The sequence below is a fragment of the Vibrio sp. Evd11 genome, assembly GCF_900382755.1.
Lineage (GTDB): Bacteria > Pseudomonadota > Gammaproteobacteria > Enterobacterales > Vibrionaceae > Vibrio > Vibrio lentus.
In genome coordinates, this window is record NZ_OSDX01000002.1 from 1 (window position 1) to 57,671 (window position 57,671).

The window sequence follows — 57,671 nt, forward strand, 5'->3', positions numbered from 1 at the left end:
AGTAGTTAAACGTATTGGTCACTCAGTTCATTGAAATCAAGTTTGTTACCGAAGTAACTGTTATTACCTAAGTAATAACGTTTTGATATTCATCAACGAGTGCCCACACAGATTGATAGGTTTAAATTGTTAAAGAGCTTTACTTATTGAGCCTTCCTTTTAGTAAGGAGCCTCTCTAAGTGGACGGCCATTCTAGCGAATTGGGTTCCAGTGTCAAACACTTTTTCCAGCTAATTTTTCAAAGCATCTTAAATGCTTAATGTCGTCTCGTTACTTAGTTCAAACCGCTTGGTTATCCCTGGCAACGGAGGCGCATTATAGAGAGAATCCCCCTTTGCACAAGACCAAAAACGAAAAAAAACCGCCGTAGGCGATCGTTCGGACACTATTCACACAAAGCGTTCAAAATAGGTACGATTAAGCCTTAATTTCGGCTAATCGTACCTATTATTCATAGTTTGATTATTGGTGAGCAATAATTCGGTTGTTATTCACTAATAGCTGCACTTTCTTCTCTGGATTTATTTTTCCAGCCAGTATCGCTTTCGCTAACGGGTTCTCAACAGTTTGTTGAATTGCTCTTTTAAGAGGCCTTGCACCATATACAGGATCAAAACCAACTTGAGATATTAGCTTGAGCGCTTTTTCTGAAACTTCGAGTTCATAACCATTGTCTTCCATTCGCTTTTTCAAATGATCAAGCTGAATAGCGGCAATTGACTCGATGTGCTCTTGGCCTAAAGGATGGAACACGACACTTTCATCAACTCGATTCAAAAACTCAGGTCGGAAATGTTTACCCACAACTTCCATAACCTCATTTTTAATGCCTTGGTAATCCAATGTATTAAAGTTCTCTTGAATACGAGTAGAACCTAGGTTCGATGTCATGATTACCACGGTATTTCTAAAATCGACGGTGCGACCTTGTCCGTCAGTTAATCGTCCATCATCTAAAACCTGCAATAGGATATTGAAAACATCTGGGTGCGCTTTCTCTACCTCATCAAGCAGAATGACAGAATAAGGTTTTCGGCGAACGGCTTCGGTTAAGTACCCACCTTCTTCATATCCCACATAACCTGGAGGAGCACCAACTAAACGAGCAACAGAGTGTTTTTCCATAAACTCAGACATATCGATACGCACCATGGCATCTTCACTATCGAACATAAAGTTCGCTAATGTTTTACACAGTTCCGTTTTACCGACACCTGTTGGCCCTAAAAACAAGAACGAACCAATCGGCTTATTCGGATCAGACAAACCAGCACGGCTACGACGAATCGCATTCGATACCACTTCGACCGCTTCCGCTTGACCGATAACTCGCTTATGCAGAACACCTTCCATTTTCAAAAGCTTCTCTTTTTCTGCTTCTAGCATTTTAGAAACAGGAATACCGGTTTGCTTTGAAAGGACATCGGCGATCTCAGCGTCGGTCACCTTATTACGTAATAAGGTCATTTCTTGCATTTCAGCTTGAGTCGCGAGATCTAACTGCTTCTCCAATTCTGGGATTCGACCATATTGCAATTCAGACATACGGTTAAGGTCACCAGCACGTCGTGCAAAATCCATATCCATTCGAGCTTGTTCTAGCTCTGATTTAATATGTTGCGTACCAGACAGCGCCGCTTTTTCAGCGTTCCAAACTTCTTCAAGCTCTGCGAAATCGCGTTCTTTCTCAGAAAGTTCGCTTTGTAGAGTGCGCAGGCGTTTTTCACTGGCCTCATCATTTTCATTCGTCAGAGCTTGCTGTTCGATCTTCAACTGAATGATTTTTCGCTCTAACTTATCCAATGACTCGGGCTTTGAATCTATCTGCATTCGAATACTCGAAGCCGCTTCATCAATGAGATCAATCGCCTTATCTGGTAACTGACGATCTGAAACGTATCGGTGAGATAGCGTTGCCGCTGCTACGATAGCAGGATCGGTAATTTCTACATGGTGGTGAAGTTCATAGCGCTCTTTCAAACCACGAAGAATAGCTACCGTGTCTTCAACGGTGGGTTCATCCACGATCACTTTTTGGAATCGACGCTCTAACGCAGGATCTTTCTCTATGTATTGGCGATATTCATCGAGCGTTGTTGCGCCGACACAATGCAGTTCTCCACGAGCTAATGCTGGTTTCAACATGTTACCCGCATCCATAGAGCCTTCGCCTTTACCCGCACCGACCATCGTATGAATTTCATCGATAAAGAGAATGACATTGCCTTCTTCTTTCGATAATTCATTAAGCACCGATTTTAGACGCTCTTCGAATTCGCCACGATACTTAGCACCCGCTACCAATGAGCCCATATCCAATGAAAGAACTCGTCGGCCTCTTAAGCCTTCAGGAACTTCATTATTGATAATACGCTGAGCCAAACCTTCGACAATCGCGGTTTTACCCACACCGGGTTGACCGATAATGACAGGGTTGTTCTTAGTACGACGTTGAAGGACTTGGATCGTGCGACGAATTTCATCATCACGACCAATCACAGGATCTAGTTTGCCTTGCTCTGCTCTTTCGGTCAGATCAATGGTGAACTTCTCTAAAGCTTGGCGTCTATCTTCCGCATTCGGGTCATCAACCTTTTGACCACCACGAACTTGCTCAATAGCTTGAGATAATTTTTGCTCTGTAAGGCCTAGTTCTTTAAGTAAGTTACCTAGAGGTCCTTTGTCTTCTATTGCAGCGAGTAGGAATACTTCTGAAGATATGTAACTGTCTTGACGCTTTTGCGCGACCTTGTCACATAGGTTGAATAGCGTTCCCATTGCGTTAGAGAGCTGAACATCACCACCGATACCGCTTACTTTTGGGACTCGGTCTAATATTTCGCTTAATTTAGAACGCAATTGAACAACATCAATATTCAACATGGTAAGCAATGGACGAATCGCACTGCCATCTTGATTAAGCAAAGACACCATTAGGTGTACAGGTTCTATATATTGGTGATCACGACCTAATGCGAGCGACTGAGCATCAGATATCGCAATTTGGAATTTACTCGTGAATCGATCGAGACGCATGCCAACCTTCCTACTCTTAGATATGTTTATCTTATGGTTAGAAGATGGATACGGTAACGCAGATTTTCAAGGGATAAGGATGAAGAATAGAGCTGATATGAAAATATAAATGAACTGGATGAGTAGTTGTGCTAGTCAGACATTACTCTAACCAAATAAATGTCGCCTGACGCCCAGTAATACCATCACGACGATAAGAATAGAAAGCATCTGAATCTGCGTATGTACATAGATTCGAATCTGTCACCGAAGTCACGCCAACGTTCATTAGTCGTTGAGTCGCAAGTTGAGACATGTTTGCTAACCACTTGCCAGGTTCAGATTTAGCTTTAAATGCTAATTTCGCTTGAGGGTCAAAACGAACAAAAGCGTCCAACACATCGTTGCCCACCTCAAACGCATCTTTACCAATAGCAGGACCAAGCCAAGCAATGATCTGGTTATCTGAATCTAGGTTTGAAAACTTTGCGACGGCATTTTCAAGAATGCCACCAGCAAGACCACGCCAACCCGCATGAACGGCAGCAACTTGAGTGCCTTTGGTATCGGTAAGGATGACCGGTAAGCAATCGGCTGTCATCGCAGAACACACAACACCCTTTGCAGTAGTATATACACCATCCGCATCAAGCACATTCGTCACAGGTTCTAAAACTGTAACGACATCCGTTGAGTGAGTTTGATTTAGCCATACCGGAGCCGTGGGCATCTTAGATTGTTGCTTTAGCCATGTTCGATTACTTTCAACAAGTAAAGCATCATCCCCAACGTGCATACCAAGGTTTAACCCTTGATAAGCACCTGTAGAACAACCATCAAAACGAGTCGAAGCAAATGCTTTCACGTTTTTTGGTGCAGTCCAGTCAGGGATGATCATTGACACGATTAAATGTCGTCTTCTATGTTTTCGCGAGCATCAACACGCAACGCTTCAGCCATCACAACCATGTCATTTGGCACAGGTGCATGGAACTCAACTTCTTCACCAGTAATCGGGTGAACAAACTTCAGCATAACCGCGTGTAGCGCTTGGCGATCAAAAGAACGAATCATTGTCGTTAGCTCTTCAGATGCACCTTTAGGAATACGAGCACGACCACCGTATGCGATATCACCTAACAACGGATGCTGAAGATATGACATGTGGACACGGATTTGGTGAGTACGACCCGTTTCTAGACGCAGACGAATACGAGTATGTTCGCGGAAGTGCTCCGCAACACGGTAGTGAGTTACCGCAGGCTTACCCAATTCATTAACGTCCATTAACGTACGCTTAGTTGCATGACGGCTAATGCCTTTCTCAACAACACCACCCGCAGTCATTTTGCCAATTGCAATTGCTTCATATTCACGAGTAATACGACGTTTTGCAAGAGCACGCACAAGACGAGTTTGAGCTGGAACCGTTTTAGCCACAACCATAAGACCGGTTGTGTCTTTATCCAGACGGTGCACAATACCCGCACGAGGTACTTCAGCAATCTGAGGGTAGTGAAAAAGCAATGCGTTTAGTATGGTTCCATCCGGCGTACCTGCGCCTGGGTGTACAACCAGATCTCGAGGTTTGTTGATAACCAATAAATCATCATCTTCATAGACAATGTCTAACGGAATATCTTGTGCTTCCCAGCGCTCTTCATCTGCAAGCTCCGCTTGTAGGATGATCGCTTCACCGCCCAAAACTATGGTGCGCGGTTTAGTGATAACTTCGCCATCCACTTGGATTTTGCCGTCAAGAAGCCACTCTTTAATACGAGAGCGAGAAAAATCGGTAAATAGTTCAGCGACAGCTTGGTCTAAACGTTGACCTAACTGGCTGCTTTTTACTGTGTCTGTTAATGTTATCTGCTGAGCCATATCGAACTTTTTTAAAAACCGTGAGACTAATACCCATTAGTATGGATAAAATAGAATAATTGCATCATTGTATCTGTTACTGGTTAGAAAGTAACGGAAGCTTACGAAATATTTAATTCAAGGAATCGACGCCTGACATGAAACACCTTACTTTATCGGGTCTATTAGCCGTATCACTCTTAGTTGGCTGTTCAAGTACTGAAGAAATAGTACCGGATGTACCACCATCGGTTCTTTACTCTGACGCTCAAGAGTCCCTGCAGAGCGGTAGCTGGCTTTCTGCCATAGAAAAGCTTGAAGCCCTAGACTCCCGTTACCCATTCGGCGCCTATTCTGAACAAGTACAGCTCGATCTGATTTACGCTTACTACAAAAATGATGACTTGGCGCTTGGTCTTGCTACTATTTCGCGATTCCTGCGTTTAAACCCAACTCATGAGAAACAAGATTGGGTTCTTTACATGCGCGGTTTAACGCACATGGCACAAGACCGAAACTTCATGCACGATATTTTTAATATTGATCGTAGCGACCGAGATCCAGAGCCAGTGAAACTTGCGTTTGCTGACTTCAAGCGACTACTCGAGCGTTTCCCTAGCAGCCCTTATGCTGAAGATGCTCAAAAACGCATGTTCGCACTTAAGAACCGCCTCGCAGAATATGATTTAGCAACCGCTGATTTTTACCTACGCCGTGAAGCTTGGATTGCAGCAGTAAATCGAACGCAAGAGCTTCAGAAGACCTACCCAGACACAATTGCTGCACGTAAGTCTTTGAATATTCAATTAGAAGCTTATAAACAATTAGGTTTAGAAGACGCAGCTTCAAGAACAGAAAAATTGATTGAGTTAAACCCACTGCCTTAATCAGCTCTGCCATATTGATTCGAAAGCGCGCTAATTTATTAGCGCGCTTTTTTTGGGACTTAATTTCGTAAACTTGATGAATCGCATAATACACGGTATCTTCAAAAGGTAACTTTTAACAAAACATCAACATGGAGTGTGGATGTGAGCAGGATGTTATTATTTATCTGGATCGGGTTATTTAGCCAATTTTCCAACGCATTAGAATTATCCCCATTGAGCAATCAACCTTACATGGGCGACTTAGACATACTCAAAACAAAAGGAACAGTGAGAGTATTGGTATCGGCTGATCTAGGCTTTTACTACATAGAAGATGGCAAACCAAAAGGTATCGTGGCAGAAATGCTCTATCACTTTGAGAAAAGCCTTCGTAAGAAAAACCCCTATCTCAATGTGCAGATCATTCCGGTTCAGCGAGATGATCTTCTTCCTTCATTAGAATCCGGATACGGTGATGTTGCGGTAGCAAACCTCACGATTACCGATAAACGATTAAACGTGATCGACTTTTCAGACCCAATGATCAGGAACGGACAAGAACTCATTATTACCGGAAAGAACTCAGCTCCTATCACCGAAATTAAACAATTGAGCGGTAAAGAAGTTTGGATTCGTGCGAGCTCTAGTTATTTCGAGAGTGTGCAAAAAGTGAATAAAGAGCTCAATAAAATGGATCTGCCACCACTGCATGTCCACTTTATCGAAGAGTCACTGCAAGACTATGAATTGATAGAGTTAGTCAATCAAGGTTACATTCAGGGCACGATACTCGACAGTCACAAAGCGAAGTTGTGGACTGACGTAATGGAAAATATTCAGGTTCACACCGACTTCCCTTTACGAGAAAATGGTCGTATTGCCTGGGCCTTAAGAAAAGACAGTCCAATCCTAAAAAAAGAAATCAATAAATACGTTAAAACATCTCGAAGCGGCACCTTACTGGGTAACGTGATATATCAAAAGTATATCGACAATACTCGTTGGTTAGGGCGAGCTCTCAATCCAAATAAAGTAGACAGAGTTGCCAAGCTCGCTGACGTATTTGAGAAATACTCCAGTAAGTACGAATTTGATCCTTTAATGATGTCAGCTCAAGGTTTCCAAGAGTCTGGATTGGATCAAAGCAGAGTTTCTCACCGCGGAGCGATTGGTGTAATGCAGGTATTGCCAAGCACTGCCAAAGACAAAAACGTCAACATCAAAAACATACATAAGGTGGATAACAACATCCATGCGGGTGTGAAATACATGCGCTTCATTAAGGACAGATATTTTGACGACCCAGCCATTACGCCAGATAACCAAATCTACTTCACTTTGGCTTCTTACAACGCTGGTCCTGCAAAGATAAGAAAGATGAGGCACATTGCCAAACAGAAAGGTTACAACCCAAACATCTGGTTTAAAAACGTAGAGATCATCACTCGTAAATACGTGAGCAAAGAACCGGTGACCTATGTCGCCAACATCAACCGTTACTTTGTCATCTATAAGCAGTTACAAGCTATCAATGCTATCCGAGAAAATGGTACAGCTAGATTACTAAAAACCAATGATTAGTTTGTCTTCAACCCCAAGAGCCTAGGGAACAAAGATATTAAGGTAAATTAAAAATACAAAAGCCGCATAAGAAAACTTATGCGGCTTTTGCTTATCAAATTCAGAGAAAACTTACATAGTGATCTAAATCACGAGAGCTATATCACAAAACACTATTGAGTAAATTTTCATCAAGCACTTTCAATTAGCTGTAAGGCGCCCCTAAAAACTGGTTTAATTTTTAGCGAAGCCTTGCCTCCAAGTTATCGTTTTTCATAGAGATAACAAGCATTTTCCGCCAAAAAGATACTAAGACTTGCGTGAGATCACATTTGATTTTAATGCTTATCCCACCCAACCGAAACAAGATCCAGATCACATTCTTTATTGCTAAAAGTCGTAATCTGAAGTTAACCCATGAGGGATACAACAGAGGAAAACTTCTATGAAAATGAACATCACTGGTAAAAACATCGACATTACCTCTGCAATCCGTGATCACATAGAAAGCAAATTTAAAAAGCTGGATAAATGGCAAGTAGACATCATTGGCTGCCAAGCGAGCTTTAGCGAAGAACCAAACAAGAAGAAAAAATTTGAAGCGGTTCTAACCGTACCAAAAGGCCAACTTGTTGCTTCATCAATCCATGACGACCTCTACGTAGCTATCAACGAAGTAGAACAAAAGCTAGAACGTCAACTCAACAAGCTACGCCATAAACCAGAAGCACGCCGCGCTGAAAAGCCTGAAATTGAAGAGCTAGAAGCTGAAGTAGAATAAGGAAAGAGAACAGATTAAAAAATAGCGCCTCAGGGCGCTATTTTTTTGCTTGACGCTCGTAGCTCGCTTGCTTATTGTGTTTAAACATTCATAAAACAATCACTTTTTATGCACACTCAATCTTTGTTTATTTTTGACTTCTTTTTTCTTCCGTAAATCGGAGGCTTAGTCGTTTTAGAAAAACAAGTCAAAAACGAACAAGAAGCCTCCCACACTAGGGAGGCTTTTTTATAAGGACACATTTATGACTGACCGCTCAATTTCACTGGATGATATCCGCCTTCGTCTTAATGATTTAGATGACGAACTACTGAGTTTACTTTCCGAACGTCGCAAACTCAGTATCGAAGTTGCGAAAAGCAAGGTAGAAACATCAAAGCCTGTACGCGATGCCGTTCGTGAGCAGCAGCTTCTGGTTAAGCTGATTAACAACGGTAAAGATAAATATGAACTTGATGCGCAGTACATTACTAAACTGTTTCACACCATCATTGAAGATTCCGTTCTGCTGCAACAGTCATACTTACAAAACCTAGCGAACCCGCAAAGTCGTAAACCTCTGGCTCGCGTTGCATTCTTAGGTTCTAAGGGATCATATTCTCATCTTGCTAGCCGTGAATATTTCAGCCGTAAGAATATGGAATTGATAGAGCTTAACTGCAATCACTTTAAAGAAGTGGCATCGACAGTGGAATCTGGTCATGCAGACTACGGTGTGTTGCCGATTGAGAACACCAGTTCAGGTTCGATCAACGAAGTTTATGATCTTCTCCAGCACACAACGCTATACATTGTAGGCGAACTTTCTCAGCCTATTGAGCACTGCCTTGTTGCGAAAAGTGATATCCGTTTAGAAGACATCAAAACACTCTATTCACACCCACAGCCACATCAACAGTGCAGTGAGTTTTTGAGTCGCTTAAAAGGCGTGAGTCTTGAATCTTGTGCAAGCACAGCAGATGCAATGAAGAAAGTAAAAGAACTGGATGGTGATGATGTTGCCGCGATTGGTAATGCATCGAGCGGCAAGCTTTATGGGCTTCAGCCAATCCAAGGCAACATTGCAAACCAAACTGAGAACCACACTCGTTTCATCGTTGTGGCGCGTAAACCGGTAGAAGTATCAACTCAAATCCCAGCTAAAACGACGCTCATCATGTCGACTTCTCAAGAGGCGGGCTCTTTAGTAGAAACTCTACTAATCCTACAACGCTTGGGCATCAACATGACCAAACTGGAATCTCGTCCTATCATGGGCAATCCATGGGAAGAGATGTTCTATGTCGATTTAGAAGCACACTTGGATGCAGATAATATGCAGCAAGCGATAACGGAATTAACCGCTATCACTCGTCACCTAAAAGTGTTGGGGTGTTATCCAAGTGAGAACATCAAAGCGACGCAGGTTAAGTTGTCATAGCTTTTAACAAACATAAGCTCTTAACAAACATAAGTTTTCAGCGAATATAAGCTGTTGACGAACATAAGTTTTTAACGAGCAAACGTTTAAAGCTGGCATAAGTTTAAATCTGCTATAAGTATTTGGCCCACAGCAGGCCAAATACTAAAATAACGGTTAGTCAAATAGACTCGTACTACGGAATACTCACACTACTTATCCTGGGACATGACTCGGTTATTTCACTGGCTGTACACACCTACTAACCTGCCTAGCTCAGCTATATTACTAATAAAAATCTCACTATTGACCTTTTTACCAATAGAGACAAAACCTTTCCCCCTTCACAGGAAATCATCGAACTACGTGTAATTAATAGCGAGTAAGCATTAAATAACATAAACTTACGCGCTAAATTTATAAATAGTGTTGTCACTAACTATGAAGCTAAGTACTAAAATCTTACTACTGATAACCCCTGTAATACTGATCAGTACCGCTACTTCTAGCTATATTATTTATTCAACGCAGAAAAGCAGTTTCATCAAACGCGAAGACAACGCACTTCAGCTGAATATGGAAAAGTTAGCTGGGTATTTTCGCCAGTCTCGCTCCTTCCTCAATAGCTATTCTTACACCTTGACTCAAAGTGACATGGTAGAGCGTTACTTTCTCACAGAGCAAAACCTATCTCGCGATCTTGAGCTGGTCAATAACCTTCAAGAAGCCATACATTTCCTGCAAGATGACGATGAAAGCTATACCGGGTTAGCGCTTCTCAACGGTGATCGCAAACTGAGGTACTACGCCGATAACAACAACGACTCACGCACTCAGATTGATACCAAAATATTGGAGTATGTTGACCACTACTACCAAGATACTCTAGAAACATCGAGTACCAACTATATTCAAAGCTCTCAAGGCGAAGGGATGTTGGTGCACTATGAGAAGGTCGACAAGAAAACGATTTTCCCAACCACAAGCACCCAACCAAGCGATGTGTTCTTTGTTGTTGTGTCAGTCTCTCTCGATAAATTTAATGCGCTGAGAAAACAGATAGAGTTCGACTACCAAACCAGCTTATTCTTCACATCTATAGCGGTTTCTCTGGAAAATAATGTCACCCACTCAGTCAAGCTTGCGCCAGAACTTTACGCCACAGTTGACCCGGCGCCATTCCTGTTGGAGAACAAGCTCGACTCAATTTGGAATAAGCTGAGTTTGTCCTTTGCACTATCCGCGTTTGTGACGGTTGCTCTGCTACTCATGCTTTTGTCTCGCAGTGTGATATCCCCGATAACACGACTCGACCGACAACTGCAGCAAGTCGAGAAAAAACAACGTAAGAACATCGAACGTTTAGGCACTCGTGATGAGCTTGGCCGCCTATCACAGCGTTTTTACGACATGTACCAAGAGTTAGATAACACCTACCAACAGACCAAGCTATTGGCCGAGAATGATCAATTAACCCAAATAGCCAATAGGCATCAATTTCAAACCTTCGTTCAGCAATCATTACCTAAGCCTAGCTCCAATACCGAAACCTGGGTTCTCTACTTTGACCTAGATAACTTCAAGTTTGTGAACGACAAATATGGACATCAAATCGGCGACTCCATTCTGGTCAGTTTTGCTCAGCGTATTTCCGATATTTGTAGCCACTATAAAACAGAATTTGACGCTCATTGTATGCCCGCCCGACTTTCTGGAGACGAGTTCGTTGTCTATATTAACGCTCCAACTCGTCGAGGAAACATTGCTCATCGATTCTCTGATGACTTACTGACGCCACTACAAAAAGGTTTTATCACCGATTCAGGGAGCTTTCCGATCACGGTCAGTATTGGTATTGCGACCTACCCCAACGATGGCCACTCCATCGAAAAGCTACTGTCGAACGCTGATACCGCGATGTACCAAGCCAAACGCGCAGGTAAAAACCAATTTGCTGACTATTCACGAGATTTAGACAAAGCGATTCAACGCCAAGCAAACATTGAACGCGCACTCAGAGACAAGAACTTTGATGATGAATTTAGGCTCGTTTATATGCCGTACATGGATTCAACAGGAACCCATGTTATTGGTGTTGAGGTGTTATTACGTTGGAATTCGGAGCAACTAGGCTTGGTTCCACCTGATGAATTCATTCCCATTGCCGAGCAAACAGGATTATTCGATCAGGTTGATCAGTGGGTCATTCAGAATGCATTTGCTTCTTTTCACCGACTTCAGGCTCAATTTGATCACTCAATTCAGTTGTCGATTAACTTATCTTCTGCTGGGATTGAAACGACTGATCTTGCTGACTTCATCAAAGAGCACGCCGATTTAAATCGAATTCCGCCAAGTTTGATTGATTTTGAAATTACCGAAACCTTTTACTCAAACTCTGAAGGTTTTCCGCTGCTTAACGAACTCTCTGATATGGGATATCGATTAGCCATTGATGACTTTGGATCTGGCTACACCTCCATCACTCAACTGGTGCAGTATCCAACTCAAAAAATTAAGCTCGATAAAGCCTTTTTAGACACCTTAATTGAGACCGATAATCAGAACATAGTGAAACCGGTTATCGGGTTATGTCATGCTCAGGGTAAGAAGGTCACAGCCGAGGGCATCGAAACTGAAAGCATGCATCAGTGGTTGCAAGAAGCACAGTGCGATATGCTGCAAGGCTATTACTTCGGTAAACCTATGCCATTAGAAGAACTGAGTGATTGGTACCGACAACATCAACTCAATTTAATCGATAACAAAAAGAATCCAACACATGAAATCTGTAATCATCGCATCGCTGAACCCAGCTAAAATTAACGCCGTTAAAAGTGCATTCTTATCTGCTTTTCCTGATACTGAATTTGATTTCAAAGGCATCAGCGTCCCTAGCGGTGTCTCCGATCAACCGATGAGCAACGACGAGACCTATCAAGGTGCGGTAAATCGCGTTCACAACGCAACTCAAGCTCAACCTGATGCGGATTTTTATGTTGGATTAGAGTCTGGAATAGAAGGAAAGGTTACATTTGCTTGGATGGTCGTTGAAGCAAACGGTCAGCGCGGAGAATCTCGATCTGCAAGCTTGATGCTGCCACCCGTTGTGCTTGATAAACTCCAGCATGCGAATGAGCTAGGTGATGTGATGGATGAAGTCTTCGGCACCGACAACATAAAACAAAAAGGCGGTGCGATTGGCTTATTGACACATAACCAACTATCTCGCAGTTCTGTATATAGCCAGGCTTTAATCCTAGCGCTGATCCCATTTGTTAACCCTAAGCACTTCCCTGCTTAGTCTTGTTTAAGAAACACGATATTTCGCCTCTCTAGAGGTAATAACATTAAGCGGGATAAAAATAAAAAAACGCTAACCTATGGTTAGCGTTTTTATCAAGTTCTTAAGGCTTACTGTTTAAATGCTTACTTGAGTAACAGCTCTACAATTGCCGCTTTCTCTTGCTCAGATTTAGCCTTTAGCTCATTAGAGCCTCGCGTGATCGTAGCCACACCCACACCTAACATTTGGCTCACCTGTCTTTGTGACATGTCCCCTTTCATGAGTTCACAAAGAATATTCACTCGAGCGACCAAAGCATCTCGCTCATCAGGTGTCATCATCATGGTCAACAACAGTTCATGCTGATCTTTCTCAGCCGCTGTTTTTACCAAATCCATTAGTTGTTGCCAATTCTCATATTCAGGTTGTGATGCCATATCTCTACACTTACTTTTAAATTTTGGCTTGAAGTAGCCGCTTAATGATTGAAAGCGTTTAACACTTTATACCGAAACACTTGCTTTGATCCAATGTAAAAAGGCAGCAAGTGGAACTGGTTCGCACTCACTGCCTTTAATATTACTCAGTTTCAGAGAAAGTACCGAACCCCTAGTATTTCGTTTCGGCCTCATGGGGCGCTAAAAACACCCCTTTCTCGCCCAAGATATCTCGATAGTAGGTCTCAAACATCAAGATATTCTGAACATAGCCACGAGTCTCTTTGAATGGAATCATTTCGATAAAAGCAAATGCATCGAGCTTTTCATCGCTGCGTGAACGCCATTGTTTCACACGACTCGGGCCTGCATTATAAGCAGCAAATGCAAAAATACGGTTGTTATCATATTGAGCTAATAGGCCATCTAGATAGTGGCTGCCAATCTCAATGTTCTTGCCGACATCATAAAGATCATCGCTGCCCTGATATTTAATCTTATGTTTGTTCGCCGTATATTGCGCCGTCTTTGGCATAATTTGCATGATGCCACGCGCGCCAACTGGAGAGCGAGCTTCTGAATCCATCGCACTCTCTTGTCTCGCTAAAGACATTAAGGTAATCGGGTCTATATCGTGCTTTTCGGCGTAGAAGTTAAACCACCACTTATGAGCAACAGGGAAGCGTAGGTCTATGTTGTCCCACATCTTCGCCGAGATGCTCGCTGTCACTGTAAAGTGGTTCCAACGCTGCGTCGCAGCATGAGCTGCGAGCATTGATTTCTGATCTTTATCAGCATTGGTTAACAACCAACGCCATTCACTCTTCGCTGCCGCAATTTTATCTCGATCAATCAGCTCGCTGATTCGAACCAAAGAAGTCTCAAATGGCTTTACTGTTTCAGCGTTGTATTTGAGTGTCGATGTTGGGTACTGAACTGGCTTACCTAACTGCTTAGCCGCAGCCACACTGTAGAAATTACGCTGGCCCAAGATATCTGACAGTCGTTTGTTACCCTTAGCAGTATCACCGAGTGCTATCTCTGCTCTACCTTGCCAATACTGCCAGCGAAGCGAAGCCTGATGCTTATCATCTAAGCGCGCAATCCACTCTTTCAAGCCTGTCCAATCTGCATGCTGAATCGCTAAGCGAGCACGTCTTTCCAACAAGACTTGCTTTGATGAACTCGCGAGCATTTTGTCTCGCCACGCCATCAACTCTTCAGAGTCGGTATTGATCAAGCGGAACGTGAGGTAATCTGCTAACTCTTGAGATTTTTCTTTAGATAGCTTTTGAGCTTTCACAACATCATCAAAAATCTCTTGAGCGCTGCTTGCTGACTTCCTTGCCAGTTTCTCAAAACCAAACTCGGTTTGAGCTTGATAAAATTCATTCGCAGGGTGCTTCTTAGCAAACGCGAGCACATTTTCAGGCTTGTTGTACAACGCCTTCATCTGCTTGGCTTGAGCAATTGACTCCTCATGATCTAATTGCTTAATCAGATAAGTCATCAGCTTACCGTTACGACCTTCAAACGCCAACAGCATCCTTTCGAGTATCAGATCATCCGTTCTTAAACCGGCTTTATCCCATCCTTCAAAAAGCGGGTCACAGGCGTCATCAACACCGCTACCACTTAACCAAAGTTGTTTCGCACCTTTGAACGCGAGATCTTGATTACCTTGCTCATAATGCGCTCGGTAGTAGATACATTGGTATTTTTCACCAACTGGCTCTTGAGTTTGAAATTCCAGTATCGTTTGCCACTGCTTTTGAGAAGCCAATGAATCTAAGTAAGGTGCACGCATACGATTCGAAAATGGCAGCGCTTTATTCTCTTCAATAAAAGCATCCACTTCAGCAGGTGTGCGATCACCTAGACCAATGAGAAAGGCGCGATAATCAGTGTAAGGCGTTAGAGGGTATGTTTGAATTTTGTTGCGCAGCGCTGAGTAAGCTTTTAGATCTCGGTTGTCCAAAACCTCTTGCGCTCTGTCATAAACATCACGCTGCATTTCAAGCTCGGATGCATTGCTCGCTAAAGCGATCGGAGCCAGTGAAAATGAAGACAAAATTGCCGATGCAGCGACAGCAATTTTCGTATTACCAATGCGGAAAAACATTCGCTCTTTCCTTAGTGCGTGTATGAATACGTGAAGTCTATTTACGCCCGACATCACATCAAATGTAAAGAGATTGAGTGTAAATATTATTAATATTTAACACTTCGCCTCAGAAGCTTATTAAATATAGTTTTAATGACCAATGTGACAATAATAGGTAAGGATTAGTTCAAGAATGGCTTTTCTGTCCTAGGAGTAACATCTTTGGGGATATTGGTATAAAATAGACGACAATTTTGAACAATAAATTAGGATCGATCGGCAATGGCTGAATACGTATATACCATGTCTCGGGTGAGCAAAACTGTTCCACCTAAGCGTCAAATTCTTAAAGACATTTCTCTTAGCTTTTTTCCTGGCGCTAAAATCGGTGTTTTGGGTCTAAATGGTTCAGGTAAATCTACCCTACTACGTATCATGGCTGGTATTGATACTGATATTGATGGTGAAGCTCGTGCACAACAAGGTCTTAAAGTCGGTTACCTACCGCAAGAGCCTGTACTAGACGAATCAAAAACAGTGCGTGAAATCGTAGAAGAAGCGGTTTCTGATGTTGCAGACGCACTTAAGCGTATCGATGCAGTATATGCAGCTTACGCTGAACCAGATGCAGATTTCGATGCGCTCGCTAAAGAACAAGGCGAGCTTGAAGCACTGATCCAAGCGAAAGATGGCCACAACCTAGAAACAGCTCTAGAGCGCGCTGCTGACGCACTTCGTCTTCCTGAATGGGATGCGAAAATCGAATTCCTATCAGGTGGTGAGCGTCGTCGTGTTGCGATATGTCGTCTACTTCTTGAGAAGCCTGACATGCTGCTTCTTGATGAACCAACCAACCACTTGGATGCAGAATCAGTCGCTTGGCTTGAGCACTTCCTTGTTGATTACAGCGGTACTGTTGTGGCAATTACCCACGACCGTTACTTCTTAGATAACGCTGCAGGCTGGATTCTTGAGCTTGACCGTGGTGAAGGTATCCCATGGGAAGGTAACTACACATCTTGGCTAGAGCAAAAAGATGAGCGTCTGAAGCAAGAGAAATCAGGTGAAAGCGCACGCCAAAAGACGATTGAAAAAGAACTTGAGTGGGTTCGTCAAAACCCTAAAGGTCGTCAAGCTAAATCTAAAGCTCGTATGGCTCGTTTCGAAGAACTAACGACTGGCCAATACCAGAAGCGTAACGAAACCAACGAACTGTTCATCCCGCCAGGTGAGCGTTTAGGTGACAAGGTACTTGAAGTTAAGAACCTAACGAAGTCATTTGGTGATCGCGTTCTTATCGACGACCTATCATTCAGCATGCCTAAAGGCGCTATCGTTGGTATCGTTGGTGCCAACGGTGCAGGTAAATCAACACTGTTTAAGATGCTAAGTGGTGCTGAACAGCCAGATTCAGGTACAGTTGAACTTGGCGAAACGGTTAAGCTTGCTTCTGTTGATCAGTTCCGTGACAGCATGGACGACACTAAAACAGTATTCCAAGAGATCTCTGAAGGCGCTGATATCATTAAGATCAACAACTTCGAAATCCCTGCTCGTGCATACTGCTCTCGTTTCAACTTCAAAGGCAACGACCAACAGAAAATCATCGGTCAGCTTTCTGGTGGTGAACGTAACCGTGTTCACCTTGCGAAACTACTGAAAGCCGGCGGTAACGTACTGCTACTCGATGAACCAACCAATGACCTTGATGTCGAAACTCTACGTGCACTTGAAGAAGCACTGCTTGAGTTCCCTGGCTGTGCAATGGTTATCTCGCATGACCGTTGGTTCCTTGACCGTATCGCGACCCATATCTTAGACTACCGTGATGAAGGTCAAGTTAACTTCTACGAAGGTAACTATACTGAGTACACAGAGTGGCTGAAGAAGACTCTGGGCGCACAAGCGGCTGAACCGCACCGTATCAAGTACAAGCGTATTACTAAGTAAATTAGCTTGTATTTTGAACAAAGGCCGCGATAATAGCGGCCTTTGATATATCTGGCTTACTATTTACCTATTGATATAGAGAAATTACCTATGCTTGAAAGACGTCAATTTTCACGAGTTATTTATCAAGTCCCGACTGAGATCTCACAAGGACAAGTAAATGTATCAGGCTCAGTGCAAGACTTATCTCTCCATGGTTTACTCATTCAATGTGATAAATGGCAGCAACTCAGCCACGATGCTCCTGTTCAAGTCAGCTTTAAGCTCACCAACAGTGATATCAATATTTAGTTAGAAGCAACGATAGTCTCTACCATCAATACCTCAATGCGTTTACGCATAGAGCATTTAGATATTGATAGTATTAGCCACCTTAAGCGCCTTATTGAGCTTAATGTCGGCGACGATGAACTGCTTTATAGAGAGATTGAACACCTTACCGATTTGGGTCAGGAATAATATCTCCATTATCTTTTTCTATTAGAAGCATTTAGTTAATACAGAACCATGTCAAAAAAAATTTCCATTACTATTCCCTCTAACCAAGGGGAACAGACGTTTTACTTCGGCCGAAAAGCCGTGCTCATGTGCACCACTGCAATTTTTTCCGTGCCACTGTTAATTGGCGGAGCTGCATACATGCACTTCGAAGGTAAACAAGAGCTCGCGATGCAAGCGGGCGATGCACAACAATTGATTGAAACGCTGATTGTTGAAAAAGAGCAAACCGAGTTTCTTTACGCTGGACAGGTAGAAACCAATCACTCGTTATCGCAAACACTCACCGAGAAAGAAGGCACTATTCAACTGCTTGGTAAACGTGTATTTGATGTGGAATCAGTACTTGGCCTTGCCGATGAAGAGCTGCTTACCGATGACGTCTCTTTAGAAGATCGCATTGATGCCGCTGCGGTAGATTCAGCAGTAAGAGCCACGATGTTTCGCTTGATTCCAAACGACAGTCCTATGGCTTATCAACGTATCTCTTCTTCTTATGGTAGCCGCACTAACCCTATTTCAGGTAAACGCCATGTACATACTGGCATCGACCTTACGTGTAAACGTGGTGAAGATATTGTAGCGCCCGCCGATGGAGTCATTGAAACGGTACGCCCAAGTAAAAAAGGCTTCGGTAACTTTATTACTATGCGTCACTCGTTTGGTTTCATGAGTTCTTACGCACACCTACAAAAATTCAAAGTACGCAGCGGTCAGTTTGTGAGTAAAGGTGATGTGATTGCTAGCTGTGGCAACTCAGGTAACTCAACCGGGCCACATTTGCATTACGAAGTACGCTTCCTTGGTCGTTCACTAAACCCTCAATACTTGATGGATTGGACACCAGAGAACTTCAACTACGTGTTCGAGAAAGAGAAAAAGGTTAAGTGGGGCCCACTGGTTCAACTGATTGATAATGTGGTTCGCTTGCAGATCAACCTGACGAATGTGCCTTACATTAGCTCGACCATCGACACCGTATCGAGTGAAGAGAGTAAAAAACCTATCACGACTAACTAGTTATTAACCATTAGTTATTAGAGCCAGTTGGTTTGGCCTATGATGATCTAATTGCTTTTAGCCTACTGTAGGCCTACTACTTTTAGTCCTGAATTAGATAAAAAAAGAGCGACCATCAGGTCGCTCTTTTTTTATGATTTCAAATCGTAATTAACCACGATGAATCGAGTCATGTGCTTGCTTTAAAAGATTTTGACTCTCTTGCAAGAACTGCTGCGAGTAGTCGCCAAACCAATCACTGACTTGATTAAAGCTATCAACGAACTTGGCTTTATCTTTCCCATCCAAGATTTCTAATGCTTCACCGAAACGACTATGGAAACGTCGAATCATCTCAATATTCTCATCTGAAGAAAGAATGATATCACCGTACAAGTTCGGGTCTTGAGCAAACAGACGACCAACCATCGCAATCTCAAGACGGTAGATTGGTGAGCTTAACTTCAAAAGCTGGTCGATGTTCGGGTTCTCTTTACTCAGGTGTAAGCCGTAAGCAAAAGAGGTGAAGTGGCGAAGTGCTTGAATCAAAGTCATACCATGGTCGTGTTCAGCAGCATCCATTTGGCACAGGCTAGCGCCCCAGATACCAAATTGATTCAGCAACCATTGGTAGCTTTCAGAACCACGTCCATCACTGTAAACAATCACTTGTTTCGCAAGGCTTGGAACATCAGGACCAAACATTGGGTGTAATCCAACTACAGGGCCTTGGTGCATGTTCATCATGGCTTGTAGAGGCTTTGATTTAATCGACGTCAAATCACAAAGAATACAATCGCTTGGTAGGTTACCTAGCTTCGCAATCACACCTTCCGTTAGGTGAATTGGAACCGTAACAACCACAAGACCGGCATTATCTAAGATCTCATCGGCTCTATCCCAATCTTGGCTGCCAAGAATTTTTACTTCGTAACCAGAAAGCTTGAACATACGGCCAAACAGACCGCCAAGTTGACCATTACCACCAACGATAACCACTGAACGCAACTCTGGGTTAAGACACTTAAAACCAGAATCTTTTTCACTGGCATAAGACTCACGCATCGTACGACGCAAAATATCTTCGATTAACTGTGGCGGAACCCCTATTCTCTCGGCTTCTTGACGACGAGATGCCAACATCGCGGCTTCACGTTCCGGTACATAAATAGGTAAACCATGTTCACTTTTCACTTCGCCGACTTTCTCTACTAGAGCCAGTCGTTGAGCCAGTAAATCCAACATTTGTTTATCGACAGCATCGATTTGGTCGCGTAATTCGTTCAGTTCAACGGCCATTTTATTCCTTACTAATCTATAAGCCCGTACTAATCTAAAAGCCCGCATTGACGCAGGTTCGTTAGCGACAGATCTTAAAATGCCCCATTAGATGAGGCACTTAAATTTAAACTCTGACTAACCTTTCAAGCGGTTCTCTAAGAACGGGACTAATTCCGTATGTGCATGCTTCAATAGTGCCTCAGTTGAATCCCAATTGATACACGCGTCGGTAATAGATACACCGTATTTCATCTCATTGAGAGGTATATCTGAAGATTGGTTTCCTTCGTTAATATGGCTCTCAATCATCAGGCCGATAATCGACTTATTACCTTCACGAATCTGATGGATGACATCTTCAGCTACTAACGTCTGACGTCGGAAATCTTTGCGAGAGTTTGCGTGGCTACAGTCGACCATTAACGCAGCCTCTAAGTTAGATTTACCCAGCTCTTGCTCACATTCATGTACTGATACTGAATCGTAGTTAGTCTGCTTACCGCCACGTAAAATCACATGGCCATTTGGGTTACCCTGAGTCGTTAATAATGCAACTTGTCCTTCACGGCTGATACCCATGAAACGGTGGCTAGAAGAAGCCGCCTGCATTGCATTGATTGCAGTACCCAAGTTGCCGTCTGTACCGTTTTTAAAACCAATTGGCATTGAAAGACCACTCGCCATTTCACGGTGAGTTTGAGATTCAGTCGTACGTGCACCGATCGCTGCCCAACTGAATGTATCTGCCAAGTATTGTGGGCTGATTGGGTCTAGTGCTTCTGTCGCTAGTGGGATTTCCATCTCAGCTAACTCAACTAAAAGCTCACGACCTACATGCAGACCATGCTCAATATCGAACGTACCATCTAGATGTGGGTCATTGATTAAACCTTTCCAACCAACCGTGGTACGAGGCTTTTCAAAGTAAACACGCATTACAATATACAGTTGGTCGCTCAGTTCTTCAGAAAGTGCTTTAAGGCGTTTTGCGTACTCTTTCGCCGCTTCTAGATCGTGAATAGAACATGGACCACACACGATTAGCATACGGTGATCTTTCTTATGAATGATATTCGCAATCGTTTCACGAGACTCTTGAATAAAACGACGAGCATTATCGCTCAAAGGTAATTTCGCTTTTAACTCCTCTGGAGTAATCAGTACCTGTTCGTCGATGATATTGACATTGCTTAATTCACTTTTTTGCATAACTCAACCTGTATGTTTATTTTTACACCCAACATTTCCATTTGGGCTAACAATCTTTAAAAACACAATAACAGCTACAAAAACGATTGCAAGTGTAAACAATAAAAAACATTTAATGTAAATTTAAATTTACACTTCATCTTTAGTTCGTTCTGAGGCACAAATAGGCCTAAACCAAGCCAAGCACATACAAAAAAGGCGATATCTTTAATATCGCCTTCTTAAAACTTATAGAGTGTTTATTTATCACCCAGCGTTTAACATTCGCTTAATTTGCTCTGAGGCCTCTTTCCATCGGCTATCCGAGTGAAGCGTCGGTAAATCAAAGCTGTGCTTTTTAAGCAATGAGTTGGCTAAAGGCACCTCTTGAATCTCTAAGTGATCAAGAGCCTCAATTTGTGCATCTCGTTTATTACACATCAACACCATGTCGCAACCCGCATTCAAAGCAGCCTTCGCTCTGTCGGCTGGCCCACCCATAATTGCAGCACCTTCCATTGTTAAGTCATCAGAGAATACCAAGCCTTTGAATCCAAGCTGCTGCTTCAATACTTTCTGCAACCAATACTCAGAGCCACTCGCAGGCTGATCATCATAGTGAGAAAAAACCACGTGCGCAGGCATCATCGCATCTAATATTCCAGCTTCAATTTGAGCCTTGAAGATCGCCATGTCGGTTTCAAAGATATCGTCTCTAGGATCGTAAGGCGTTTCTAAGTGAGAGTCAGCTATAACGCCACCGTGTCCAGGGAAGTGCTTTCCTGTTGTCGCCATGCCAACCGATTTCATGCCTTTAACAAAAGCACTGCTATGGCGAACGATGGTATCAATATCTTCACCAAACGCTCGGCTACCAATCGCTTTACAGTCGTGACCTTTATCTAATACGGGCGCAAAGCTCAGATCGATATCATGGGCAATCAATTCTGCCGCCATCAACCAACCGGCTTGTTCTGCTAACTGCTCACCATTATTCTTAGTCGCGAATTCTTGAGCGGCAGGGATAATTGAAAATCCATCGCGGAAGCGCTGAACTCGGCCACCTTCTTGGTCAACACCAATCAAAATAGGACGTTTCGCTACCTTGCGGATCTCTTTGTTTAATGCCGAAAGCTGTTTGCTATCGTGGTAGTTTCGAGCAAATAAGATGAGACCACCAACGGTTGGATGCTCTAAAATTTCTCTGTCTTCAGCTGTTAACTCATAGCCCGCAACATCTACCCACAACGGTCCCATATTTATTCCTTATTAAACCTAATTTCATAAACTTCCCGAGATTATTCTCTTTAAATTTGCTTTACAATGTTTTTAAAACAATCTGTGGAAGACTTTAAGAATGCAGTGCAAGAGCTTAGGAATGAACCATAAAGAACTGTATATCGGTGTGATGTCGGGAACGAGTATGGACGGCGTTGATACAGCGCTAGTCTCGATTGAAGACGATAGCATTACATTACTTGCTCATGATGAGTTCCCGATGCCTGATGACCTCAAAGCGCGTCTGCTTGAAGTTTGTATTGGTCAGAAAACGGATTTGATTGCTATTGGTAAACTAGACCACCAGCTTGGTCATCTATTTGCTGATGCGGTTTTGCAACTTCTCGATAAGTCAGGTACGCCTGCATCTTCTGTGACTGCGATTGGTAACCATGGCCAAACGGTATTCCACCAACCAACGGGTGATTCGCCATTTACCATGCAGTTGGGTGATGCCAATATCATTGCCGCTAAAACACAGATTCAAACAGTCGCTGATTTTCGACGTAAAGACATGGCGCTTGGCGGGCAAGGGGCACCGTTAGTACCGGCTTTCCACCACACTATTTTTCACCCACAAGACAGCTCAGTTGTGGTGTTGAATATTGGTGGTATCTCGAACATTTCAGTATTGCGCCCGAATCAGCCTACGCTTGGCTATGATACTGGCCCGGGCAATATGTTAATGGACGCTTGGGTAGATAAACACATCGGTGAAAAGTTTGATCGTGACGCACTGTTCGCGCTAAAAGGCCAACTACATCAAGCTTTACTTGAGCAGCTGCTGAATGAATCTTACCTATCTCAAATGCCACCGAAAAGTACCGGCAGAGAGCTGTTTAATCTACCTTGGCTAGAGCAACAATTAACAGAATTTAAAGACCTTGCAGCAGAAGATGTTCAGTACACACTTTGTGAATACACCGCATTGACGATAGCCAATGAAGTGGAAACTTATCGCTTGGGTAACCAACCTGCACTGTATGTGTGTGGCGGTGGTACGAGAAATCCATTGTTGATGAAGAGACTGTCTGAATTGCTTCCTAGCTGGGAGGTTGAGTCGACCACCAGTAAAGGCGTTGATGCCGACTACATGGAAGCCATGGCCTTTGCGTGGCTTGCTCAACGTCATGTTCATCAACTGCCAAGCAATTTACCAGAAGTGACTGGCGCAAGTAGATCGGCCTCTCTAGGCGTTCTATATCGTGCAGATTAACTTGTTAGCCGTGCTAACTTAGTCACAATACTGACTTCGCGATGCTGTCTAAACAATTTTAGAATCACCATTAAAGGATCATTATGAGTAACGACGCTCTCATATCAGCGCTCTCGCACCTCGTTTCGGAGGGGAGAAACCCTGACACTATGGATATTGATCTACTCACCTCTCTCGAAGTGGTCGAAAAGATTAATCAACAAGACAAGCAAGTTCCATTGGCGATCGAAGTAGAGCTGCCACAGATCGCTCTAGCCGTTGATAAAATCGCTCACGCTTTTCAAAACGGTGGCCGACTGATTTATATGGGTGCGGGCACAAGTGGTCGATTGGGCGTATTAGATGCCTCAGAATGTCCTCCAACTTTTGGGGTTTCTGACAAAATGGTGATCGGGCTAATTGCAGGCGGATCAGAAGCAATTTTGAAAGCCAAAGAGGGAGCGGAAGACTCGTTGACTCTTGGTATTGAAGATCTAAAAGCGATTCAGTTTTCAGAAAATGATGTCGTGGTAGGCATAGCTGCCAGTGGCCGCACACCTTACGTAATTGGTGCACTCAACTATGCGAATCAGGTTGGTGCAGTCACAGTTGCGCTGTCTTGTAACCCTGGCTCTCCAATTGCTGAGATTGCTCAAATCGCGATAAGCCCAGTGGTTGGCCCAGAAGCATTGACCGGTTCCACACGATTAAAATCAGGTACCGCGCAAAAATTGGTGCTCAACATGCTAACGACTGCGAGCATGATTCGCATTGGCAAGAGCTACCAGAACCTGATGGTCGATGTAAAAGCGACTAATGAAAAGTTGGTTGCTCGCGCTGCTCGTATCGTTATCCAAGCGACTGAATGTGATAAAGCATTAGCAGTGTCGACACTTAAAACGACTGATTACGATGTAAAGTTATCTATTTTGATGATTCTGACAGGGCTAGATTTAGAATTGGCCAAGGCTCAGCTTGATAAGCAAAATGGCTTCTTGAGAAAAGCCGTCGAGAACAATCAGTAATCTGCTTATGCTGTCGCTAGTGTTGTTGAGCATTACTATCGCTACATAAAAAAGACCAGTACACATGCAGTACTGGTCTTTTTCAGTTTTAATTTTTTATCGCTAGCTTGAGCTTAGTAGTCGTTTGAGAACTCATCCCAGCCACGTTGCCATTCCATACGGAAACGTTGAGCTTCTTCCGTTCCAGAACACACGCCTTCATACACTTGGCCAGATAAACCAATTTGATAAGCATGGTTCGGATTACAATATTCTGTCACACCTAGGTGGTAACCTTCTGTGTAACTCGCTTGATCGACTGCGCCAAGTTCAGTCATCTCAGAATACGAACGCTGAGTGTGACCTTTAATACCATCACGATAGCCAATCTCTTGCCAATTGCCCTCAGCGGCTAAATCTTGAACATTAGCGCTGCATCCTGCAAGGCTAAATGCCACGGCGAATAGTGCGATTATTTTTTTCATTTCAGTCCTTTATATTTACCTAGTCACTTCCTGACGAAGCGGTGTCTTTGTGGTGATTCTCCGCCGAACACTGGCTGATGTCCACTTATGTCTGTAATCTACCGTTGATCTTTATTACTCGCCGTTTAATGCTCACCATCGACCACTTGCCAGAAACAAGACTCTTCTCAACACGAATAACCAACCACTCTGTAAACGTAACAAACCACTCAATCAGTTATAACACCACTTAATTGACTATTCGACCACTCACTCTCATAGCGGAAGTTTCTTTTCATACACTTCTTTAATATAGAACCTGACTTAATTAATACATTCAGGGATAACAAATTATGATGTGGTTTCTTACCTGTGTTGCAGCACTCATTGGTGGCTACTTTATTTACGGTGCCTTTATCGAGAAGATTTTCGGTATCAATGAAAAGCGTCAAACACCCGCTCACACTAAGCAAGATGGCGTGGACTACGTTCCAATGTCAACGCCAAAGGTTTACCTAGTTCAGCTGCTTAACATTGCTGGTGTAGGTCCAATCTTCGGCCCAATCATGGGGGCCCTTTACGGCCCAGCAGCAATGCTTTGGATCGTACTAGGTTGTATCTTCGCAGGTGCGGTACACGACTACTTCTCAGGTATGTTATCTATCCGTAATGGTGGCGCTTCGGTTCCAACTATCACAGGACGTTACCTAGGCAATGGCGCAAAACACTTTATGAACATCTTTGCAATTGTCCTACTGCTTCTAGTTGGTGTGGTATTCGTTTCTGCTCCTGCTGGCATGATCACTAACTTAGTGAATGACCAAACTGATTTCGCGATGTCTGCAACGACTATGGTTGTTATCATCTTTGCTTACTACATCATCGCAACGATTGTCCCTGTCGATAAAATCATCGGTCGCTTCTACCCACTGTTCGGTGCACTGCTTATCTTCATGTCTGTTGGCCTAATCACTGCGATTGGTCTATCTGACGAGCACCAAATCATGGGTGGCTTCGAGATGAAAGACATGTTCACCAACATGAACCCGAATGACCTACCACTTTGGCCTGCTCTATTCATCACAATCGCATGTGGTGCTATCTCTGGCTTCCACGCAACTCAGTCACCATTAATGGCGCGTTGTATGGAAAACGAGAAGAACGGTCGCTTCGTATTCTACGGTGCAATGATTGGTGAAGGCATCATCGCTCTAATCTGGTGTGCTCTTGCTCTATCATTCTTCGGTTCAGTTGAGTCGCTATCTGACGCGATTGCAAACGGCGGCCCTGGTAACGTGGTATACAGCGCTTCATTTGGTCTATTGGGTGTATTCGGCGGTATCCTGGCTTTCCTTGGCGTGGTTATCCTACCAATCACCTCTGGTGACACAGCATTCCGTTCAAGCCGTCTTATCCTTGCTGAATACTTCAACATGGAACAGAAAACATTACGTAACCGCCTACTAATGGCGCTACCACTGTTCGTTATCGGTGGCATCCTGACTCAAGTAGACTTCGGCATCATCTGGCGCTACTTCGGTTTTGCTAACCAATCAACAGCAGTAATGATGCTGTGGACAGCTTCGGCCTACCTACTTCGTCACAACAAACTGCACTGGGTAACGACAGTTCCAGCTGTGTTCATGACTTCTGTCTGTATCACATTCATCCTGAACAACAGCCAACTAGGCTTCGGTCTACCAATGCAAATCTCGACTATCGTTGGTGTGGTTTCATCTCTACTGATTACGGCTTACGTTATCAAGATTTCTAAAGGCAAAGGTGATATCGACCTGGCTGATGACGAGCAAGATCAAGAGCCAAAACCAGTGACTAAAACAGCCTAGTTCTTTTAGGCTCTTTGGAAAAAGAGACCAATCTTCATAGAAAGAGACAAAAGAACTGCCAAGCACAACTTCGCTTGCTCCCGTAATCACCCAGTGATTCGTGGAAATTAAGACTAAAGCCCGTCCACTGTGATGGGCTTTGTTATTTCTAAATATTAGTTTCTCGACCTTGGGAAACCAAAGTCATTCGATATAAGCCATGAAAAGACAAGCAAAGCTACCGTTACCAAGCAATGAGCTTTACACTTAACCAGCGTCTCAATAGGTGAAAATATGGAACTCATTCTCTCTCTGCTGCAACAAACCTGTGTCTACTTAGTGATTGCTTACATGCTAAGTAAAACCCCATTGATTCTCCCTTTGTTGAGCATCTCTTCGCGCTTAAGTCATAAAATCAGCTGCTACGTTCTGTTTTCCCTGTTCTGTATTATGGGCACCTACTTTGGCTTACAGATCAATGATGCCATCGCCAACACCCGAGCGATGGGAGCAGTCATGGGTGGCTTGTTTGGTGGCCCGGTTGTCGGCTTTGCGGTCGGTTTTACAGGCGGTATCCATCGTTACTCTTTGGGTGGTTTTACTGACTTAGCTTGTGCTATTTCAACCACGGCAGAAGGCTTAATTGGCGGCCTATTGCACGTTTACTTAGTCAGAAAGAACAAAGCCAGCCAACTGTTTAATCCTCTGGTGGTGTTCTCTGTAACCCTGTTTGCTGAAATCATTCAGATGATCATCTTGCTTGCCGTCGCGAAACCGTTCGAGCAATCCTACGCTCTGGTTTCTGATATTGCCGCGCCAATGATCATCGCAAACTCTGTGGGCGCAGCGCTGTTCATGAGTATCATCCAAGACAGGAAAACCATCTTCGAAAAATACTCTGCGACCTTCTCTCGACGCGCATTAACCATTGCCGAACGTTCGGTAGGTATTCTGCATGGTGGGTTTAATTCCGATAACGCACAAAAAATCGTACGTATCGTTTACGAAGAGACCAATGTTGGTGCAGTGGCGATTACCGATCGAGAAAAAATCCTCGCTTTCGTCGGCATTGGCGATGAACACCACATACCTAACACTCCGATTTCATCGCAAAGCACGCTTACCTCGATGGAACAGAACGACATCATCTACCTCGATGGCAAAGAGAATCCGTACCAATGTTCTCTATCGCAAGATTGTAAATTGGGCTCTGCGCTTATTATTCCACTGCGCGCGGGTAATGAAGTGGTCGGTACCATCAAGCTGTATGAGCCAAAGCTAAAGCTGTTCTCGACCATCAACATGTCGATGGGTGAAGGTATCGCTCAGCTATTGTCGAGTCAGATCCTATTCAGTAACTATCAGCAGCAACAAACACTGCTTACCCAAGCTGAAATCAAACTGCTGCACGCTCAAGTTAACCCTCACTTCTTGTTTAATGCACTCAACACCATCAGTGCCGTTACACGTCGTGACCCTGATAAAGCACGAGAACTTATTCAGCATCTGTCTCACTTCTTTAGAAGTAACCTGAAGCAAAACATCAACACTGTGAAACTCAAAGACGAGCTGGCACACGTCAATGCGTACCTAACTATCGAGAAGGCGCGTTTTACCGACCGATTAGAAGTGGAATGGGATATCGACCCACAACTGTACGAGTCGCAACTGCCGAGCTTTACCTTGCAGCCACTGGTTGAAAACGCCATCAAGCATGGTATTTCAAACATGCTGGAAGGCGGTAAAGTGAAGATCTATAGCGAGGCTTTCGAGGGTGGATTCAAGTTAATCGTTGAAGACAACGCGGGCAATTATCAGAAGCCATCTCAAGATCACGTTGGATTAGGCATGGAGATTGTTGATAAACGACTCACTAATTTCTTTGGACAAGATTCAGCACTAAAAATAGAATCTCAACCACAGCAATTTACTCGAATGAGCTTTATCATACCTATACTAAAATAATGGTGTTTTCGTAGGTGATAGCTTCTGGGTAGCTACATTTAAAAGCCATATTAAAAAGATAGATTTAGAAGATAAACGTGAATCAAGCAGGGATAGAATCAAGATGAAGATTGTAGGATGTTAAAGGCATTAGTTGTCGATGATGAACTTTTTGCTCGCGAAGAGCTGATTGAGCTACTGACTGAAACCGGTGAAGTAGAAATCATTGGCCAAGCGAGTAACGCGATCGAAGGACTGAAACAGATCAACCTTCTCAAACCGGATGTGGTGTATTTGGATATCCAAATGCCGCAGGTTACCGGTATCGAACTGTTAAGTATGCTTGACCCAGACACCATGCCTTACGTGGTGTTCGTCACCGCCTACGACCAATATGCGATTCAAGCCTTTGAAGACAATGCCTTTGATTACCTACTCAAGCCAGTTGAACCTTGTCGATTAAACAAGAGTGTTTGTCGTCTGAATAAGGTCATCAAGCAGAACCAGAAAGCGCCAGAACAAAACATCTCAGCGATTGCTCCCTGCCACTTAGAGCAAATCCCGTGCATTGGTCACAACCGCATAGTGATCATGGCAAGCCAAACGGTCGAGTGTGCTTATTCAAATATCAGCGGTGTGCATGTTCGTAGTTCATCACAAACCGCCACTTCACAGTTAACCCTGAAGATCCTAGAAGAAAAGACCGATTTGATCCGCTGTCATCGCCAATATTTGATCAACATAAAATCGATCCAAGAGATCAAATTGCTAGAGAATGGATTAGCGGAGATCATCACACTGACTGGCTTTGAAGTGCCTGTCAGTCGTCGTTACTTAAAGACTTTAAAAGAGCAACTCGGTCTTCAGTAAACACATTAAAGGCCAAGATATAGCGCGATCAAAAAAGCCAACGCATCAACGTTGGCTTCCTGCTGTTTAAAAATCAATAGTGTTTACAAATCGATAGTGTTTACGAATCGCTAGTATCACGAATCGATGATGTCACCAATCAATAGAGATTAGTCGACTTGCTTGATCTGTAGCTCTTTCGGTACTTCGAAGAACATGTTCTCTTCACGACCTTGAATCTCTTCAACTTCAGTTGCGCCCAACTCACGAATACGATCTAAGATTTGGTTTACTAGCTCTTCAGGCGCTGAAGCGCCCGCAGTCACACCAATTTTCTTTTTACCTTCAACCCATTCTGTCTGGATGTCTTCAGGGCAATCGGTTAGGTAACCTGGCGTACCTAGCTTCTCAGCCAGCTCTTTCAGACGTGTTGAGTTCGATGAGTTCTTAGAACCGACAACAATCACGACATCAACATCACCGGCCATCTCACGAATAGCGTCCTGACGGTTTTGAGTCGCGTAGCAAATATCATCTTTACGTGGGCCTTGGATCTCAGGGAATACGCGGCGTAACTCTTCAATCACATCAGCAGTTTCATCAACGGACAACGTGGTTTGGCTAACGTAATGCAAGTTACTAGGGTCGTTCACTACTAGGTTCTGTACGTCCTCTGGCTTCTCAACCAAGTACATACCACCAGTTTGGCTAGCGTACTGACCCATGGTGCCTTCCACTTCAGGGTGACCCGCGTGACCAATCAGCACCACTTCCATATGCTTGCGGCTCGCACGAGCAACTTCCATATGTACTTTGGTTACCAACGGACATGTTGCATCAAACACCGTGAGTTCACGCTCTTTCGCTTCTTTACGAACGGCTTGAGAAACACCGTGAGCAGAGAAGATCACTATGTTGTCGTCTGGCACTTCACTCAGTTCTTCGACAAAAATAGCACCACGCTGCTTGAGCCCCTCAACAACAAAGCGGTTGTGCACCACTTCATGGCGAACATAGATCGGTGGCTGATACATTTCGAGTGCGCGTTCTACGATGCTGATCGCACGATCGACACCAGCACAAAAGCCACGAGGGTTAGCTAACATTATTTTCATTTCATTGCTCATCATTTACCGCGGTACTAAGGTTGTTTCTATAGAGTTCGCTGTCAGCGAGGTTCGCATTCTACAGTGAAGCGCCTAGACAGTGAAGCTTCGGGTGACATCACAGCTGTAAGGCTATCTTGTTCTAGCGTGAAGACAGCTATTCTATCGTTATTCCACCGCTAAGATGTTGACGTCAAACGTAACGTCTTGGCCGGCTAATGGGTGATTAAAATCAACGGTCACTGAATCACCTGCAATATCAGTGATAATACCCGGGATCTCCATACCGTCAGGGCCAGAGAACGCCATGATAGTACCGACTTCAACATCAGTACCACCAGCAAACTTCGCTTTATCCATGTGGTGGATATGGTCTGGGTTAGGCATACCAAACGCATCTTGTGCTTTCAGTTCGATAGACTTTTCTGTACCCGCTTCAAGCCCAAGTAAACACGCTTCGAAATTTTCGCTTAGGCTACCATCACCCATAACGAACTTAGCGGGCTTGCCCATATTTTCGGTGCTATCGGCAACTGAACCATCCTTCATTTTAATCGTAAAATGTAGAGTTACTGCTGAATCATTTTTAATTGCTGCCACGTTACTTTCCTTAGATTTCTTTATTATTTGAGGATGCGCTGTGCTTTGCTTCCTTGTTGACTGAAGCATAAAAAAAAGCGCCGTCGGAATCAACCGACAGCGCTTAGGGCTATTCTATTCTGTGAGTCATAGACTGACTTTAGGGCAATCTATTTCAAAGTGATTTACTTAATACTCATTAATGCTTGAGTCGCCTATTTGCTTTCATCTTTCTTGCGGAAGCCATCCAAGATGATCATCGCAGCACCGATACAGATTCCCATATCAGCCAAGTTGAATGCAGGCCAATGGTAAGTACCCCAGTAGAAGTCTAGGTAATCAACCACAAAACCATGTACAACACGGTCGAACACGTTACCTACCGCGCCACCAATGATGATCGCATAAGCAATGTTATTCCACTTTTCTGTCGCCGGTAGTTTACTCATCCAGTATGTCAGCATACCCGTTACCGCAAATGCGATACCCGTAAATAACCAACGCTGCCAGCCACTCTGATCGCTCAGAAAGCTAAATGCCGCACCATAGTTATGAACATACAAAAAGTTAAAGAATGGCAACACCTCAATACGGTTTGCCCAGCCATAACCCATGTTGTCCATGACAAAGAGTTTGATGCCGATATCAGCAAGGAACACCAGCAAAGCCAGCCATAACCAACGCACACCAGATTGTTTTAACGAAACTTCACTCATTTCTATTCCTAGTATCTACTCAGTCAAATCATCTCATTATCCACTCTCAAGAATGAACACGAGAAGTCAGCTTGGTTAAACACATTTCCTATAATTAAAAATAACCCCAGTTGATACTGGGGCTATGATTTTTACAAAAAGTTCAGTCTTTCTCTGAGTCGTTATGCGAACTTACGCACTTCGCCTTCACCGTCGATGTTCGACACACAACGACCACAAATTTTCTCATGACCTTCAATTGTGCCTACATCTGGAGTGTGGTGCCAGCAACGGTCACACTTCTCAGCTTCAGTTGCTGCAACTTCAACGTATAGACCTTCAACGTCTGTCGCTTGAGCTGTATCAGACTTATCGCTAAGTGGTTTAACAACCGCAGCAGAAGTAATAAGTACGAAACGTAACTCATCTTCTAGCTTATTGATTTTAGCCGCTAGTGCATCGTCAGCGTATAGAGTAACTTCAGCCTGCAGTGCACCACCGATTGTTTTCTCTTTACGAGCATCTTCAAGAAGCTTGTTCACTGCGCCACGAACTGACTGGATTTCAGTCCAGAATTCGTTGCTTAGCTCTTCGTCGTCAGCAAGACCAAATAGGCCTTCGAACCACTCGCCTGTGAATACAAACGTGTCGCGCTCGCCAGGCATCTCGTTCCAGATTTCATCTGCAGTGAACGACATGATAGGAGCCATCCAACGAACTAGAGCTTCTACGATGTAGTAAAGCGCCGTTTGACAGCTACGTTGAGCATGGCTGCCCTGCTTCGCTGTGTACTGACGGTCTTTAATTACGTCTAGGTAGAAAGAACCCATTTCGATAGAACAGAACTGCATTAGACGTTGAGTTACACCGTGAGTGTTGTACTCACCGTATGCTTTAACGATCTCTTCTTGTGCAGCTTGAGCACGGCCAACAGCCCAGCGATCAAGTGCTACCATTTCTTCAGCAGGAACTAGGTCAGTTTCAGGGTTGAAACCGTTCAAGTTCGCTAGGAAGAAACGAGCTGTGTTACGAATACGACGGTAAGCATCAGCAGAACGCTTAAGGATCTCGTCAGAAACCGCAACTTCGTTAGTGTAATCCGTAGAAGCAACCCATAGACGTAGAATATCTGCGCCTAGCTTGTTCGTTACATCTTTAGGAGCAACAACGTTACCGATAGATTTAGACATCTTACGGCCGTTACCATCAACCACGAAACCGTGCGTTAGCACTTGCTTGTATGGTGCTTCGTCTTTCATCGCGATAGATGAAATCAAAGATGACTGGAACCAGCCACGGTGTTGGTCAGAACCTTCAAGGTAAAGATCAGCACTGTGCGTTCTTTCTTCATTCGGGAAGTTGTACTCTTCACGAGAATCCACAACAGAGAAGTGCGTTACACCTGAGTCGAACCATACGTCTAGCGTATCAAGTACTTTCTCGTACTTGTCAGCGTCTTCAGCACCCATCAGTTCAGCAGCATCTACATCCCACCAAGCTTGAATGCCTTTTTCTTCCACAAGCTTCGCTACTTTTTCAATAAGATCTGGGCTATCTGGGTGAAGTTCTGATGTTTCTTTATGAACAAACAGAGCAATTGGCACACCCCAAGTACGTTGACGAGAGATACACCACTCAGGGCGACCTTCGATCATACCTTCGATACGGCTTTGACCCCATTCTGGCATCCATTCAACACTCTTCGTTGACTCTAGTGCTTTTGCACGTAGGCCAGCTTGATCCATAGAGATGAACCATTGTGGTGTTGCACGGAAGATGATTGGAGTTTTGTGTCTCCAACAATGTGGGTAGCTGTGCTCGTAAGCGTGGTGATGCAGCAATGCACCTTTCTCTTTTAGAACTTCTAAAACAGAATCGTTCGCTTTGAATACATGCTGACCAGCAAAAAGCTCAGTGTCTGGCAGGTAAACGCCGTTAGAACCTACTGGGTTAGCAATTTCTAGGTTGTACTTCTTACCAACCACGAAATCCTCTTGACCGTGACCAGGAGCGGTATGAACCACACCAGTACCAGAGTCAGTTGTTACGTGATCGCCAAGAACAGCAGGAACCGTAAAGTTGTAGAACGGGTGGTTGAACTGAGAAAGCTCAAGATCAGCACCAGTCGCAAAACCAAGGTTATGGAAACGCTCGATACCCGCACGATCCATTACGTCTTTTGCTAGTTCAGAAGCAACAATAATACGTTGAGCAGGCTGTTCGCCATTCGCTTCAACTTGGATCAATACGTATTCAAGATCATCACGTAGACATACTGCGCGGTTAGCAGGCAGAGTCCATGGTGTTGTCGTCCAGATAACGATAGAGATCTCGCCTTGACCAGCGTGGCCTTCCGCTAGAGTAAATTTCTCTAGTAGAGCCGCTTCGTCAGCTGCAGAAAATTTCACATCGATAGATGGAGAAACTTTATCTTTGTATTCAACTTCAGCTTCAGCCAGAGCAGAACCACAGTCAGTACACCAGTGAACAGGTTTGAAACCTTTTAGTAGGTGGCCTTTGTCTGCGATTTTACCTAGAGAACGAATGATGTTCGCTTCTGTGCCGAAATCCATAGTGCGGTAAGGTTTGTCCCACTCGCCCATGATACCAAGACGTTTGAAGCTCTCTTTCTGACCTTCAACTTGGCCCGCAGCGTACTTACGACACTCTTCGCGGAATTCAGCAGCCGAAATCTTCTGACCAGGCTTACCTTTCTTCTTCTCAACCATCAACTCGATTGGAAGACCGTGACAGTCCCAACCAGGGATGTACGGTGCATCAAAACCAGAAAGGGTCTTAGATTTGATAATAATGTCTTTAAGAATCTTGTTCAGCGCGTGGCCAATGTGAATGTCGCCGTTCGCGTATGGAGGGCCGTCATGCAGCACGAAAGATTTTTTACCTTTCTTTGCCTTACGGATTTCACCGTAAAGGTCTTCTTTGTACCAACGCTTAAGCATTTCTGGTTCACGATTTGCCAGATTGCCACGCATTGGGAACCCTGTTTCTGGTAAGTTCAGGGTATCTTTATAATCACTCATCGATTCTTAATTCCGTTATATTGGGCGAAGTTAGACATTATGTTAATCGGTGGAATCATCCGACTAATTCTTTAGCTGAAGCAGCCACACCCTTGCGGCTTCAGCATCCAATTCTATTTGATTCTTTAATGCGTCGAACGATTCAAATTTTATCTCGTCGCGCAGTTTGTGCAAAAGTCGTACTTCTAACTGTTTACCATATAAATTGGCTTTAAAGTCAAAAAAATGCACTTCTAATTGCTGCCTTACACCATTAACCGTTGGTCGTTGTCCAATATTAGCAACACCACCGACAGGCACACCGTCGATATCTAATGCTTCAACAACATACACTCCCGAAACAGGAGACACACAACGCTTTAATGGAATATTAGCGGTAGGGAAACCGATAGTTCTCCCTAGTTTACGACCATGAGAAACACGACCACTGATACTGTAGTCACGCCCTAGCATGGTAGCACTAGAAGCCAAGTCATTGGCCGCTAACGCATTTCGTATCTCAGTACTGCTTACTCGTAATTGGTTTAAGCAATAGCTCTGGGTGCTCACCACCTCAAAACCATACTTCTCGCCCGCTTCTTGAAGCATAGCGAAATTACCAGTACGACCCTTACCGAAGCAAAAATCGTCACCGACAACCAAGAATTTCACGCCTAGCTTATCAACCAAAAGGTCTTTAATGAACGCTTCCGCCGACAAGCTTGCAAAATACTGATTAAAATTCACACACAATAAACGACTGATATTTAGCTTACTCAGTTGCACGTATTTATCTCGTAAGCGAGTTAAACGTGCTGGTGCTTTACCTTTGGCAAACAACTCCATAGGTTGCGGCTCAAACGTCATGACAACAGAAGGGAGCCCTAATGCTGCAGCTTGTTTAGAAACCTGACTCAGAACCTCTTGATGCCCTAAATGAACACCATCGAAGTTACCTATGGTTAATACACAGCCATGATGCTGCGCTTTGATATTGTGTATACCTCGGATCAGTTCCATTGTGATCAGCTAAAACCTGTTATTTGCATCATTTATTGTGTGAAACCGACGGATTATATACTAATCAGTATTAATCTGTCGCTGCTTTTAAATGTTTTACTCGGATACCTAAAACCAGTATCGACACAATATAAGCAAAGGCGCCAAGTGCGATCAACCCTGTTAGTGTCAACGCTCTTTGGTTAAAGCCCCAATCAAGCCACAATTGCATATTGTCTAGCTGCCATAAAATCACGCCAATCATTACCGTACCTGAGATCAATAATTTAAGGCTAAACAACAATGTAGTCTTGGTTAAACGATAAACACCCGCTAGATGCAACCCACGATAAAGCAGAGTCATATTCACGAAAGCAGACAACGCCGTTGCGATAGCCAAACCAACATAACCATAGAAATAAGCGAAGATTGCGTTGAACACCATGTTAGTCACCATCGCAATGATGCCGTACTTCACCGGTGTTTTAGTGTCTTGACGAGAGTAATAGCCGGGAGCCAAGACTTTAATAAGCATGAAATTCAGCAAGCCTGAAGCGTACGCCACTAAAGACATGGAAGCCTGATTAACATCATGAGGAGAAAACTCACCACGCATAAACAGCACCATCAACATCGGTTTTGCTAACACAATAAGGCCAAACATCGCAGGAATGCCGAGCAGCAGTACCATGCGCACCCCCCAGTCCATGGTATGAGCAAACCCTTCACCTTCGGCATCAACGTGCTTACGGGATAAAGCAGGAAGAATAACCGTCGCAATGGCGATACCAAACAAACCGAGTGGGAATTCTAATAGTCGATCCGAGTAATACAACCAACTGATAGAGCCCGTCGCTAGAAAGCTGGCAATAAAGGTATCGAACAACAAGTTGATTTGACTTACTGACACACCAAACAAAGCAGGGATCATTAACGTGCGGATCTTAACCACGCCCGGATCTCTCCAACCCCATTTAGGCTTAACCAGTACTCCCGCTTTAATCAAGAAAGGCATTTGGAACAGGAATTGAACTAAGCCTCCAAGAAAAACGCCGATGGATAAACCAATTTCAGGTTGTTCTAAATTAGGAGCAAGAAACCAAGCACAAGCAATAATCATTACGTTCAAGAACACAGGCGTGAATGACGAAACCGCAAATTTGCCCATGGTATTGAGGATTGCACCTGATAAAGCGACAAACGTAATGAACCATAAATAAGGAAAAGTAATTTTCAGCATTAGGCTGGCGAGTTCAAACTTAGGCGCCGAGGGGCCGTCATTAAGCCAATCAATAAACCAACCCGCACCGAACATTGCGGTGATAACCCCAGAGCCTAATACCCCAAGCACCGTAACAATAGAAACCAACACCCCAAGAGTACCGGACACCTTTGCTATCAAGTCTCGAGTTTTATCTTTATCACCTGCGGCGTGATATTCCGTTAATACTGGTACAAAGGCTTGAGAAAAAGCACCTTCGGCAAACAGCCGACGTAAAAAATTAGGAATTTTATTGGCGAAGAAAAATACGTCTGCACTTGCTCCTGCCCCCATTAAGTTTGCTACTACGACATCACGTACTAGCCCCAAGACACGGGAAACAAAAGTCATTACACTGACAATCAGGCCTGACTTTAATAGTCGTTTACTCACACAAACCTCTGACACTGGTTGATTACTTTCAATCAAGGATAAATACTATCCTATCCTAAGAAGCATAATTATTAGCATTGGTCTAAAAATGCTGTTAGAATCCCCGCCATCTTAACCGCGATGACCTTTCCATACCAAAATTTGTTTGGCTGAGATTGGTTTTTGCACAAATCATTTGACAATTAAGCGCCTATGAGGGATAGTCCTCGCCCTTAAATTGTCACCGAACTAAGTTTTTGGGAGTTAGACCTTGGCAAACAGTAAATCTGCTAAGAAGCGCGCTATCCAAGCTGAGAAACGTCGCCAGCACAATGCTAGCCGTCGTTCTATGATGCGCACTTACATGAAAAAAACTATTGCAGCTATTGAAGCTGGCAATAAAGAAGCTGCAACTGCTGCTCTTGTAGAAGTTACACCTCTTCTAGACCGCATGGCGACTAAAGGCCTTATTCATAAGAATAAAGCTGCACGTCATAAGTCTCGTTTCGCTGCTGCAATCAAAGCTCTTTAATAGAAATTTGATTACAACGCAAAACGAAAAAAACCGGTCTCGGCCGGTTTTTTTATATCTGAAATTTGGCGAACACATCTCGAAGTCTTACTAATAGCTGTTTAAGCCTTGCTAATAATGGTTCTTAAGCCTCACTAATAAATAGCGACACTTCCTTGTGCCTATCTTATTTCTGATAGGAAATGAGCTAATCCACCAGCAATAAGCTACTTGCAGTACATACCATGCAGTAGGTTAATCATCGCTTTTACTTCTTCACTGCTCAATGTGTAATACACCGTCTGAGCTTCTTTACGAGTTTCGACTAAGCCATCTCTTCTCAACCAAGCAAGATGCTGAGATAACGCTGATTGACTCAATTCCAACTTGCCACATAACTCCCCGACCGACAGTTCTGTGCCATGCAATAAGCACAAGATCTGTAAACGTCGCTCGTTGGCCATGGCTTTGAGTAGAATAACGGCCTGCGCCGAGTTCTTCTCCATCTCTTTTAAGTTCATAGTCTGGCTCCCAACGACTTATTACGCCAACTACGGGCAATCAATATTTACGGCATATTGCTTGGATATGATAATCGATATCAATTCATTAACAAACTAACTCATTCGAACAATTTACTAAAATCTGCGTCACATACGTTTTTTACTGCTGGATGTTGGATCATCCGTTCAGCAAATATGACGTAGTACTCTTCTTTTAACTCTTCAATATCACACAAAAGTTGCAAAGAGGTGTCTTCTTCCACTTCAGACATATAAAGAGTGGGAGCAAGAAAAATGGCATCATGGTGATAACGCGCAAAAGCTTTCATCAAAGCAACATCATCAAATTCGCCCAAAATATCGGGTTTTAAACCTTGTCGATCAAACCATTGCAGTACTTTTCGCCCCATAGAAGTTCGACTTCCAGGGATCAAAAGCTTCCTTTCTTCTAACACAGCGGGAAAACTAATCCCTTCAACTTTGCCAGAACAGAAAAAACTCATTCCACTCTCACCCAGTTTTTTACTGAAAAGGCCTGGGCTTTGGCTTGAATCTACAGGGCAGTCTGAAAGAATCATATCGAGCTTATGCTGAGACAGTTGCTCGAGTAGCATTTCATGGGTCGACTCAAAACAGCGTAAATGAATGCTGTTATCGGGTGGGATAGTCGACATCAATATCTTACTGACTAATCTTTTGGACAGTGCATCCGCAACACCCACATCAAACAGAATATTAGAGTGCTGGCTATAATTCACGATATCCAGCATTTCGTAGCTCAGGCCAAACATACGATCGGCATACTTAAATACCAACTGCCCAAGCTCTGTCGGCTCAACACTGCGACCATTACGCTTTGTTAGCTTGCCATCCATACGTTCTTCTAACGCTTTGATCTGACCCGTTACGGTTTGTGGCGTTAAAAACAGAGCTTCTGCGGCTTTAGTAACAGAGCCTTGTTTGCAAACCATCCAGAAGTAATAAAGATGGTTATAGTTGAGGTGCGACATAAGTGTGCCGTATTAAAAGAGTAGATAACCTTTTATATCAAATATGACACGCCCACTCAACAAACTCGGAAAAACCTAACTTAAATTGTCATTACCACTTATTTTTTCGAAGTGTGTGATTTCATAATGTAATATTTGAGCGATTATTTTCAATTTTTCTCTAACTTTTAAGATCTATATCACCTATAGATAAATCATTAAAACTCAATCAAAAACAGCCACTTAAAACAACCACATTAGCTAGTGGAATATTTAAAGAGCAAATCATCACAAAAAAGTCTCACCTAAACCAAAATGTAATATTACTGAAATATTTGTTCTCTAACATCACGCTCAGATTAAACAAACAGACCAAACACAGACTTAAACGGTCCAATGGAGAAAACATTATGAACCAAGCTACTACTGCAGCAGCGCCTATCTCGAGCACAACTCGTTGGCTACGCTGGGCTAACTTGGCATTCATGCTTTACCTACTATTACTTTCAGTTTCAATGGTTGGTACAGGCTTCAAATGGGCAACAGGCGAGCAAGCAAAGGTTCTTTTCGAATTTGCTTCACACCCAGTTGCAGGCTTAATGATTGGTTTAGTGGCTACAGCACTTATTCAATCATCAAGTACAGTTACTTCAATTATCGTTGGCCTTGTGGCCGGTGGTTTACCTGTTGAGCTAGCAATCCCTATGATCATGGGTGCGAATATTGGTACTACGGTAACCAATACGCTAGTTAGCCTTGGTCATGTTCGTTGTAAAGATGAATTCAAACGTGCATTCGCAAGTGCGACGATTCACGACTTCTTTAACCTATTAGCCGTTGCTATCTTCCTACCACTAGAGATGGCGTTTGGTATTCTAGAGAAAATTTCTCACTGGTTAGTATCACCGATGCTAGCAACAGGTGATATGAGCATGGGTGGTCTTAACTTCATCAAGCCAATCACTAAGCCTGTTGTAAGTGCGATTAAAGAACCACTATCAACGTTTGGCGACACTGTTGGTGGGGTTATGCTTATCGTTCTAGGTATCGCGACTATCTTCGTAGCTATCACGGTAATGGGTAAGCTAATGAAGAGCCTAATGGTTGGCCGTGCTCGTGAGATTCTAAAGAATGCAATCGGTCGTGGTCCTATCCACGGTATCGCTTCTGGCTCTATCGTTACTATCCTTGTTCAGTCTTCTTCAACGACAACAAGCTTGATGGTTCCACTAGTTGGTTCAGGTGTTCTTAAAGTACGTGACGTTTACCCATTCACTTTGGGTGCAAACATCGGTACGTGTATTACCGCGCTATTAGCAGCGACAGCAGTATCTGGTGAGTTCGCAGTATTCGCACTACAAATTGCTCTAGTACACTTGGTGTTCAACATCATGGCAACAGTATTCATCTTTGGTATTCCGTTCCTACGTGAACTGCCAGTGAAAGCAGCTGATATCATTTCAGACATGGCAGTGAAAAACAAAGCTGTAGTGGCTGGTTATCTTGTTGCGGTATTCCTTGTACTGCCTGGTAGCGTGTTAGCACTGACTGCTTAATAGCAAAACAAACATCGCTTATAGCAAAGCCCGCAACCTAGGTTGCGGGCTTTTTCTTTTTAGAGCAGATGAGAGAAGCAAAAAAGATGCGGGATTCGAGTGAACGAGTAACGAAAACAACTCCTTCTCATTACCTGCGTTTGATATTTCGTATATCACTGACTCAAATCTAAACACGCTCTTCGTTTACTCGCATCTAGCACCTAAAAACTGTCATTCCCTACAGCGTGATAGGGAATCTAAACGCCTCACAATCCCCAGAGATTTCCGACTCCTTCCTTCATAAGTCTAGGGAATGAAGTTTGCTTTTAACCTTCGTATCTCGCATCCCGTTTACTCGTCACTGCTCCCTTGGATACAAAAAAGGCTGCACAGAGGCAGCCTTTCAATCAGTCAAAGCAGATTAGATTAGGTTAGGTTAGGTTACACCGAGAACGGGTACTTAATCGCTTCGTGGCATTCGTAACCTTCAACCCAGAAGTCATCCATCGTTACCCACGTTTCCAGATCTTCTAGAGACTTAATTTCAGGATTGATATGGAATGTTGGGCCAGCTAAAGGCTCACGCTTCAACTGAACATCACGCATTGGTGCAAGTTGATCTTCATAGATATGAGCGTTAACAAGCTTGTGATAAGCCACACCCGCTTTCTTGCCGGTGATCTGCGCCATGATAGCGAGGAACACATACACTTGAACCATATTGAAATTCAAACCTAGTGGGACGTCACAAGAGCGCTGAGTACTGTTTAGGTACAGAGTGTCACCAAGCAGAGAGAAGTGGTGGCTGTACATACACGGACGCAAACAACCCATGTGGAACTCGCCTGGGTTGTAGAAATTTAAGATCTCGCCACGGTCATCAATACCGTTAGCTAAATCATCAACAATCTTCTTCAGTTGGTCGATATGACCGCCATCAGGTTTCGCCCATGCACGTCCTTGAACGCCGTAAACACGGCCCATGTCATCTTCACCCTTGCGATAAGGGTTATTCAGCCATGCTTCGTTCAGGTTCGAATTCGCATCCCAAGTTTTAGTTCCTAGCTTGCGAAAATCTTCAGCATTATCGTAACCACGGATATAGCCAAGCAGTTCAGCAACTGCCGCTTTCCAAAAGCTTTTACGCGTTGTTACCAGTGGGAATTGGTTATTACCAACATCATATTCAAGGTCAGCATTGATCACGGTTAGGCAGCGCTTGCCTGTGCGTTCATTTTCAATCCAAGTACCGTCATCAACGATACGCTGACAGAGATCTAAATACTGTTTCACACCAATTCCTTACTTCGTTTGTTGTGGTAATTCGTCTTTGTAGTGACCACGCTTGTATGCCCAAACCATCATCAGCGCACCGACAATAACCATTGGCAGTGATAGGATTTGTCCCATCGAGATAAACCCACCGAACAAGCCAAGTTGAGCATCAGGTTCACGTACGTATTCAACTAGGAAGCGGAATGTACCATATCCTGCTAGGAATAACCCTGATACAGAACCTAGAGGACGCGGCTTTTTGATGAACCAGTTCAAGATGAAGAACAGCACAATACCTTCAAGCGCCATTTCATAAAGCTGAGATGGGTGGCGAGGAAGTGGACCACCATTAGGGAACACGATCGCCCATGGAACATCAGTCACACGGCCCCAAAGCTCGCTGTTCATGAAGTTACCCATACGTCCCATACCTAAACCAAATGGCACCAATGGTGCAATCATGTCTGCGACACCAAAGAAGGTTCGACCGTTCTTTTTGGCATACCAGAACATCGCAGTGATAACACCAAGCAAACCACCGTGGAAAGACATACCGCCAGTCCATACCTTAAAGAGGTAAAGAGGATCTGCGAGGAATAGGTCAAAGTTGTAGAAAATTACGTAGCCAATACGGCCACCAAGCACCACACCTAGAAAGCCAGCAAACAGTAAATCTGACACTTGCTCTCGAGTCCAACCGCTACCAGGTTGATCAGCTCGGCGATTTGCTAACCAAAGCGCGAACATAAAACCGACCAGGTACATTAGGCCATACCAACGAACTGAGATTGGTCCTAGTTCAATAAGAACAGGATCGATATTTGGGAATTCGATAAAACCCTGAGACATACTTGGCTCTCTATCTAAATAATAAACAATGGGTTAACTGCTTCACTGAAATTAAGTAACTCAGAAAAACAACCAACGGAGAAATACACTACAGCAGCATCATTGATGCTATAAACATTAAAAATACCGCAAAGAATTTTTTCAACACTGGCGTTGGCAGTTGAGTCGCCAACTTAGCGCCAATTCGAGTGGTCAACACTGAGGTGCAAGATATCGCAACCAAAGCGGGTAGATACACGTAGCCTAAACTGAAAGCGGGTAAATCGTTAACTGATGAACCATGCCAAATGAATCCCAGCATCCCTGAAATCGCAATGACACAGCCGCATACTGAAGATGAACCTACGGCTTTGCGCATTTCCACACCGTGATGATTCAGGAAAGGCACAGATAGAGACCCTCCACCGATACCCGCTAAGCTCGATACCACTCCAATTCCGCCACCATACATCATCGTCTTTGCCGAACTAGGCATTACTTTTTGGCTTGTTGAACGAATGGATAGCAGCATTTGCAATGCCAATACCAAGACAATCACACCAAATACCTTCGGCAAATATTGCGCGGGAATAACGTCTGCGATGAAAGAACCTAGGAAGCCACCGACCACTACTCCAGGCATCAGCCACTTCACAACAAAGATCTCGACGTTGCCTAGCTTTAGGTGATTAATCGCAGAAGATCCGGAGGTAACAATAATGGTTGATAACGAAGTCGCTAACGCCATCTGCATTGCAAACTCTTGAGGAATACCCGCTTTAGGAAGCAAAAACAGCAAGGCTGGAACCACCAGCAAACCACCACCAATGCCCAGCAAACCCGCTAAAACACCAACAACAGCACCAAGGCCTGCCAACAAGCCAATGAGTTCGTATGACACGTTAAATCCTATTTTTTACCCGCTCGAATGAAGCCTGTAAATTCACGCTCTTCGAAATAGTTGAGCATCATACTATAGATGTCACTTCCATACGGTTTTGATAGCGCCTCATTTGCCAAATCTTGCAGTTCACTAAGCTTAGATTGACGAATCAAATACTTAGTCCTTGCGACATTTGAGGTATTCATACTTAACGTCTCATACCCTAACCCAATCAAGAGCAATGCGCCCATTGGATCACCCGCGAGCTCTCCACATATACACACAGGCAATTGATATTGCTTACAAGTATCATGGATGTGTTTCAATGCCATGATCACTGCAGGGTGCATGGATTCATAGACATCAGAGACGCGGGAATTGTTCCGGTCAACCGCCAATAAATATTGAGTTAAGTCATTGGTGCCCACCGAAACGAAATCAACTTTATCCGCAATAAGCGGAAGAAGGTAAAGCATTGATGGTACTTCGATCATGATACCAATGCGTGGCATACGCACTCGGTTATCAAGCTCGTGCACTTCGTCATAGGCTTGCTCGATGAGTTGAACAGTATCATCCAGTTCTTGAGTGCTAGAGATCATCGGCAACAAGATACTCAAGTTCTGGCTATCACAACTCGCACGTAACATCGCACGCAATTGGATAATAAAGATGTCGGGATGATCAAGGGTAAAACGAATGCCACGCCAGCCAAGAAATGGATTGTCTTCTTCTATTGGGAAGTAAGGTAACGCCTTATCGCCACCAATATCCAAAGTTCGCATCACAACTTGTTTCTCAGGGTAACTCGCGAGCACAGAGCGATACTGCTTGAACTGTTCGTCTTCTGACGGGAACCTTTGTTGTAACAAGAAAGAGATTTCTGTTCGATACAGGCCTACGCCATCCACCCCTTGGTTGATCGCAATATTGGTGTCGGCACTTAAGCCCGCATTAAGCAAGATCTCGACCTGTCGGTCATCTTGGGTTTTTGCAGGTAAGTATAATTCTCGGTTAACCATAGAGGAGAGTTCACTCTCTTCTAGAATTAGCCCTTGGTACTCGCTCAGTAGGCTCTGAGTCGGCTCAATAAAGATCTCACCGCTGTAACCATCGACAATCGCTTGTTTGCCATTGGCTTGAGCTAGGTTGAGATTTACCCCCATTACCGAAGGGATGCCTAATGCGCGAGATAAAATAGCCGCGTGCGAGTTCGCCGCCCCTTCCAAAGAAACGACAGCTAATAACTTCTCTTTCGGAATAGACGCTAAGACAGAAGCCGTTAACTCACGTACCACCAAGATAATCGGTTTATCTAGAGTACGCAGTTCGTGCTCTGAGTTGTGAAGGAAATACAGCAGCCTTTGACCCAACTCGCGAATGTCTTGCGCCCTCTCTCGAAGGTAGACATCAGACATACGGGCAAAGCGATTCGAGTAACTCTCAACAACCTGTCTCAATGCCCAATCGGCTTTATCGCCTTTCTGGATTTGACTCTTTAGATCCTTACGCAACATCGGATCGTTGAGTAAGTGAGTAAACAGATCAAAGATCGCCAACGCGTCTTTATTGATTTCACTGTCTAAACGCTTTCGCATGCGCTTAAAGTCATTGAGGGCATTTTCGACGGCAACAGCCAACAACTCATGCTCTCTTTCAACATTGAGCGTCGATGCTGGATAAACATCGGTTAATTCAGGTTGGGTGTTGTCCCACCATAAATCACCGATCGCAACGCCCGATGACGCAGCAATACCCTTGGTCACAGGTAGCTTCTGTTGCTCAAGAAGCCAATGGCCTTGAGTTTGGGCATGCGCCACAATAACCGCAAGTTGAGCAGAGAGAGTGACAAGGAAAGACTCTTCCATTTCACTGAATAAACGAGGGGATTTCTGTTGAATAACCAAAACACCAAGCACTTGCTTGCGATGGATAATCGGAGTGCCTAGAAAAGAGTGATAAACACTTTCTCCTAGTTCTGGAAAAAACTTATAAGCTGGGTGAGCAGATGCCTGAGCAAGGTTAATAGGCTCAGCACTTCTTTTGACAAGGCCAACTAAGCCTTCGTCAAAACCAATCTGAATACTATTCCCTTCAAAGATCAGGCCTTGAGTTGCCATCAACTCAAGGCGCTGCATATCATTATTCGCTAGATACACGGTGCAGCACTCTGTCTGCATCGCACTGCATGTCTCTTTCACCAAAATATCAAGAGCCGTCGACACATCTTCAACTCTTGATACGTGTTCAACTATTTCCCTTAGTTGGCTGAGCATGCTTAACCTCTACGCAATTTGCGTTTTCCTTTTGTTTTTCGCTCTTTAAACGGCATTGCTAAAGATGCGAATTCTTTCATTGCTCGACGGTAAACATCTCGCTTGAAAGAAACAACTTGTCGAACTGGGTACCAGTAACTCACCCAACGCCAACCATCAAACTCAGGTGTACTTCCACGCTGCATATTGATATGCGATTCATCGCAATCTAAGCGCAAAAGAAACCACTTCTGTTTTTGTCCAATACAGACAGGTTTCGAATCCCACCGAACCAGTCGTTTGGGTAGCTTATAGCGTAACCAATGACGACTTGTCGCGACGATTTTTACATCCTTTTTTGTAAGGCCAACCTCTTCATACAACTCGCGGTACATTGCCTGTTCCGGAGTTTCACCTTCATCTATTCCCCCTTGAGGGAATTGCCATGAATGTTGCCCGTATCGTTTAGCCCAGAAGACCTGACCATGGTTGTTACAGATTACAATACCAACATTTAATCGGTAACCATCGCCATCTATCACTGGCCAACCTCTATCTAAATTTTTAATTACACTGATTTTTCCACATATCCCCAATTGGAGCAAACTTAGTGACGTGACAAGCGCTATATTTATGACTATTAACTAAGAATATGGATAAGTTTTGCTCAAATCTTAGTTACCCACATAAGAGTGAGACATAGACCACATTTATTCACCTTTTCTGTGAATAACTATGTGAAGAATTACCCGCAATCGTTTTTTTTAATCCATACATTCATCAACACCTAAAGTAGCCCCTCGCCATTAACAATAAAAAACACATAAAAATCAATAACTTAAAAACAAAATCATAAAATAAACAATCTTCAAAAACCAAAAGATCTTTTCAAAATCAAACATGGTTAAAGATCAACCACTCCGCTGCTTATCCACACTGGTGGGTCAAAGATTCATTTTGAACCCCATTTAGCAAGCATTTTATCCACCATAAACCCCTGTTTATTTATACACTAAATTAATATTTCAATTAATTACCTTCATGACCTGTGGATAACCATGAGTTTGATCCCTTTTATAGCAATGAGATCATTTCTTAACCAGTCGGCATTTGGTGATAACTTCTGATAAAATCATTTTTTTGATCATGCCTTTTATTATGAAACCAGAACCACAAACACAACAAGAGCTCTTAGACAGAGCGTATGCTATCGCCGGAATGACATTCAAAGAGCTCGCAGATGAAGCTGAGATGATCATGCCAAACGATCTTAAGCGCGATAAAGGCTGGGTTGGGCAACTATTAGAATGGCATTTGGGTGCAGCGGCAGGCAGTAAGCCAGAGCAAGATTTTGCTAAGTTAGGGATCGAACTAAAAAGTATTCCTATTGGTTATTCTGGCAAGCCTTTAGAAACAACCTTTGTCTGTGTCGCCCCCTTAATGGGAATACAAGGATTAACATGGGAAACCAGTCACGTCCGAAACAAGCTCTCTAAAGTGTTGTGGATCCCCGTTGAAGGTGAACGAGAGATCCCGCTTGCAGAAAGACATGTCGGATCCCCTTTACTCTGGACGCCAACCCCAGCGGAAGACGAGATCTTAAAAAGGGATTGGGAAGAACTGATGGAGTTAATCGTGTTAGGCAATGTTGAGCAGATCACAGCAAGGCACGGAGAAGCATTGCATTTGCGACCGAAAGCAGCAAACAGCCGAGTATTAACAGAAGCGTATGGTGCGAGTGGAAAGCCTATCAAGACCAAACCTCGTGGTTTCTACCTACGAACCCAGTTCACCCATAACTTGCTCACAACACACTACGCATAAATAGCTCACAGCCACTGTGCCTAGCGATTAATACTTGCTTCGCCAATGACTAACGCAATGGATGACATTGGTTGTCGTGTGTTACAGGGACGTTCTAATGCGGCTTTAGAGCTAGCTCTATATCGCAGTAGCTTTGGTTGGGTTCATTACCAAACTCATCATACGCGTTGTGCAAGCGAAGGTAGGCCTTTTCAAAGCCGAGCCGGAGCAACTCCTCTTTCACTTGATCCAAGGATCCAAAGTGAAGCGGTTCTCCGTCTTGCTTAACGGGTTCCAACTTGTGTTTATATTCTACCGCCAATAGATATTCCGAGATATCGGAACAGCCAATAACGTACACTTTAGGTGTTTGATAAGAGTCTTTATGCTTTCCATGTAACCACATGTCTAATTGATGCTTTTGCATAGCCTGCCTCCATTGCTACATAAAGCTTAGTAGAACTCTTTTCCTTTACTAGATAACGACTTAAAAAATCATACATAACGGCTTAAAAAAGCAAAAAAGAGAAGCAAGTGCTTCTCTTTTTTGGCCAGATCTAGTTCAAAAGCTTGTGCTTTCGACGCCATAACTATCGCTGATGTTTATCTTAAGGGGTGAAAGGCGCTATCACCCCACAAGATTACGTCGGTATTCGCGCGCTTAAGACTCGACGAAGATGACGAACTCGGCGCTCAATCGTGACAACTTCAGGCTCAGAAAAACCAATTGGTCGACCATCGGCTTCAAGGCCAATATCTCTCAATAAGTGGGTATTGTTCCATGGTAGATCATATGAACTACGACGAACTTTTCGTTGCCATTCACGCTCTTCACGACGAAGGTCTGCACGGATAAGGACTGTTGCTAGTTTTAAATATACTGAGTGACGCATAATAACTCTCCAGTTGTGGAATAAACTGAGGAAAAATAGCGTTCTAGATAGTATGAGGGCTTCTCACTTAGCTGCTATTTTTCCGCAGCCAAATAAGGGTACGGATCTATTAGTTAGGTTTATCTTGGGTGTTTCGATCGGCCATGGCTGATGCTTGTGACATAACAGTCACCATGTCAGTACACGGATCAAACGACGCGCAAATATGCTGTATAAAATCGAAATGTTTCATTTGCGCCTCCAAACTAACTAAAAAATCCAAAAAGAAATGAGATAATAAAAGCAAATAAGTCTTTGTTAAACCATTGCTTTCACGGTTAAAGTCTAACCAAGTGTGTATATTATTCAACCGATAATTGATTAACAATTTCAAAACAAATGATTCACCCAAAATATCAGTTGCATATCACTTTATATATAACATATTCACTATGATTATATAAAATCACAGAACATCTCTCTTAACGACCAAGCGTCCAATAGCTCAATCTATCAGCCAGCAACTGCCAACTGGAAGTTGTAGCGGTGGGTAACAAAAAAGCCACGCATCATGCGTGGCTCTTAGATTGACACTAACCGGATAAAATCGATTCATTGAGAGTTCTAAACAACACCTTCAGAAATAAGGCTATGTTTGTTCAGCAATCGGTACATGGTTGCGCGCGAAACTCCAAGTTCCTTAGCAGCCAACGATACTTGACCACCATAAGATTCCAGAACAATCAGCAACGCATCTCGCTCTGAACGCTCACGGATACTTTTGAGGCTACGGCGCTCATCATTTTGCTTAGGTAAATCCAGTTGATGATCTTCAATGATCACCGAGTCCGACATCAACACCACGCGTTTGATTTGGTTCATCAGCTCACGGACATTGCCCGGCCAGTGATAACGATTCATCGATCGAAGCGCTTCGTCAGAGAAACTCTTGGCTTGAGCATTAAACTCTTTCGAATACTGACGTAAGAAATGATTGGCCAACACTGAGATATCACTAACCCGCTCTTTTAAGCTCGGAACCTGAATTCGTAGAACATTGATGTAGTGGTAAAGCTCTTCATTGAAGTCACCCTTAATCAATGCCTTTTCAATATCAGAAGAGTTAGCCGCCAGAATACGAACATCCACCGATTTCGATCCAGTCTCCGTCTCTACCTTGCCTTCTTGCAAGAAGCGCAACAGATTCAACTGTTGATTGCGGGGCATCGCCAACACATCATTGAGTAATATCGTGCCACCGTCCGCCTCTTCCAACATACAGGGGGCAACATCAGATAGGGCTGAAATGCCGAAGACTTCAGACTCAATTCTCATCTCAGACAGAGCTCGGCAATTGACTGTTAAAAATGGCTTTTGCGCGCGCGAAGAGTTTTGATGAATAGAGCGTGCAATCGTCTCTTTGCCTGCCCCACTCTCGCCATAAATTAAGATACTGACATCTGTCGGCCCAATACGCTTTACTTGGTCTCTTAGGCGCTTTACTGCCACCGAGTCGCCCAACAAGCCCATATTGTTGTTAATGCCGTAGTTTGGCCATACTTTCTGCTCAAGCTTAAGCATCCCAAGCTGGTGACCTATGGTACTCAGTAGCTGTGCATCTGGAATGGGCGCCGTGAAAAAGTCGATACAGAAGTTAACGATAAACTGGCAAATAGTATCGGAGCTTAATTGCGATTCACGGATAAAGGCGAGCCATCTAACCTGCTTATTGTTACTCACCAAGTTTGCAATGCCATTTAGGCTGAACTCATCATGGCTAAGGTCCACAATGCCAATGCATGGGCCTATGTCGGCAATCAATGCATCGGCTTTTCGTAAATCTGCACACTGGGTACACTGCCAACCCACTTGTTCTAATACAGATAACCAGGGTTCGTACGCACCACCAACGACGATAAGAGAACCTGGTAAGGAATCCATCTTAAATTGAGTTCCCATCCTTCTTCCTTATTCTATTTTTATTTAAATCAGGCTAATACGAGTCACTGCTTCATCGTTCGACAAAAATGCCGCGAGATCATATTCAGCGCAGAGACGTATAGTAGTGAGACTATCTTAGATTTTTTGTCTCAATAGTAAGACTATGTCAGAAATAATGATTTTTCGAATCAAGAGTGCGGTACAGGCAAGGTTTTGGACACTTATAAACAGAAAAAGCCACCCGAAGGTGGCTTTTAAATTGAATCGGCTGTTACAGCCTGTCAGCGAAAATTACGCTTGAGGACGCATTGCCGGGAACAAGATCACGTCACGGATTGTGTGCGTGTTAGTAAATAGCATCGCTAGGCGATCGATACCAATACCTTGACCCGCTGTTGGCGGTAGGCCGTGCTCTAGTGCAGTAATGTAGTCTGCATCGTAGTACATAGCTTCGTCATCACCCGCGTCTTTTGCGTTAACTTGTGCTTTGAAACGCTCGTCTTGGTCTTGTGCATCGTTAAGCTCAGAGAAACCGTTCGCTACTTCACGGCCACCGATAAAGAACTCAAAGCGGTCTGTGAAGAATGGGTTGCTGTCGCTACGACGAGCCAGTGGAGAGATGTCCGCTGGGTAACCCGTGATGAACGTTGGTTGAATTAGCTGAGGCTCAGCCGTTTCACCAAAGATCTCTTCAAGAAGCTGACCACATGTCCAGAACTTCTCAACGTACAGACCCACTTCTTCTGCAATTTTAACCATCAATTCTCTGTTCTGAAGATCATCTTCAGTCAGAGCTTGAATGTTTGCATTTTCAGGTGTGTAGTGTTTGATTGCATCGAACATGCTCATGCGAGCGTAAGTGCCACCGAACTCAACGGTTTCGTCACCGTAAGGCATAGAAGTAGAACCAAGAACGTCCATCGCTGCTGTGCTTAGCATCTCTTCCGTTAGATCCATTAGATCTTTGTAGTCAGAGTACGCTTGGTAGAATTCCATCATTGTGAATTCTGGGTTGTGACGTGGAGAAAGACCTTCGTTACGGAAGTTACGGTTGATCTCGAATACACGGTCAAAACCACCAACTACTAGACGCTTAAGGTAAAGCTCAGGTGCAACACGTAGGTACATGTCGATGTCTAGTGCGTTGTGATGAGTGATGAATGGACGTGCTGTTGCACCACCTGGGATCACGTGCATCATTGGCGTTTCAACTTCTAGGTAGCCTTTGGAGCTCATGAAGTTACGGATTGAAGACACAAGCTTAGAACGCACGATGAATGTGTTACGAGAGTCTTCGTTCACGATTAGGTCAACGTAACGCTGACGGTAACGCATTTCTTGGTCAGTTAGACCGTGGAACTTCTCTGGCAGAGGACGAAGTGCTTTCGTTAGCAATTCAAACTCTTCCATGTTCACGTAAAGGTCGCCTTTACCAGACTTGTGAAGCGCACCTTTAACACCGATGATGTCACCGATATCTAGGCCTTGGTACTTCTCTTTTAGTACTTTTTGAACGTCTTTCGCTGCGTATGCTTGGATACGACCAGAAGTTTCTTGAATCGCAAGGAATGGACCACGCTTCGCCATAATACGACCAGCGATCGCAACGATGTGGTTAAGCTCTTCTAGCTCTTCCTTAGTCTTCTCACCGAATTCCGCTTGAAGGTCGCCAGCTAGGTGCTCACGACGGAAGTCATTTGGGTGACCGTTAGCTTTGCAGTTCAGGCGGATGTGATCCAGCTTGCTGCGGCGCTCAGCGATTAGTTTGTTCTCTTCAGGTGAAGAAGCTTCTTGTGCGTTTTCGTTTTGAACAGCATCAGTCATTAGAGATGTACCCTGCTTTTATAATTTGGACAGCTATATTTTTTCAAATATAGGCATTTTTACCAATATTATTGGTAAAGCTTAATAGTTGGTAAAGCTTACAGACCTGATTTCAGGCTAGCTTCAATAAACTTGTCTAAGTCACCGTCAAGAACCGCTTGAGTGTTACGGTTTTCGATGCCGGTGCGCAAATCTTTGATACGAGAATCATCCAGTACGTAAGAGCGGATTTGACTGCCCCAACCGATGTCTGATTTCGTTTCTTCGCTCGCTTGTTTTTCAGCATTTTGTTTTTGAATCTCAAGTTCAAAAAGCTTAGCACGTAGCTGCTTCATCGCTTGATCTTTGTTCTTATGCTGCGAACGGTCATTCTGACATTGAACCACTGTGTTGGTTGGAACGTGAGTAATACGTACCGCCGATTCAGTGGTGTTTACGTGCTGACCACCAGCGCCAGAGGCACGGTATACGTCAATACGTAAGTCAGAAGGATTAATGTCGATCGTAATGTTGTCATCAATCTCTGGGTAGATAAACGCAGATGCAAATGAAGTATGACGACGGCCACTTGAATCAAATGGTGACTTACGAACCAAACGGTGAACACCAGTCTCTGTACGTAACCAACCATAAGCGTATTCGCCAGAAATACGTACCGTTGCGCCTTTAAGGCCAGCAACATCACCATCAGACACTTCGATAACTTCAGTCTTGAAGCCTTTCGAATCTGCCCAACGTAAGTACATGCGCAACATCATTGAAGTCCAGTCTTGAGCTTCTGTACCGCCCGAGCCTGACTGTAAATCGATGTAGCAATCTGATGCGTCGTGATCGCCAGCAAACATACGACGGAATTCCAGTTTTTCTAGCTTAGCTTCTAGCTCAGCCAGTTCTGGTTCAATTTCGTCAAACGTTTCTTGGTCTTCTTCTTCAACCGCAAGCTCTAATAGACCTTCAACATCCTCAACACCTTGGTCAAGTAAATCGATTGTTTCTACTACCGCTTCCAATGCAGAACGTTCTTTACCTAGCGCTTGTGCACGCTCAGGTTCGTTCCATACATCCGGTTGTTCTAATTCTGCGTTTACTTCTTCTAGACGCTCTTTCTTAGCGTCATAGTCAAAGATACCCCCTCAGGATATTTGTGCGTTCAGACACATCCTGCAGACGGTTTTTAATAGGATTGATTTCAAACATTTTAGCTCATCATTTATGAGTAGAATTTAACCGAAGAATTGTACTCAAAAGTGTGACGGAGATACAGAATTTTTTAGAGTGGAAAGCCAAGATTCAATAACTTAGTGGGATATAAATTTGACAGGCTGAAAAAGACGTAGGATTTATAAGGGAAAGAAAGAAAACAAGCCCTGTTTTTGAACAGAGCTTGTTGAATTTGGGGCTAAATGGTGAACATCATTTAATGAATGATAACGCTATTTGGCTTCAATATGATCAATCATCAACTGCAAAGATTGGTTGCCACGAAACTCGTTGATATCCAGCTTAAATGCGAGATTCACCGTTTTCACGGACGCATCAGGCCAGCGACGTAAATCAACGTTGAAGGCAATACCATCGATCATTACATTAGTTGGATGGCCTTTGTATAAAGGTTCTAGCATCAATTTAAGGTGTTTCTCACCCACCAACTTTTGATGCAGTACTTTGAACTCACCGTCGAAGATCGGTTCAGGGAACGCTTGTCCCCAAGGACCACCAGAACGCAATGTTTCAGCGGTGTACATTGAGAACTCTTCTGGTAACAGTTCACCATCAGACAAGATGATGCCCTTCAGCGCTGTCTCACCGAGCTCTTTGCGCACAACGTCATCAAACATCTTGCTGAATCGCTCGAAATCTTTTTCCATAATGGTCAAACCGGCCGCCATCGCATGGCCACCAAATTTCAAGATCAAGCCTGGGTTTTGAGTATCGATTCGGTCAAGTGCATCGCGCATGTGCAAACCCGGAATCGAGCGACATGAACCTTTGATACTGCCTTCCCCACCATCAGCGAATGCGATCACTGGGCGGTGGTATTTATCTTTGATACGCGAAGCCAAAATACCAATCACACCTTGGTGCCAATCACGTTGGAACAGGGCTAAGCCGGAAGGCAAGTCGTCTTTACCGAACTCAAGGCGCTCACAAAAAGCCATCGCCTCTTGTTTCATGCCCTCTTCAATCTCTTTACGTGTTTGGTTCAAGCCATCTAACTCGCTGGCCATTCGGCGCGCGGCATGAATGTTATTGCTCATCAACAACTCAACACCAAACGACATATCATCCAATCGGCCTGCAGCATTGATACGTGGGCCAAGTGCAAAACCAAAATCCGAAGCGACCAAACGCTTAGCGTCTCGCTTAGCAATTTCAATCAAGGCCTGAATACCCGGGCGCGCTTTGCCTGCACGGATACGCTGCAAACCTTGATGAACCAAAATACGGTTATTTTCATCGAGTGGTACCACATCGGCAACGGTACCTAACGCAACCAAATCGATCAGTTCCATCAACTTAGGTTCTGTCATGCCATGTTGTGCGAACCAACCCAATTTACGCATATGAACACACAGCGCCATCATCAGGTAAAACGCCACACCCACACCCGCTAGTGCTTTTGAAGGAAATGCACAGCTTTCTAGGTTGGGGTTCACCATCGCATCAGCGATTGGCAGTTCATTACCCGGTAAGTGATGATCAGTAACCAACACATCAAGGCCTTGCTCTTTAGCGAAGCGAACACCGTCAATCGAAGAGACACCGTTGTCCACGGTCATGATCACTTCGGCACCAATCTCAATCGCTTGTTCAACAACCTCTGGGCTCAAGCCGTAGCCATCTTCAAAGCGGTTTGGTACTAAGTAATCGACATTAGAACTGCCCAGCATGCGCAGTGCCAATACCGACAAAGCGGAACTCGTCGCACCATCGGCATCAAAATCACCGACAACGATAATGCGCTTTTGAAGCTTAATCGCATTGAAAAGCAGTTCTACCGCAGCATCGATACCGCCCAGTTTTTGATAGGAGTGTAAGCCTTTCGCAGCCGTCTCCAGTTGCTCAGCACTGTCGATTCCGCGACTCACATAAATACGCTTTAACAAGTCAGGTAAGTGAGCAGGTAAAACTGAAGTATCGACCTCAGGGCGGCGTTGAATCTCTATCATATAAAAATGGGCCCGATATCAATCAGGCCACTCCTTAAATCAAAAACGTGGGGGAATTAAAACAACGAGCGACGAGGTTAGATAACTTTCAACGAGCCTCATCGCTCTGAACAAATCATGCGTTCTAAACCAAACTGATTTGCTCGGAATAAAGCTTACTGCTCTAAACGCTGAAGAAGTTGAGCAGGCGGTAAGTAACCACTCACCAACTCACCACTTGCTAGCACGATAGCAGGTGTACCATTAATACCAAGCTCACGGCCTAGTTGATACTGCTTCGCTATGATTTGCTTCTGCTCGCTAAGGTCTGTGCCCGCTGCTGGCATTTTACGTTCTGCTTTCGCACTGTGCATCGCTGCTTTTGGATCGTCAGAAGCCCAAATGGCTGCCATTTGGTCGGCAACTTGTCCGGTCGCACCTTGGCGAGGGTAAGCCATGTAACGAACGGTAATCCCCAGATCGTTATAGCCTTGCATTTGGCTGTGTAGACGAACACAGTAGCCACACGTAATGTCAGTAAACACCGTCACAACGTACTTTTCATTATCGGCTTTATATTCGATAACCGTATCTGACAATGCCGCGACCTTTTCAGCATTAAGCGGAGCTTGACGCTCGGCCAATACGTCGCTGAACTTACCGTTGTCATCCAAAGAGTAAAGAGTGCCCGCTAGAAAGTGATCGCCCTTTGGAGAAGAAAAGATAATGCCGCTGTTGGTTTGAATTTCTAACAGGCCATCGATATCTGAAGGAACAATCTTCTCTACCTTAATACCGATTTTTTCAAAGCGCTTTGTTAACGCAGCTGTATCAACAGCTTGTGCTGAAGCAACTTCTACGGCTGTTGACGTTTGTTCTACTTTCGCTTCTGATGCATTACATGCAGTAATCATGAGAGGAAGCGCTAATAGAGGAAGACGGCGTAATACGCTCATTAAGTTCACCTTAAAAATAAATGGATTTAAGCACGTGGGTGATGCTGAGCGTGAATTTGCTTCAGCCTTTCAGTCGCCACGTGAGTATAAATTTGGGTTGTCGATAAGTCACTATGCCCAAGCAACATCTGTACGACCCTGAGATCTGCGCCATAGTTCAGTAAATGCGTTGCAAAAGCATGCCTTAATACGTGTGGCGACAATAATTCCGTGTCGATACCCGCTATCACCGAATAATGCTTGATACGATACCAGAACGTTTGACGGGTCATTTGCTTCGCTCGTTTACTCGGAAAAACCACATCCGAACTATTATCACCCAACAATTGTGGGCGACCTTGCTCGATAAATGTCTCTATCCAGTCGACCGCATTTTCGCCCATTGGCACCAAGCGCTCTTTGCCACCTTTACCGATCACACGCACCACACCTTGCCTTAGACTGATGTTTTCCATGGTCAGGCTAACGAGCTCAGTCACACGAAGTCCAGTTGCATAGAGTAACTCAAGCATCGCTTTATCGCGA

Annotated in this window: 47 protein-coding genes, 1 pseudogene and 1 other annotated feature (1 of these 49 running past the window's edge); of the genes and pseudogenes, 17 read left to right on the top strand and 31 right to left on the bottom strand. The window is 43.9% G+C overall.

The window, feature by feature from the left end; all coding sequences use genetic code 11:
- Positions 1-462 precede the first annotated feature (462 nt).
- From clpB to rluD, 3 genes are all read right to left on the bottom strand, one after another.
- Positions 463-3,036 carry an ATP-dependent chaperone ClpB gene (gene clpB / locus ED652_RS00840; RefSeq protein ID WP_122053221.1) on the bottom strand — a complete coding sequence of 858 codons (2,574 nt, stop codon included), beginning with the start codon at positions 3,034-3,036 and terminating at the stop codon, positions 463-465.
- Between the two features lie 142 nt (positions 3,037-3,178).
- Complete coding sequence (pgeF, locus tag ED652_RS00845) at positions 3,179-3,913, bottom strand: peptidoglycan editing factor PgeF (protein ID WP_122053222.1); 735 nt, start codon at positions 3,911-3,913, stop codon at positions 3,179-3,181.
- A gap of 8 nt (positions 3,914-3,921) precedes the next feature.
- Positions 3,922-4,896 carry a 23S rRNA pseudouridine(1911/1915/1917) synthase RluD gene (gene rluD, locus ED652_RS00850; protein ID WP_009848467.1) on the bottom strand — a complete coding sequence of 325 codons (975 nt, stop codon included), beginning with the start codon at positions 4,894-4,896 and terminating at the stop codon, positions 3,922-3,924.
- A 137-nt stretch (positions 4,897-5,033) separates the two neighbouring features.
- On the opposite strand from rluD, the gene ED652_RS00855 reads away from it, so the two are divergent.
- From ED652_RS00855 to yjjX, 6 genes are all read left to right on the top strand, one after another.
- Positions 5,034-5,762: an outer membrane protein assembly factor BamD gene (locus tag ED652_RS00855; RefSeq protein WP_076673793.1), complete on the top strand. Its 729-nt coding sequence runs from the start codon at positions 5,034-5,036 to the stop codon at positions 5,760-5,762.
- A 138-nt stretch (positions 5,763-5,900) separates the two neighbouring features.
- A complete protein-coding gene (locus ED652_RS00860; protein ID WP_339373486.1) occupies positions 5,901-7,325 on the top strand; it encodes a lytic transglycosylase F in 1,425 nt (474 codons plus the stop codon).
- Positions 7,326-7,749: 424 nt separating this feature from the next.
- Positions 7,750-8,085 (top strand): ribosome-associated translation inhibitor RaiA, encoded by a 336-nt coding sequence (raiA, locus tag ED652_RS00865; RefSeq protein ID WP_004735034.1) that lies wholly within the window; start codon positions 7,750-7,752, stop codon positions 8,083-8,085.
- Positions 8,086-8,195: 110 nt separating this feature from the next.
- Positions 8,196-8,317: a sequence feature (Phe leader region), on the top strand.
- 12 nt (positions 8,318-8,329) lie between these two features.
- Positions 8,330-9,505, top strand: a complete 1,176-nt coding sequence (gene pheA / locus ED652_RS00870; RefSeq protein ID WP_076673797.1) for a prephenate dehydratase — start codon at positions 8,330-8,332, stop codon at positions 9,503-9,505.
- Between the two features lie 420 nt (positions 9,506-9,925).
- The gene (locus ED652_RS00875; protein WP_122053223.1) at positions 9,926-12,304 is read left to right on the top strand and encodes a bifunctional diguanylate cyclase/phosphodiesterase; all 2,379 of its coding nucleotides are present in this window, start codon (positions 9,926-9,928) and stop codon (positions 12,302-12,304) included.
- On the top strand, positions 12,267-12,788 hold the full coding sequence (gene yjjX, locus ED652_RS00880; RefSeq protein ID WP_017087561.1) for an inosine/xanthosine triphosphatase: 522 nt from the start codon (positions 12,267-12,269) through the stop codon (positions 12,786-12,788). The genes ED652_RS00875 and yjjX overlap by 38 nt, the downstream gene beginning before the upstream one ends.
- 125 nt (positions 12,789-12,913) lie before the next feature.
- Here yjjX and trpR read toward each other — a convergent pair whose 3' ends face one another.
- Positions 12,914-13,207 carry a trp operon repressor gene (gene trpR / locus ED652_RS00885; protein ID WP_017077742.1) on the bottom strand — a complete coding sequence of 98 codons (294 nt, stop codon included), beginning with the start codon at positions 13,205-13,207 and terminating at the stop codon, positions 12,914-12,916.
- A 172-nt stretch (positions 13,208-13,379) separates the two neighbouring features.
- Positions 13,380-15,329 (bottom strand): murein transglycosylase, encoded by a 1,950-nt coding sequence (gene sltY, locus ED652_RS00890; RefSeq protein ID WP_122053224.1) that lies wholly within the window; start codon positions 15,327-15,329, stop codon positions 13,380-13,382.
- 264 nt (positions 15,330-15,593) lie between these two features.
- Here sltY and ettA point away from each other — a divergent pair, with 264 nt between their 5' ends.
- The 3 genes and pseudogenes from ettA (at position 15,594) to ED652_RS00905 (ending at position 18,779) form a co-directional block, all read left to right on the top strand.
- Positions 15,594-17,261 (top strand): energy-dependent translational throttle protein EttA, encoded by a 1,668-nt coding sequence (gene ettA / locus ED652_RS00895; protein WP_017110510.1) that lies wholly within the window; start codon positions 15,594-15,596, stop codon positions 17,259-17,261.
- A 90-nt stretch (positions 17,262-17,351) separates the two neighbouring features.
- Positions 17,352-17,720: pseudogene (locus ED652_RS00900) on the top strand (PilZ domain-containing protein).
- A 48-nt stretch (positions 17,721-17,768) separates the two neighbouring features.
- Positions 17,769-18,779: a M23 family metallopeptidase gene (locus tag ED652_RS00905; RefSeq protein WP_122053225.1), complete on the top strand. Its 1,011-nt coding sequence runs from the start codon at positions 17,769-17,771 to the stop codon at positions 18,777-18,779.
- A 150-nt stretch (positions 18,780-18,929) separates the two neighbouring features.
- Here ED652_RS00905 and tyrA read toward each other — a convergent pair whose 3' ends face one another.
- The 3 genes from tyrA to nagZ form a co-directional block, all read right to left on the bottom strand.
- Entirely contained in the window at positions 18,930-20,057 is a 1,128-nt protein-coding gene (gene tyrA / locus ED652_RS00910) for a bifunctional chorismate mutase/prephenate dehydrogenase (protein ID WP_076673809.1), read from the bottom strand.
- Positions 20,058-20,174: 117 nt separating this feature from the next.
- Positions 20,175-21,248, bottom strand: a complete 1,074-nt coding sequence (locus tag ED652_RS00915; protein ID WP_076673811.1) for a 3-deoxy-7-phosphoheptulonate synthase — start codon at positions 21,246-21,248, stop codon at positions 20,175-20,177.
- Between the two features lie 246 nt (positions 21,249-21,494).
- Positions 21,495-22,484, bottom strand: coding sequence for a beta-N-acetylhexosaminidase (nagZ, locus tag ED652_RS00920; RefSeq protein WP_102576791.1), 990 nt, complete (start codon positions 22,482-22,484; stop codon positions 21,495-21,497).
- Between the two features lie 121 nt (positions 22,485-22,605).
- On the opposite strand from nagZ, the gene ED652_RS00925 reads away from it, so the two are divergent.
- Complete coding sequence (locus tag ED652_RS00925; protein ID WP_122053226.1) at positions 22,606-23,721, top strand: anhydro-N-acetylmuramic acid kinase; 1,116 nt, start codon at positions 22,606-22,608, stop codon at positions 23,719-23,721.
- Between the two features lie 83 nt (positions 23,722-23,804).
- The gene (gene murQ, locus ED652_RS00930) at positions 23,805-24,725 is read left to right on the top strand and encodes an N-acetylmuramic acid 6-phosphate etherase (RefSeq protein ID WP_122053227.1); all 921 of its coding nucleotides are present in this window, start codon (positions 23,805-23,807) and stop codon (positions 24,723-24,725) included.
- Positions 24,726-24,838: 113 nt separating this feature from the next.
- Here the strand turns inward: murQ and ED652_RS00935 are convergent, their stop codons facing one another.
- The gene (locus tag ED652_RS00935) at positions 24,839-25,189 is read right to left on the bottom strand and encodes a DUF2799 domain-containing protein (RefSeq protein ID WP_122053228.1); all 351 of its coding nucleotides are present in this window, start codon (positions 25,187-25,189) and stop codon (positions 24,839-24,841) included.
- Positions 25,190-25,521: 332 nt separating this feature from the next.
- On the opposite strand from ED652_RS00935, the gene ED652_RS00940 reads away from it, so the two are divergent.
- From ED652_RS00940 to btsR, 3 genes are all read left to right on the top strand, one after another.
- Complete coding sequence (locus ED652_RS00940; RefSeq protein ID WP_065105640.1) at positions 25,522-27,015, top strand: carbon starvation protein A; 1,494 nt, start codon at positions 25,522-25,524, stop codon at positions 27,013-27,015.
- Between the two features lie 273 nt (positions 27,016-27,288).
- A complete protein-coding gene (locus tag ED652_RS00945) occupies positions 27,289-28,959 on the top strand; it encodes a sensor histidine kinase (protein WP_017110500.1) in 1,671 nt (556 codons plus the stop codon).
- Positions 28,960-29,076: 117 nt separating this feature from the next.
- Positions 29,077-29,808: a two-component system response regulator BtsR gene (btsR, locus tag ED652_RS00950; RefSeq protein WP_122053229.1), complete on the top strand. Its 732-nt coding sequence runs from the start codon at positions 29,077-29,079 to the stop codon at positions 29,806-29,808.
- A gap of 149 nt (positions 29,809-29,957) precedes the next feature.
- Here btsR and ispH read toward each other — a convergent pair whose 3' ends face one another.
- The 6 genes from ispH to murJ all read right to left on the bottom strand — a co-directional run bounded on the left by ispH (position 29,958) and on the right by murJ (position 37,840).
- On the bottom strand, positions 29,958-30,914 hold the full coding sequence (gene ispH / locus ED652_RS00955; RefSeq protein ID WP_029222310.1) for a 4-hydroxy-3-methylbut-2-enyl diphosphate reductase: 957 nt from the start codon (positions 30,912-30,914) through the stop codon (positions 29,958-29,960).
- Between the two features lie 147 nt (positions 30,915-31,061).
- A complete protein-coding gene (gene fkpB, locus ED652_RS00960) occupies positions 31,062-31,493 on the bottom strand; it encodes an FKBP-type peptidyl-prolyl cis-trans isomerase (RefSeq protein ID WP_017080268.1) in 432 nt (143 codons plus the stop codon).
- Between the two features lie 194 nt (positions 31,494-31,687).
- Positions 31,688-32,188, bottom strand: coding sequence for a signal peptidase II (gene lspA / locus ED652_RS00965; protein ID WP_004739521.1), 501 nt, complete (start codon positions 32,186-32,188; stop codon positions 31,688-31,690).
- Positions 32,189-32,349: 161 nt separating this feature from the next.
- On the bottom strand, positions 32,350-35,208 hold the full coding sequence (ileS, locus tag ED652_RS00970; RefSeq protein ID WP_122053230.1) for an isoleucine--tRNA ligase: 2,859 nt from the start codon (positions 35,206-35,208) through the stop codon (positions 32,350-32,352).
- A 63-nt stretch (positions 35,209-35,271) separates the two neighbouring features.
- Positions 35,272-36,207 carry a bifunctional riboflavin kinase/FAD synthetase gene (gene ribF, locus ED652_RS00975; protein WP_122053231.1) on the bottom strand — a complete coding sequence of 312 codons (936 nt, stop codon included), beginning with the start codon at positions 36,205-36,207 and terminating at the stop codon, positions 35,272-35,274.
- A gap of 70 nt (positions 36,208-36,277) precedes the next feature.
- Positions 36,278-37,840, bottom strand: coding sequence for a murein biosynthesis integral membrane protein MurJ (murJ, locus tag ED652_RS00980; RefSeq protein ID WP_032501129.1), 1,563 nt, complete (start codon positions 37,838-37,840; stop codon positions 36,278-36,280).
- Positions 37,841-38,090: 250 nt separating this feature from the next.
- Between murJ and rpsT the strand changes: the two genes are divergently transcribed.
- Positions 38,091-38,351 (top strand): 30S ribosomal protein S20, encoded by a 261-nt coding sequence (gene rpsT, locus ED652_RS00985; RefSeq protein ID WP_012603273.1) that lies wholly within the window; start codon positions 38,091-38,093, stop codon positions 38,349-38,351.
- Between the two features lie 206 nt (positions 38,352-38,557).
- Here the strand turns inward: rpsT and ED652_RS00990 are convergent, their stop codons facing one another.
- Positions 38,558-38,851 (bottom strand): metalloregulator ArsR/SmtB family transcription factor, encoded by a 294-nt coding sequence (locus ED652_RS00990; RefSeq protein ID WP_009848443.1) that lies wholly within the window; start codon positions 38,849-38,851, stop codon positions 38,558-38,560.
- 101 nt (positions 38,852-38,952) lie between these two features.
- Positions 38,953-39,843, bottom strand: a complete 891-nt coding sequence (nhaR, locus tag ED652_RS00995) for a transcriptional activator NhaR (RefSeq protein ID WP_065113193.1) — start codon at positions 39,841-39,843, stop codon at positions 38,953-38,955.
- A gap of 389 nt (positions 39,844-40,232) precedes the next feature.
- On the opposite strand from nhaR, the gene ED652_RS01000 reads away from it, so the two are divergent.
- Entirely contained in the window at positions 40,233-41,378 is a 1,146-nt protein-coding gene (locus tag ED652_RS01000; protein ID WP_017102996.1) for a Na/Pi symporter, read from the top strand.
- A gap of 423 nt (positions 41,379-41,801) precedes the next feature.
- Here the strand turns inward: ED652_RS01000 and ED652_RS01005 are convergent, their stop codons facing one another.
- The 5 genes from ED652_RS01005 to rppH form a co-directional block, all read right to left on the bottom strand.
- Positions 41,802-42,653, bottom strand: coding sequence for a thymidylate synthase (locus ED652_RS01005; RefSeq protein WP_102472864.1), 852 nt, complete (start codon positions 42,651-42,653; stop codon positions 41,802-41,804).
- 9 nt (positions 42,654-42,662) lie between these two features.
- Positions 42,663-43,484, bottom strand: coding sequence for a prolipoprotein diacylglyceryl transferase (gene lgt / locus ED652_RS01010; protein WP_017106781.1), 822 nt, complete (start codon positions 43,482-43,484; stop codon positions 42,663-42,665).
- Between the two features lie 88 nt (positions 43,485-43,572).
- Positions 43,573-44,364 (bottom strand): sulfite exporter TauE/SafE family protein, encoded by a 792-nt coding sequence (locus tag ED652_RS01015; RefSeq protein WP_065105635.1) that lies wholly within the window; start codon positions 44,362-44,364, stop codon positions 43,573-43,575.
- Positions 44,365-44,372: 8 nt separating this feature from the next.
- Positions 44,373-46,622 carry a phosphoenolpyruvate--protein phosphotransferase gene (gene ptsP, locus ED652_RS01020; RefSeq protein WP_122053232.1) on the bottom strand — a complete coding sequence of 750 codons (2,250 nt, stop codon included), beginning with the start codon at positions 46,620-46,622 and terminating at the stop codon, positions 44,373-44,375.
- A gap of 2 nt (positions 46,623-46,624) precedes the next feature.
- The gene (gene rppH / locus ED652_RS01025; protein ID WP_009848435.1) at positions 46,625-47,143 is read right to left on the bottom strand and encodes an RNA pyrophosphohydrolase; all 519 of its coding nucleotides are present in this window, start codon (positions 47,141-47,143) and stop codon (positions 46,625-46,627) included.
- 616 nt (positions 47,144-47,759) lie between these two features.
- Here rppH and mutH point away from each other — a divergent pair.
- Positions 47,760-48,425, top strand: a complete 666-nt coding sequence (gene mutH / locus ED652_RS01030; protein WP_122053272.1) for a DNA mismatch repair endonuclease MutH — start codon at positions 47,760-47,762, stop codon at positions 48,423-48,425.
- Between the two features lie 94 nt (positions 48,426-48,519).
- Here the strand turns inward: mutH and ED652_RS01035 are convergent, their stop codons facing one another.
- The 9 genes from ED652_RS01035 to xerD all read right to left on the bottom strand — a co-directional run.
- Positions 48,520-48,831: a DUF6482 family protein gene (locus tag ED652_RS01035; RefSeq protein ID WP_122053233.1), complete on the bottom strand. Its 312-nt coding sequence runs from the start codon at positions 48,829-48,831 to the stop codon at positions 48,520-48,522.
- Between the two features lie 214 nt (positions 48,832-49,045).
- Positions 49,046-49,297 carry a hypothetical protein gene (locus ED652_RS01040; protein ID WP_004735015.1) on the bottom strand — a complete coding sequence of 84 codons (252 nt, stop codon included), beginning with the start codon at positions 49,295-49,297 and terminating at the stop codon, positions 49,046-49,048.
- A 109-nt stretch (positions 49,298-49,406) separates the two neighbouring features.
- Positions 49,407-49,529, bottom strand: coding sequence for a hypothetical protein (locus ED652_RS24080; protein ID WP_261383289.1), 123 nt, complete (start codon positions 49,527-49,529; stop codon positions 49,407-49,409).
- Between the two features lie 371 nt (positions 49,530-49,900).
- Positions 49,901-51,235 carry a cyclic-di-GMP-binding transcriptional regulator VpsR gene (vpsR, locus tag ED652_RS01050; RefSeq protein ID WP_122053234.1) on the bottom strand — a complete coding sequence of 445 codons (1,335 nt, stop codon included), beginning with the start codon at positions 51,233-51,235 and terminating at the stop codon, positions 49,901-49,903.
- A 273-nt stretch (positions 51,236-51,508) separates the two neighbouring features.
- On the bottom strand, positions 51,509-53,041 hold the full coding sequence (gene lysS / locus ED652_RS01055) for a lysine--tRNA ligase (RefSeq protein ID WP_017110548.1): 1,533 nt from the start codon (positions 53,039-53,041) through the stop codon (positions 51,509-51,511).
- Between the two features lie 98 nt (positions 53,042-53,139).
- A protein-coding gene (gene prfB, locus ED652_RS01060; RefSeq protein WP_099167407.1) for a peptide chain release factor 2 occupies positions 53,140-54,238 on the bottom strand; the annotation gives its coding sequence in 2 pieces (ribosomal slippage) (positions 53,140-54,162 and positions 54,164-54,238; 1,098 coding nt in all).
- 236 nt (positions 54,239-54,474) lie between these two features.
- Positions 54,475-56,211, bottom strand: a complete 1,737-nt coding sequence (gene recJ / locus ED652_RS01065) for a single-stranded-DNA-specific exonuclease RecJ (protein WP_102525965.1) — start codon at positions 56,209-56,211, stop codon at positions 54,475-54,477.
- Positions 56,212-56,366: 155 nt separating this feature from the next.
- Positions 56,367-57,146 carry a thioredoxin fold domain-containing protein gene (locus ED652_RS01070; protein WP_102299853.1) on the bottom strand — a complete coding sequence of 260 codons (780 nt, stop codon included), beginning with the start codon at positions 57,144-57,146 and terminating at the stop codon, positions 56,367-56,369.
- 26 nt (positions 57,147-57,172) lie between these two features.
- On the bottom strand, positions 57,173-57,671 hold the 3' portion of the coding sequence (gene xerD, locus ED652_RS01075) for a site-specific tyrosine recombinase XerD (protein WP_065105633.1). It continues 416 nt past the right edge of the window; 499 of the gene's 915 nt are visible here — the last part of the coding sequence; its start codon lies off the right edge, out of view; the stop codon is at positions 57,173-57,175.

What these genes read in the sequence shown, in the direction of transcription:
- pgeF (WP_122053222.1), bottom strand. Translation starts at nt 3,913, where the DNA reads ATGATCATCCCTGACTGGACTGCACCAAAAAACGTGAAAGCATTTGCT.
- ED652_RS00990 (WP_009848443.1), bottom strand. Translation starts at nt 38,851, where the DNA reads ATGAACTTAAAAGAGATGGAGAAGAACTCGGCGCAGGCCGTTATTCTA.
- ED652_RS01035 (WP_122053233.1), bottom strand. Translation starts at nt 48,831, where the DNA reads ATGCAAAAGCATCAATTAGACATGTGGTTACATGGAAAGCATAAAGAC.
- nhaR (WP_065113193.1), bottom strand. Translation starts at nt 39,843, where the DNA reads ATGTCGCACCTCAACTATAACCATCTTTATTACTTCTGGATGGTTTGC.
- vpsR (WP_122053234.1), bottom strand. Translation starts at nt 51,235, where the DNA reads ATGGGAACTCAATTTAAGATGGATTCCTTACCAGGTTCTCTTATCGTC.
- ED652_RS00945 (WP_017110500.1), top strand. Translation starts at nt 27,289, where the DNA reads ATGGAACTCATTCTCTCTCTGCTGCAACAAACCTGTGTCTACTTAGTG.
- recJ (WP_102525965.1), bottom strand. Translation starts at nt 56,211, where the DNA reads ATGATAGAGATTCAACGCCGCCCTGAGGTCGATACTTCAGTTTTACCT.
- clpB (WP_122053221.1), bottom strand. Translation starts at nt 3,036, where the DNA reads ATGCGTCTCGATCGATTCACGAGTAAATTCCAAATTGCGATATCTGAT.
- lysS (WP_017110548.1), bottom strand. Translation starts at nt 53,041, where the DNA reads ATGACTGATGCTGTTCAAAACGAAAACGCACAAGAAGCTTCTTCACCT.
- ispH (WP_029222310.1), bottom strand. Translation starts at nt 30,914, where the DNA reads ATGAGCAATGAAATGAAAATAATGTTAGCTAACCCTCGTGGCTTTTGT.
- ileS (WP_122053230.1), bottom strand. Translation starts at nt 35,208, where the DNA reads ATGAGTGATTATAAAGATACCCTGAACTTACCAGAAACAGGGTTCCCA.
- mutH (WP_122053272.1), top strand. Translation starts at nt 47,760, where the DNA reads ATGAAACCAGAACCACAAACACAACAAGAGCTCTTAGACAGAGCGTAT.
- lspA (WP_004739521.1), bottom strand. Translation starts at nt 32,188, where the DNA reads ATGAGTGAAGTTTCGTTAAAACAATCTGGTGTGCGTTGGTTATGGCTG.
- ED652_RS00905 (WP_122053225.1), top strand. Translation starts at nt 17,769, where the DNA reads ATGTCAAAAAAAATTTCCATTACTATTCCCTCTAACCAAGGGGAACAG.
- lgt (WP_017106781.1), bottom strand. Translation starts at nt 43,484, where the DNA reads ATGTCTCAGGGTTTTATCGAATTCCCAAATATCGATCCTGTTCTTATT.
- ED652_RS01040 (WP_004735015.1), bottom strand. Translation starts at nt 49,297, where the DNA reads ATGCGTCACTCAGTATATTTAAAACTAGCAACAGTCCTTATCCGTGCA.
- ED652_RS24080 (WP_261383289.1), bottom strand. Translation starts at nt 49,529, where the DNA reads ATGAAACATTTCGATTTTATACAGCATATTTGCGCGTCGTTTGATCCG.
- ED652_RS00875 (WP_122053223.1), top strand. Translation starts at nt 9,926, where the DNA reads ATGAAGCTAAGTACTAAAATCTTACTACTGATAACCCCTGTAATACTG.
- ettA (WP_017110510.1), top strand. Translation starts at nt 15,594, where the DNA reads ATGGCTGAATACGTATATACCATGTCTCGGGTGAGCAAAACTGTTCCA.
- rluD (WP_009848467.1), bottom strand. Translation starts at nt 4,896, where the DNA reads ATGGCTCAGCAGATAACATTAACAGACACAGTAAAAAGCAGCCAGTTA.
- pheA (WP_076673797.1), top strand. Translation starts at nt 8,330, where the DNA reads ATGACTGACCGCTCAATTTCACTGGATGATATCCGCCTTCGTCTTAAT.
- yjjX (WP_017087561.1), top strand. Translation starts at nt 12,267, where the DNA reads ATGAAATCTGTAATCATCGCATCGCTGAACCCAGCTAAAATTAACGCC.
- ED652_RS01000 (WP_017102996.1), top strand. Translation starts at nt 40,233, where the DNA reads ATGAACCAAGCTACTACTGCAGCAGCGCCTATCTCGAGCACAACTCGT.
- trpR (WP_017077742.1), bottom strand. Translation starts at nt 13,207, where the DNA reads ATGGCATCACAACCTGAATATGAGAATTGGCAACAACTAATGGATTTG.
- ED652_RS00915 (WP_076673811.1), bottom strand. Translation starts at nt 21,248, where the DNA reads ATGCAAAAAAGTGAATTAAGCAATGTCAATATCATCGACGAACAGGTA.
- ptsP (WP_122053232.1), bottom strand. Translation starts at nt 46,622, where the DNA reads ATGCTCAGCCAACTAAGGGAAATAGTTGAACACGTATCAAGAGTTGAA.
- nagZ (WP_102576791.1), bottom strand. Translation starts at nt 22,484, where the DNA reads ATGGGACCGTTGTGGGTAGATGTTGCGGGCTATGAGTTAACAGCTGAA.
- raiA (WP_004735034.1), top strand. Translation starts at nt 7,750, where the DNA reads ATGAAAATGAACATCACTGGTAAAAACATCGACATTACCTCTGCAATC.
- tyrA (WP_076673809.1), bottom strand. Translation starts at nt 20,057, where the DNA reads ATGGCCGTTGAACTGAACGAATTACGCGACCAAATCGATGCTGTCGAT.
- sltY (WP_122053224.1), bottom strand. Translation starts at nt 15,329, where the DNA reads ATGTTTTTCCGCATTGGTAATACGAAAATTGCTGTCGCTGCATCGGCA.
- ribF (WP_122053231.1), bottom strand. Translation starts at nt 36,207, where the DNA reads ATGGAACTGATCCGAGGTATACACAATATCAAAGCGCAGCATCATGGC.
- ED652_RS00925 (WP_122053226.1), top strand. Translation starts at nt 22,606, where the DNA reads ATGAACCATAAAGAACTGTATATCGGTGTGATGTCGGGAACGAGTATG.
- ED652_RS00855 (WP_076673793.1), top strand. Translation starts at nt 5,034, where the DNA reads ATGAAACACCTTACTTTATCGGGTCTATTAGCCGTATCACTCTTAGTT.
- ED652_RS00940 (WP_065105640.1), top strand. Translation starts at nt 25,522, where the DNA reads ATGATGTGGTTTCTTACCTGTGTTGCAGCACTCATTGGTGGCTACTTT.
- ED652_RS01070 (WP_102299853.1), bottom strand. Translation starts at nt 57,146, where the DNA reads ATGAGCGTATTACGCCGTCTTCCTCTATTAGCGCTTCCTCTCATGATT.
- btsR (WP_122053229.1), top strand. Translation starts at nt 29,077, where the DNA reads ATGTTAAAGGCATTAGTTGTCGATGATGAACTTTTTGCTCGCGAAGAG.
- ED652_RS00935 (WP_122053228.1), bottom strand. Translation starts at nt 25,189, where the DNA reads ATGAAAAAAATAATCGCACTATTCGCCGTGGCATTTAGCCTTGCAGGA.
- murQ (WP_122053227.1), top strand. Translation starts at nt 23,805, where the DNA reads ATGAGTAACGACGCTCTCATATCAGCGCTCTCGCACCTCGTTTCGGAG.